The following is a 57,671-nucleotide window of genomic DNA, read 5'->3' on the forward strand; positions in this document are numbered from 1 at the left end:
TGTTCGGGATCGACGGCGCGCGCCTGCAAGCTGGCCAGGGTGGCCGGCAGTTGTTCGGCAGCGATGTGGTATGGCATCAGGAAATCGTCGCGACCGGTGAGCAGGTAGCCGCGCACGCCGGTGGCGGCCTCGGCGATCTGCGTGTGCAGGCGCTGGATATCGGCCTGGGCCTGCATGGTGCGCAGCATGTCGGCGGTGGCGGCAGCGGTATTGCGCTCGAGCGTGTAGCTGGTGGCGGCCGAGCCCACCAGCAGGGCCAGCGAGGCGACAATGATTGCGCCGCCCTTGAAGCCGAGCGACCAGTGACGCGGGTTCAGCCTTGCGAGCGCGCTCATGATCCGAGCCCCAGGTCGGCCGCGCGCACGGCGGCCTGGGTGCGGTCGTTCAGGTCCAGCTTGTGCAGGATGCGTTCCACGTGCACCTTGACGGTGCCGGCGGCGATGCCCAGGTGCTCGCCCATGGCGGCGTTGGTCCAGCCTTGCGGCAGCAGGGCGAGGATTTGCAATTCGCGCGGGGTCAGCGACTTGAGGATGGCGGCGGCCTCGGTGGCGCCCACGCGCGGCGCCGCCTGGCTGTTCGCCAGCGCCGCACCCAGCAGGGTGGACAGCGCTTGCAGCGTGAGCAAATCGTCGGGGTGGGGCGGCGGCGCGGCCGTGGCGCACAGCAGGGCCAGGATGCCGCGATGCTTGCCGTCCAGGCACAGCGGCACCAGCACTTCGAGGCCGGTGCGCTGCTCGCGACCGATGCGCAGTCCGCTCGGTACGTCCTGCCGCACCAGCGGCGCCACCGGCCCCGGCTGCAAGACGGTGTGCAGCGCCATGGCATGCGCCACGCGCGCGCCGACCGGCGGCACGTTGCCGTGGCTGGCCGCCACGTGCAAGGCGTCGTCCTTGAGCACCAGCAGCAAGCCATCGTCGAGCGAGAGGAAGGCCAGGGTCTTGGCCAGCACGGTGGCAAGCGCGGCGGGGCGCACGCCATCCTGGGCCAGTGCGCCGGCCGCGTCGGTGAGCAGGCGCCAGCGCGCGGCGCTGCTTTCGCTGTGGCGGTAACGGCTACGGATGGCGTGGGCGCTATCGGCAGGAGAAGAAGAGCTCATCGCATGCAACCAGTTTCATGTGTGGAGTCGCGAATTATATGCCACCCGGCATATGCCGCAACCCCCGGCCGGCAGATTTTTCAACGACCCGGGTCCGCGATACTCGATTCATTGGCAGACACCGACTGCCGATGATCCTCAACTACATGGAGCACATAATGAAAAAAGTCCTGATCGCCCTCGCCCTCGCCGCCTCGACCACCTTCGCTGTCGCCGACATCGCGCCGAAGTTCTACGCCGGCGTAGTCACCGCCCCGGTCAACGCCCAGGAAGCGGAAATCGCGGCCCTGTTCGACAAATGGAATGCGACCCTGGCCACCGGCAACCCGGCCAAGGTCGCCAGCCTGTACGCCAGCGACGCGGTGCTCGAGCCCACCGTGTCGAACGAGGTGCGCACCACCCCGGCCGCGATCGAAGACTATTTCGTCAAGTTCCTCAAGATGAAGCCGGTCGGCACCATCAACATGCGCCAGATCCGCATGCTGGGCAACGATTCGGCACTGGATACCGGTGTGTACACGTTCCGGGTGACGGTCGATGGCAAGCCGCGTGATGTGCAGGCGCGTTACACCTATGTGTACAAGAAGGTCGGCGGCGAATGGAAAATCCTGAACCACCACTCGTCGGCAATGCCGGAAGTGATCGCTGCCAAGTAAGAAAAATGGAAAAAGCCCCGCGGTAGCAGCAACTACCCGGGGCTTTTGGTCAATAGCTGGAGAAAGCATGTTTGACTGCTGACGATGATAATGAGCGATTCTTAAGCCAATCTTAGCTGCACTGCACCATTTATACATTTTCAACCTTGAAGCCACTTTTTGCCGCACCGTCCGGATGGTGTAGCATGTCGGGTGGCGCAGTGGGCGGGCGCATTTTGCCAGCCGCCGCCGGTACTTCAAGGAAAACCATGCAAATTAAAATTAACGACGTGTTGCGGGCCTACATCGAGCCGCTGACCGAGGCCGAGTACATGGCGCTCGAGCGCAGCGTTCTGGCCGAGGGCTGCCGCGACGCGCTGGTCCTGTGGCAGGACACCCTGGTGGATGGCCATAACCGTTATCAAATCTGCCAGGAACACGGCATTCCGTTCAAGGCCGTGGAAAACACCAGCTTTCGCGACCTCGACGACGTCAAACTGTGGATGATCGACAATAACCTGGGGCGCCGCAGCATTTCCGACTATCAGCGCGGCGTGCTCGCCCTGCGCAAGAAGGAAATCGTCCGCGCCCGCGCGCTCGAACTGGCCGCTGAGGCCGCCGCCGAAGACGCGGCCATCGCGCCACCGGACGGCGAAGCCAAGCCCAAGCCAGCCGCCATGCCGCTGACCTCGCGCGAAGACATTGCCCGCGCCGCGCGCCTGTCGAGCGCCACCATCAGCCAGATCGAAAAAATCCAGAAGACCGCCACGCCGGAATTGGTGGAAGCCGTGCGTTCGGGCACGATCTCCATCAACGCCGCGGCCACCGTGGCGTCGCTGCCGGAAGATGCGCAGATTGCCGCTGTTGCCGGCGGCAAGAAGGAATTGCAAAAAGCCGCCAAGGAAGTGCGCGAACTGCGCACGGCCGGCAAGCCGCCCAAGGAGGCCAAGGGTGCGCGTGAGGACGGCGAGCGCGATTACAATCGCAATCCCACCGAAGCGGACGAGCTGCGCCGTGAAAACGCGGCGCTGCGCGAAAAGAACGCGGCATTGCTCGAGGAAATTACCGCGTTGCAGCGGCGCATTTCCGAACTCGCATCGAGCTGATCCCTAGGTTGAACTGTTAATCCGGAGTTTGTCGATGCACCGATGGCGCGCCACGCTGGCCTTGCTTTGTTTTGTTCCCCTCAATGCAGCGCTGGCGGCCACGGCGGCGCCGTTTCCCCTGGCCGGCGCCGAGCTGGCCCGCATGCAGGCCCAGGCCAAGCGCGTGACCATCGTGCGCGACAAGTGGGGCATTCCGCACGTGTACGGCAACAACGATGCCGACGCCGTGTTCGGCCTGCTGTACGCCCAGGCCGAGGACGATTTCCGCCGCGTCGAACGCAATTACATCAACGCCCTGGGCCGCCTGGCCGAAGTCGAAGGCGAGGCCGAGCTGTACCGCGACCTGCGGATGAAGCTGTTCATCAACCCGGACTTTCTCAAGGCCCAGTACCGGCAGAGTCCCGCCTGGCTCAAAAAACTGATGGTGGCCTTTGCCGACGGCCTGAATTACTACCTGGCCACGCATCCCGAGGTCAAACCCGACCTGATCACCCGTTTCGAGCCGTGGATGGCGCTGGCCTTCAGCGAGGGCAGCATCGGCGGCGACATCGAAACCATCGATATCAAGCAACTCGAAGCCTTGTACGCGCATGGCGCCCACCCGTTGATGGCGCCGATTTTGCTGGCGGAGCAGGGGAGCGACCTCGATCACGAACCGGGCGGCTCCAACGGCTTTGCCATCGCGCCGGCGATCACCAAAAACGGCCACGCGCTATTGATGATCAACCCGCACACGTCGTTCTACTTCCGCCCCGAAGTGCAGGTGCACAGCCGCCAGGGGCTCAATGCCTACGGCGCCGTGACCTGGGGCCAATTCTTCGTGTACCAGGGTTTTAACGACCGGGTGGGCTGGATGCACACGTCGGGCGGCGGCGATGTCATCGACGAATACCTGGAAACCATCATCGACCGCGATGGCCAGTATTTCTACCAGTATGGCGACGAGCAGCGGCCGTTGAAGGCGGTTGACATCGCCCTGCCTTACAAGACCGCCAGCGGCATGGCCAGCAAGACGGTCAAGGTGTACTACAGCCACCACGGTCCCATCGTGCGCGCCAAAGACGGCAAGTGGGTTGCGGTCAAGCTGATGAACGAGCCGCTGAAGGCGCTGACGCAATCGTTCCTGCGCACCAAGGCGCGCAACTACAAGGAATTCTATCGATCGATGGATTTGCGTACCAATTCCTCGAACAACACCGTGTATGCGGATGCTGACGGCAATATCGCCTATTTCCACGGCAATTTCATCCCGCGCCGCAATCCAAAAATCGACTTCAGGCGCCCGGTCGATGGCAGCGATCCGGCCACCGAATGGCAGGGTTTGCACGCGGTGAAGGAAACCATCACGCTGTTCAACCCGAAAAACGGCTGGATCTATAACACCAACAACTGGCCCTACACGGCGGCCGGCCCCTACAGCCCCAAGGCCAGCGACTATCCGGCGTACATGTCGATGAATCCGGAAAATCCACGCGGCATCCACGCCGTGCGGGTGATGGAAAACCGCAAGGACTTCACCATCGACAGCCTGATCGCGGCCGCCTACGACAACCAGTTGCCGGCGTTCGAGCCGCTGCTGCCGCAGCTGTTTGCGGCTTACGATGCATTGCCGGCCGGCGACCCGCTGATCGCGTCATTGGCGCCGCAAATCGCCGCGCTGCGCGGCTGGGACATGCGCTACACGCTGGCGTCGGTGCCGACCTCGCTGGCGATTTATTGGGCGCAGGATCTGACAACCGCTTTCGGTCCGGCCGCCAAGGCCAGGGACGTGCTGGTGCTCGATTATATCCAGGCCGCGCTGACGCCGCGCCAGCGCCTGGAAGGGCTGGTGCGGGCATCGGACAAGCTGACGGCCGACTTCGGCACCTGGCAAACCGCGTGGGGCGAGATCAACCGCTTCCAGCGCCTGACCGGCGACCTGGCGCAGCCGTTCGACGACAGCAAGTCCAGCCTGCCGATTCCGTATGCATCGGCCAACTGGGGCGCGCTGGCGGCCTATGGCATGACCTCCAAGCAAACCACCAAGCGCATCTACGGCGAACGCGGCAACAGCTTTGTCGCCGTGGTGGAGTTCGGCCCGCGCCTGAAGGCGCGCAGCATCCTGGTGGGCGGCCAGAGCGGCGATCCCGCGTCGCCGTATTTTGCCGACCAGGCCGAGATGTTTGCCAGGGGACAGTTCAAGGAAGTGCTGTTTTACCGCGAAGACGTGGAGCGCAACGCCGAGCGCCGGTATCACCCTGGCCAGTAATAATTGTTGGTCATATGCAACGTTGTTAATTATTTTTTTGCGATGAATTCCAATATTGATATCGTAATCAATATGTCTTCGTGGAAATATAGATTCATCACTGCGGACACCCGGTAAAGCCTTATCCTGCTTGGGTGCGTGGTTTTTAGATAACTGTTCGAGCTTGCCTGACGCCGCCTTGGATTGTGTTACAGCCGAATTTTGCCTGTTTATCAGCATTAATATTCTATATAAGAAATATTAATTTCCGCTGATATAGTGATATCGATAGGAATGCTCAAGGGCAATTCCACTGGCTTTCACTCACTTTGGCAAGGCACACTCCATGAAAAATCTTAATATCGGCGTCCGCCTGGGCATCGGTTTCGGCATCGTATTGCTGCTCTTGGCGGTCACTACCGCGATCGCGGTCCTGCGCATGCAGGAAGGCACGGCGCTCACGGACCGGCTCATCAACACCAGTTACAAGAACCAGCGCCTGGTGGCGGAATGGGCCAAGGTCATCGAAATCAATGCGGTCCGTTCGTCCGCCGCCTGGCAGGCCAGTGACGCGGAAGATCAAAAAACCTACGAGGCCGGCATTGCCGCCGCGTCCGCCCGCGCGGGCGAGGTACAGGAAGAGATCAACAAGAGCATCCGCAACCCCGGCGTACGGGCCCAGTTCGACCAGGTGCTGCTCGCACGTACCGCGTATATCGATGCGCGCAAGCTGGTCTTTCAACTCAAGACCGCCGGCGACCTGGCGCAGGGCAAGATTGCCTACGATACCGGCCTGGTTCCCAAGGCTGCCGCTTACCTGGCCGAAGTGAACAAGCTGCAAACGCTGCAAGTGGCTGCTGCTGACGGCATTGCCAGCAATGTGCTGGACCTCTCGGTTTCCACCCGCAACGTCATCATCGTGCTGGGCCTGCTTGCGCTGGCGCTGGGCGTGGGCTTTGCGCTTTACATCACGCGCTCGATCACCGGTCCGATCAACCGCGCACTGCAAGTGGCCGAGACCGTTTCTGCCGGCGACCTTACCAGCGTGATCGTGGTCGATAGCCGCGACGAGACCGGCCGCCTGATGCAGGCGTTGAAGACGATGAACGACAACCTGGTCACCATCGTGGCCCAGGTGCGCAGCGGCACCGACACCATGGCTACCGCCTCGGCCGAAATCGCGGCCGGCAACCAGGACCTGTCGAGCCGCACCGAGCAGCAAGCCAGTTCGTTGGAAGAAACTGCCTCGTCGATGGAAGAGCTGACGGCCACGGTGCGCCAGAACGCCGACAACGCGCGCGAAGCCAACCGCCTGGCGCAGGACGCTGCCGGCGTTGCCAACCGGGGCGGCGCGGTGGTGGCCGACGTGGTCGATACCATGGGCTCGATCAACGAATCGTCGCGCAAGATCGTCGATATCATCTCGGTCATCGACGGCATCGCCTTCCAGACCAATATCCTGGCCCTGAACGCGGCCGTGGAAGCAGCCCGCGCGGGCGAGCAAGGGCGTGGTTTCGCGGTCGTGGCGTCGGAAGTGCGCAACCTGGCCCAGCGCTCGGCGGCAGCGGCCAAGGAAATCAAGGTCTTGATCGACGACTCGGTGCACAAGGTGGAAGCCGGCTCGGCGCTGGTGGACCAGGCCGGTCACACCATGAACGAAATCGTCCAGGGCATCGGCCAGGTGACCAGCATCATGGCCGAGATCACCAGCGCCAGTGCCGAGCAGAGCGCCGGCATCGAGCAGGTCAACCAGGCCATCACCGAGATGGACCAGGTCACCCAGCAAAATGCCGCGCTGGTGGAAGAAGCCTCGGCCGCCGCCGAAGCGATGCAGGACCAGGCAGCCGGACTGTCGCAGGTGGTGAGCGTGTTCAAGCTTGACGGCATGGCCCAGTCAGCCCCGGCACGGCAAGCCGTCAAGCGGGCGCCAACGCGCAAGCCGGCGGCAGCACCGGCGCGCTTGGCGGCAGCAGCCAAGCCTGCCACATCAGCATCAGCATCGGCACCGGTCCGCAAGCCGGCGCCAGCCAAGGCAGAAACGAACGAGTGGGAAGAGTTTTAAACAACGCCATTTATCAGCGATTCGTTTGCGCTGACTACATATCGAACTGGCCACCGCTACTACCGTGACTCCTGAGAGTTCTTTCAGGAGGTCACGTGCCCAGATACCGTGATGCCATTGCGGACGGTCTTGTAAGCGCGCTCTTGCGCTGGCAGCAAGATCGAGACAATTGGTTTGAAGTCGATCTTGAACTGCCATACGGCGTCGTACAACTTGCTGCCGAACTTGTGCTTGATCCACAGTCCGGCACGCTGGCACTGTTCGACGTTGCGATCTACCCGCTGGACGACATGATTTACCCGGTAGGCTCCTCGACCGTCGCATTTCTAGAAGCGATGCGCGACTTGCGGTATTTGGCGCGACAATACGGCTACGCCCATGTGCAAATTATGGGGGAACGCGTATCCAATAGTTCGTCCGCACGCCCTGGCCACAAAATTTGTGTTAGGTTGTGATGATAAGGAGGCCATATGAATACTCCCACCTATGAATATTTGCTTGCGGATATCAAACGCATGGCGTTTGCCACGCCGGAAGAGGCGCAGCACTACCTGTGCCAATCGCGTGCGTCTGTCATTTTGGCTATCAGGGTAACGCGCGCTGCCTTCGGGCTGTCGCTGGGACAGGCCAAGAAAGTGGTTGACCGGCATCCTGTTTGGCATCAGAAAGCCGTATTGGGCGGCCGCATACAAAACGTCGCGATGAAGGTCGCATTGCGCTATGGCGAACAATGCGAGCAGAGAGATCTGCTGCAGCGCTAAGTTATCTTTGCTGCTCGTATCAGGTCTGGATCAGATTCTCCGACTCTTCTCTCGTCAATAGCGGCGGCTCCGCCTCCGGCACGCCGGCCACCAGCTCCAGGTTGTCGATATTGTTGTTGCGTACGTTGCCGTCCTTGTGGCGCACGCTGGTGTAACGCTTGGGGTTGGGCAGGTACACTTCCGCCACCAGTTCGTGCACGTAGAACTCGCCGGTCCTGTTGCCGCCGCGCAGCTTGACGCGCAAGCCGTCCGGGTACAGGGTGGGGCGTACCGCGCTCACCTTGGGCCCGGCGCACATCAGTACCCGGCCGTCGCGCGAGATCTTGTACATGCCGCTGCCGGGGATGGGCTTGGCGCTGGCTACGGTGATCGAGTACAGCACCCCGAGGGCCAGGACGCCGGCGATAATGAAGACGATTTCCATCTTGGTGGGTGTGGTTGTGGTGATGGGGCGATACTAGCAGCTATATCGCATCGAGCGAGCGCCGAATATCGGCCTTTAAATCCCCTATATCTTCGATTCCAACCGACAACCGTATCAAGCCGTCGCCGATGCCGAGCTGCGCGCGTTGCTCGGGCGGGATGCTGGCGTGGGTCATCAGGGCAGGGTGCTCGATCAGGCTCTCCACGCCGCCCAGGCTTTCGGCCAGCGCAAACACCTGGCAATGCTCGAGAAAACGCCGCGCACCGGCCAGGCCGGTGTTCAGGTCGATCGAGATGATGCCGCCGTAACCGTCCATTTGCCGCTGCGCCAGCGCGTGCTGCGGGTGCGAAGCCAGGCCCGGATAGAATACGCGCCGCACTTCGGGCTGCTGTTCGAGCCAGGTGGCCAGTTCCAGCGCGCTGCGGCAATGGCGCTCCATGCGGATCGCCAGCGTTTTGACCCCGCGCAGTATCAAAAAGCTGTCGAACGGTCCGGCGATCGCCCCGACCGAGTTTTGCAAGAAACCCAGTTGCTCGCGCCAGCCTTGCTGGTGCGGCGCGCCGCCGACGATGGCGATGCCGCCGATCACGTCCGAGTGGCCGTTCAGGTACTTGGTGGCGGAGTGGACCACGATGTCGAAGCCATGCTCGAGCGCGCGCTGCACCAGCGGGCTGGCGAAAGTGTTGTCGGCCACGGCAATGATGCCGCGCTCGCGGCAAATGGCCGCAATCGCCCTGAGGTCGGCCAGCTTGAGCATCGGATTGGTCGGGGTTTCGACCCACACCATTCTGGTTTCCGGGCGCAGCGCGGCCAGCAGGTTGGCCGGGTCGGTGAGGTCCACGTAGGTAAAATCGTGGCCGCTGCTGCGCCGGCGCACCCGTTCGAACAGTCGGTACGTGCCGCCGTACATATCGTCGCCGGCAACGATGTGAGACCCGGCGTCGAGCAGTTCGAGCACGGTGGAAATCGCTGCCAGGCCCGAGGCGAACGCGTACGCCTGGGCGCCGCCTTCGAGGTCGGCCACGCAGCGTTCGAGCGCCCAGCGCGTGGGGTTGTGCGAGCGGCCGTAGTCGAGGCCCTTGTGCACGCCCGGGCTTCCCTGGACGTACGTGGACGTGGCGTAAATCGGCGGCATGATGGCGCCGGTGGAAGGGTCGGGCGCCTGGCCGGCATGGATCACGCGGGTGGCCAGCGCCTGCTTGAGATGGTCGTTCAAGAGAGCTTCCTTCGCAGGTGGTTGAGCAGGTCGAAGCGCGTGATCAGGCCGTAAAAAATATCGCCATCGGCCACCACGGCGGTGAGGCCGCTGTCGAGCACGGTGCGTAGTGCGTGCAGGTCGGCCTGTGGATGCAGCATGTCGAGCCGGCGCGTCATGGTGTCGCCCACGGTGCGGGCAAAGCGTTCGGGGTGGGTATCGACCGCCAGCAGCAGGTCCGATTCGTCGATGATGCCGGCCAGCTTGCCGCCGGCGATCACCGGCAACTGCGCCAGGTCGGCGGCGCGCATGCGGTTGAAGGCGATCAGCAGCGAGTCGTCGGGGGCCACGCTGACGACCTGTCCGGCATCGTAGCGGCGCCCGATCAGGTCGCGCAAATCGCGCTCGGGTGCGTGTTCGATCAGGCCCTGGTCCTGCATCCAGCCGTCGTTATAGACCTTGGACAGGTAGCGGGTGCCGGTGTCGCACACGAAGCTGACCACGCGCTTCGGCACCGTTTGCGCGCGGCAGTATTGCAAGGCGGCCGCGAGCAGAGTGCCGGTGGACGAGCCGCCGGCAATGCCTTCCTCGCGCAACAGCGTGCGCGCGGTGTCGAAACTTTGCTGGTCGGTGATGGTGTAGGCTTGCCTGACACCTCCGAAGTCGGCAATGGCCGGAATGAAATCCTCGCCGATGCCTTCCACCGCCCACGAACCGGAAGTCTCGCTGGCGTGGCCGGTGGCGATGTACTCGGCCAGGATGGAGCCGGCCGGATCGGCCAGGATAAAGTCCACCTGTGGCGCCACGCGGCGGAAGTAGCGGGTGAGGCCGGTGAGCGTGCCCGAGGAACCCACGCCCACCACGATGGCGTCGATGTCGTGGCCCATCTGCTCCCAGATTTCTGGGCCGGTGGTGGTTTCGTGGGCCAGCGGATTGGCGGGGTTGTTGAACTGGTCGGCAAACCACGCGCCCGGCAATTCGGTTGCCAGCCGTGCGGCAAAATCCTGGTAGTACTCGGGATGGCCCTTGCCCACGTCCGAGCGCGTGGTGCGCACTTCGGCGCCCAGGGCTTTCAGGTGCAATACTTTTTCGGCGGACATTTTGTCGGGCACGACCAGCAGCACGCGGTAGCCTTTCAGGCGTCCGACCAGCGCCAGGCCGAGGCCGGTATTGCCAGCGGTGGCTTCAATGATGGTGCCGCCCGGCTGCAGGCGGCCATCGGCCTCGGCCGCTTCGATCATGGCCATGCCGATGCGGTCCTTGATGGAGCCGCCGGGGTTTTGCGATTCGAGCTTGAGGAACAATTGGCAGGGGCCGGTGTCGAGACGGGTAATCTCGGCCAGTGGCGTGTTGCCGATCAGGGAAAACAGTGCGGGTGCGGACATCCGGGTCTCCTTGGGTCTCATGGTCAGAGCACGGCAAGTATGCCCTTTTTTTGTATGGCACGGTTGATGGCGTCTATAATCGCGCTCATTCTTTTTTGCGCGCCTCCGCGCTGCAGATTCACATTATTTTGGAACGTTATGGCTAGTCTTCACTTCAGGTATTCGGCGATGAACGCGGGCAAAAGTACCTACCTGCTGCAGGTCGCGCACAATTACAAGGAAAACGGCATGGAGGTGCTGCTGCTGACCTCCGCGCTCGATGGCCGCGACGGCTTTGGCGTGATCGCCTCGCGCATCGGCCTCAAGAGCGAGGCCACCACCTACAGTGCCGACACCGACTTTGCCGCGCTGCTGCAGGACGTGAAAGTCGCGTGTGTGCTGATCGACGAGGCGCAATTCCTCACGGTCGCGCAGGTGCATCAATTGCACTGGTGGGTCCACACCACCAACACGCCGGTGATGTGCTTCGGCCTGCGCTCCGATTTCCAGGGCAATCCGTTCCCCGGCTCGGCTGCCTTGCTGGCGCTGGCCGACAGCCTCGAAGAAATCAAGACCATCTGCAAGTGCGGCAAGAAGGCGACCATGAATATCCGCACCGACGAGCATGGCGTACGGGTGCGCGAAGGCGACCAGGTTCTGATCGGCGGCAATAGTGCGTACCGCCAGGTGTGTGCGCGTTGCTTCTATACCGTGGCCTGATGACACCTGCCAGGCAAGATCCGCTATTGCGCCTGGACTTAATGGGTGTGGTGGCCCTATCCAAAGACAGAATACAAGGTGCCAGGCGATGGTGTCCAATGGTGGTATCAGCTCCCGCACAGCGCGAGCAGTACCAACCACCCGAACGACAACCTGCCAGGAGCACCACGTGAAATCCGATCACACCCCAAGCGACACCGTTACCTCCCGCCGTACCGCCATCGTTGGCAGCCTCGGCGTTGCTGCCGCTGCAGTCGCGGCCACTTTGCCGGCGGCATCGTCGGCCGCCACGCCAGCGGGCCGCAGCGCCACCATGGACAGCGGCTTCGTCACCGTCAAGGACGGCGCCCAGATCTTCTATAAGGACTGGGGCCCGAAAGACGCGCCGGTGGTGTGGTTCCACCACGGCTGGCCGTTGACGTCCGACGACTGGGATGCCCAGATGATGTTCTTCCTGCAGAACGGCTACCGCGTGATTGCCCACGACCGTCGCGGCCACGGCCGCTCCACCCAGACCGACAAGGGCAACGACATGGACACCTACAGCTCGGATACCGCCGAGCTGGTCGCTGCGCTGAAAGTCAAGAAGGCCATCCACGTGGGCCACTCGACCGGCGGCGGCGAAGTGGCGCGCTACACGCGCCAGCATGGCAAGGGCCTGGTCACCAAGGCAGTGCTGATCAGCGCGGTGCCACCGATCATGGTCAAGTCGGCCACCAATCCGGACGGCGTGCCGCTGTCGGTGTTTGACGATATCCGCAAGGGTACCGCGTTCAACCGCTCGCAGTTCTACATGGACCTGACGATCCCGTTCTACGGCTTCAACCGGCCGGGTGCGAAGGTGTCGGAAGCGGTGCGCAACAACTGGTGGCGCCAGGGCATGATGGGCGGCGTCAAGGCGGCCTACGACTGCATCTTCCAGTTCGCGCAAGTGGACTACACCGACGACCTGCGCGCCATGGACATGCCGGTGCTGGTGTTGCACGGTGAAGACGACCAGATCGTGCCGTTCGCCAACAGCGGCGCCAAGTCGGTCAAGCTGGTCAAGAATGGCAAGCTGATTTCGTACCCAGGCTTCCCGCACGGCATGCCCACCACGCACGCCGACGTGATCAATGCCGACCTGCTGAAGTTCTTCAAGTCGTAATCATCGGCCTGCTGCTGGCGGCGCGCCGTAGTAGTCGGGCGCGCCGTCGGCGCTGATGTCGATGCGGTCCAGGATGAAGCCCGGGTCCAGCGCCGCCACCTCGATGCGGTGCGCGCCTTTGGCCAGCTGTGGCCGCTCCAGGGTGCGCACCGCCGTGTTACTCAGCACATTCTGCTTCCATTCATCGCTGCGCCCGAACGTGCGGAAGTCCAGCACTTCCCACGGGCCGCCGTCGATGCGCACGCCGATGCGCAAGCTGTTGGACGATGTCAGAGGATGCACGGGCACAGCCACCAGCTTGATCCTCGCGCTGCCCGTATTTTTTTGCTCGAAGCGGTAGTCGAGCGGCGAAAGTTTGGCCGCTTCCTCCATCGTCACCGAGGCCATGTCGAGCCGGCTGCGCAAGGCGTCGCCGTTGCTGCCCAGTCCCGGCACCACTTCCCACGCTGCATTTTTTCCGCTTGACGCCGCCGCCAGCGAAATCACCGGCACCTTGCTGACCGGCAGGGCGATCGCCTTGGCCGGCGCAGGATAGGTCGGAAACACCGGTGCGTGGAACACCGGCAGCCGGCGTGGCGCCAGGTCCATCATGTGTTGCCATTTGCCGCCGGCCAGCGCGTTATACCGGGCGGTGTCGGCCACCAGCGCGTTGTGCGCGGCCCTGGCTTGTTCCACCTGCTCCTGGGCGCCGGCCTGGCTTTGGCGCGCCATGGCCGCCGCCAGTTCCAGCTTGAGGATGCGTGCATTGAGGTTGGCGCTGGCGCGGATCGGATACAGCACCAGTTCGAAGTACGCGTCCTGGCGATCGGCCGGCAGGGCGGCGCCCAGCTGCTCGGCCTGTTTGGTCAGTGCTTCGTAGCGGGCCAGGCGGCGGCGCGCTTCGTCGCCACCGGTGCGCAGGTAAGCGTTGACGCCGTTGGGCGTGGTCGGCTCGGTCTGGCCAAAACCCATGAACTCGGGCCGGCGTTCCCAGGCCAGGTCGTAGTACTCGCGCTTGAGCGCGGCCAGCGCGTCGGCCTGCTGGCTGCCGAACTGCGCTGCGAACCAGGCGCGCTGGTGCTGGTCGGGCGTTTGCGCGATCTGCGTGTGGTCGAAGGCGAGGTCGAGGAAATACTGGGTCAGGTATTCGACTGGCTTGATGTCGCCCACGTTGACGATCCACATATTGCGGGCGCCCGTCTGCCAGGCGCGGTCGAGCTGTTCGCGCACCAGCGCCGGCCGGGTGGTGCCGAGCCACAGGTAGTCGTGCGGCCGGCCCCAGTAGGACAGGTGGTAATAGATGCCGGCGCCGCCCGCCCGGGCGCGTTCCTGCGGCGTGCTCAGTTGGGCCAGGTAGCCGTAGTTGTCGTCGGGCCAGACGATGGTGGCGTCGCCCGGCACCTTGAGCCCGGCCTTGTACAGGTCCAGTACTTCCTTATACAGCGTGAGCGCCTGCGGTACCTCGCCGACCGGGTTGCCGGTCGATTTGGCCAGCATTTGGCGTTGCAGGCCGACCACTTCGGCCACCGCGTCGCGCGCCTGCTCGGCGCTGCTGGCACCTTCCATCGGCGAATCGTGGATGCCGCGCACGCCGAGGCTGTAGATATTCTCGTAGCCCTTGACTTCATCGACGCGGCGCTGCCAGTAGTCGAGCATCTTGTCGCGATTGGTGAAGAAGTTGAATTCGCCGTCTTCCTTTTTGCGCCACTCGCGTACATTGTTGCGCATCATCGGCTCGGCATGCGAGGTGCCGACCACGATCGCGTAATCGCGCGCCATCTCCGGGTTGCCGGCGATCTGGTAGAACGGTTTGGTACTGTCGTGCATGGCGGGCCAGATGGTGTTGGCTTTCAGGCGCCACAGCAGCTCGTAGATGCGCGCGTAGGTGGCCGGGCCGATGTCCTTGGCTGCTTTATCGTAGGTCTTGGCGGCCCACGGTTGCAGGCCCCAGTCCTCGTCGTTGAGGAAGATACCGCGATATTTCACGGACGGCGGTGCCGACAGCACGGCGCGGTCATCGACCGTGATGCTGGCCTGCTTGCGCGGCGCCACATCGGCCCACCATTCCCAGCTCGATACGCCCAGCTCGCGCGTCAGGTCCACCACGCCCCAGGTGGCGCCGCGCGCGTCCGATCCGGCAATCAGCAGGTAGGTCGTCGCTCCATTTGGCACCACCGCGCGCCGGTAGCGCTCCCACTGGCCGCGCAGGTCGTCGAGCGGCAATTTGGCGTCGGCCGCGATCTTTACAACCTGCGGCGCATCCCGCCGGCCGAGCACGATGCATACCCGGCCGCAGTCGGCCAGGCTGGTGCCGACCTTCGGCGCCACGCCGCTGACCGCTTGCAGGTCGCGCGCCAGCAGGCGAGCGGCGAGGGCGGCGGTGGGGGTGTCTTCGTGGACCACGGTGGCGACCTGTTTGCCGTCGTACAGCGTGAGGGCGCCGGCGGGCAGGGCGGCCAGCAAGGCCATCACAACGGGAATGATACGCAGCGCGATAATGGTGGGAGTGCTCATCTGTTCCTGCTAGGTGGGTGACACGACGAAAGAGATGGCAGATAGTACAAGAAGGCCAATTGCTGTACTAATGTTTTACCAAAGTGCTCAATTGAATGATTAAATACACGTTTGCTGGCGCATATCCTTAATGCAATTTAGTTGCGTTGCATGTAGAATGCAAGTCTGTTGCGTTTAATTTGTGGAGCATTCATGCCTGTCGTTCGTCCTTCGCGTCTTGCCGTTTGCCTGGCTGCCGCCTATCCGTGGTTTGCCGTGGCTGGTCCGGCCGAAGACGCCACCAATGCAGCCGAATTGACCGACGTGGTCAACGTGGTGGCCGCGCGCCAGCCGTATCGCAGCCTGTCGGCCACCGGCGCCACCAAGACCGAGACCGATCTGAAGGACTTGCCGCAATCGGCCCGCGTGCTCACCGCCGACATGCTCGGCGACGCCGGCGTCACCCGCCTGGCCGACGCGCTCGACATGGGCAGCAGCATCGCCCGCCAGAACAACTTCGGCGGCGTGTGGGACAGCTACTCGGTGCGCGGTTTTACGGGAGACCCCAACTACGGTTCCGACTTCCTGGTCAATGGCTTCAGTTCCAGCCGTGGCTACAACGGCCTGCGCGATATCGCCAACGTTAGCAGCATCGAGATCCTCAAGGGCCCGGCCGCTGCACTGTACGGCCGGGGCGAGCCCGGTGGCATCATCAATATCGCCACCAAGAAGCCGCTCTTCCAGCCGTCTTACGCGCTGGAGCAATCGGTCGGCAGCCACGATACGTATCGCACGGCGGTGGACCTGACCGGTCCGCTGGGCGAGAACGTGGCCTACCGCCTGAACGGTTCGTACGAAAAAGGCCACAGCTTCCGCGACTTCGTCACCAGTGAGCGCCATCTGTTGTCGCCGTCGGTGATCTGGCGCATTTCCGACGCCACCACGCTGTCGTACGAACTCGAGCAAGTCGAGCAGAAGGGCAATTTCGACCGTGGCGTGGTGGCGGTGAAAGGCGTGCTGGGCCTGATCCCGAATTCGCGTTTCCTCGGCGACCCGGCCGATGGTCCCACCACCATCAAGTCGATCGGCCACCAGGTGTTCCTGCAGCACGATTTCCAGGAAGGCTGGTCGCTGCAAAGCGGGCTGTCGTACCGCAGCAGCGAAATGAAAGGTTATTCCAGCGACGCCACCGTGTTGCAGGCCGATGGCCGCACGCTGTGGCGCCAGCGCCGCTTCCGTGATTTTTCGGGCCAGGACTGGTCTGGCCGCGTGGAGCTGCTCGGCAAGCTCAGCACCGGCGCGGTGCGCCACAACGTGCTGTTCGGTGTCGATGGCTACCGTTTCGTCGATGATCGCCTGCAACTGCGGCGCAACCCGAGCGCGGCCGCGCCGTACAGCATCGACATCTACAACCCGATCTATGGCGGCGCGCAGCCGACCAATCTGGCGCGCTCGATCGATACCCGCGAGCAGCAATGGTCCACCGGCGTGTACGTGCAGGACCAGATCGATTTAAGCCAGCAATGGAAAGCGCTGCTGGGCGTGCGCCGCGATGCCTATCGCCAGCGCATCACCAACGCGCTGCTGGCCGGACGCGTCAACGAACAGCGGATCGAAGCGACCAGCCCGCGCGCCGGCCTGGTGTACCAGCCGACCAAGCAGGTGTCGCTGTACGTATCGGCGGCCAAGTCGTTCCGGCCCAACAGCGGCATCAGCATTGCCAACGAGTCGTTCCCGGCCGAGAGCAGCCGCGCCTACGAGGCGGGCGTCAAGTTCGACACGGCTGACGGGAAACTGAGCAGCACGCTGGCCGTGTACTCGATCAAGAAGGAAAACGTATTGACCGTCAACCCGGTCGATAACAACTTCTCGCTGGCCGCCGGCGAAGTGGGCAGCAAGGGCGTGGAGCTCGACGTGGCGGGCGAGGTTGCGCGCAAGTTGCAGCTATCGTTCTCGTACGCTTACACGGATGCGACGATCCTGCGCGACAACGTGCTGGCGGTGGGCGGCACGGTGGCCAATGTGCCGAAGCAGAGTGCCAACCTGCTGCTGGTGCGCGAATTCAAGGTGCTGGGCAAGCGCGCCTCGCTCGGTGGCGGTTTCAATTACGTGGGCGAGCGCAATGGCGACGTGGCGATCAGCCGCAGCTTTGTCTTGCCGGCGTACACCACGGCCAAACTGGTATCGTCGTTCGACGCGACGCGCCAGTTGCGCCTCTCGCTCGACATCGACAACCTGTTCGACAAAGTTTATTATCCGAGCGCCTACCAGCAAACCTGGGTCGCGCCGGGCGACGAGCGCCGCGTGACCTTGAAAGCGCACTATAAATTTTAACGGGTGGATATGAATGTAGTGAAGAATGCGCGCGTGGCGTCGATCGACGTCATGCGCGGGCTGGTCATGATGATCATGATGCTCGACCATGTTCGTGAAACGTTTTTCCTGCGCTGGCAGGTCACCGATCCGATGGATGTGGCGCAGACCGAGCCGGCGCTGTTCTTCAGCCGCTTTGCCGCCCATTTTTGTGCGCCGATGTTCGTGTTTCTCACCGGCTTGTCGGCGTGGTTGTATGCCCATCCGTCGGCGGGGCCACGCCCGGCCACCGGTTTTTTGCTCAAGCGCGGCCTGTTCCTGGTCGTGCTCGAAGTGCTGGTGGTCAGCGTGGCCTGGACCGGCATCTTTCCGGCCCCGACGATTTATTTGCAGGTGATCTGGGTGATCGGCCTGGCGATGATCGCACTGGCCTTGCTGCACCGGTTGCCGCGCGTGGTGCTGGCCGTGATCGGGCTGGTCATCGTGGGCGGTCACAACCTGCTCACACCGGTGACGTTCGCGCCCGGCGACTGGGGCTATATTCCGTGGACCATCCTGCATGATCGCGGTTTCCTGGTGGCCGAGGGCGCCTTGAAAATCAAGGTCAGCTATCCGCTGCTGCCGTGGATCGGCGTGATCGTGCTCGGCTACGTGGCCGGCCCTTGGTATGCGCGCACGGTGGAGTCCGCGCGCCGCCGCAGCCTGCTGGTGACCACCGGCGTGGCCGCACTGGCCGTGCTACTGGTGCTGCGCGGCTTGAATATCTACGGCGAAACGCTGGACTGGACGACGGGCGAGACCGCGCTGCGCACCGTGATGTCGTTCCTCAACCTGACCAAGTACCCGCCGTCGCTGGCGTTCCTGCTGCTGACCCTCGGTGTCGGCCTGGTGGTGCTGGGCTGGCTGGAGCAGCGCGACAACCTGCTCCTGCGCGTGTGCGCCTGGTTCGGCGGCGCGCCGATGTTTTATTACCTGCTGCATCTGTTCCTGCTGCTGGGCTTGCAGAAGCTGGCCGTGGCCATGTTCGGCGCCAACTATGGCAGCCGCTACGAGTTCGACCACCTGTGGCAGGTGTGGCTGTTGTCGGCGGCGCTGATCCCGTTGCTGTACTGGCCGTGCAAGGTGTTCGCCGCGTTCAAGCGGCGCACCAGCATGGGGTGGGTACGGTATTTGTAACTACGTTAGGCATCGACCACGATTCGATACAGCCGAGTAATTGAACTTCACTCAACGTTGGGATAACGTTAATCACACAACTTGATCGTCGCGCGGTTTGACATTTGAGAACAAGTGATTACAATGAGTGAGAATAGCCAAAAAAAGACGGCGAAACAAACGGCGGCTTATCGCTGCTGGTTTAACGCCATGCTCGACCGCGTTGCCAAGACCATCGTCGCCAGTAGGGTGGAGCGCCTGCAGATGGGCCTTTACGGCGACGCGAAGAAGATGTTGGCAGACATGAAGCAGCTGCTTGCCGAGAAAAAGCGCAAAACATGATGGCAACGTCAGCCTGCGCTACTGATCCAGACGAAGGAAAGGAATAGCCATGACCAACGATGACAGCAAATACCTGCTCGACAGCCTCGACGGTATCGAGGGACTGACCGATTTCAATGTCGTTGATTACCTCACCAGCCCTGAGGCCATCGCGGCTTACATCAACGATGTGATCTCATCCGGAAATTCCGACCTGATGAAGGAGGCCATCAAAAATGTCCTGCAAGCGAAAGGCGTGGCGAAAATCGCCGAGCAAGCGGGCCTGACGCGCGAGGGCGTATACAAAGCGCTGCGGCCGTCTAGCAAACCGCAGTGGGACACGATCCGCAGCCTGCTGACCGGCCTGGGGCTCGAAGTGCGCGTGGTCGCGATCGGCGACAGCAAAGGACCGGCACTGGCGGCCTGAGGTATGAGTACCGCATGAAAAACGGCCGCCAGATCGCTCTGGCGGCCGTTTCGTTTATAGCGTGAGCAGCTCGATCAGGCGCGGGTTACCGGCGTCTTGAATTCGAAGCGCTTGATGTCGCCTACCATGAACACGTAGCACAGGATGGCCACGGCAGCGTTGGCGCCGACGAATACCAGGGCGCCAGCGAACGAACCGGTCGCTTCCAGGATGTAGCCGATCACGATCGGGGTGGTGATGCCGGCGGTGTTGCCAAAGCTGTTGAACAGTGCGCCGCTTAAGCCGCCTGCTTCTTTCGGCGACGTATCCGCTACCACTGCCCAGCCCAGCGCACCGATGCCTTTGCCGAAGAAGGCAAGCGCCATCACGGTAATGACCAGCCAGTCCGCATCCACGTAGTTACAGATAACCATGGTCATGGCCAGCAGCATGCCGCTCACGATCGGTATCTTGCGCGCCTTCGACTGCGAATAGCCACGCTTGATCAGGCGGTCGGAAATCACGCCGCCCAGCACGCCGCCGAGGAAGCCTGCCAGCGCTGGCAGTGCGGCCACGAAGCCCACCTTCAGGATCGTCATATGGCGTTCTTTCACCAGGTAGATCGGGAACCAGGTCAGGAAGAAATAGGTCAGCGTATTGATGCTGTACTGGGCGATGTACACGCCCAGCAGCATGCGGCTGCCCAGCAACTGACGGATCGCCGACCAGGTGTCGATCTTGGCGCTGGGTGCGTTCTTGTCCTTGGTCTCGAGGTCGATCAGTGCACCGCCGGCAGAGATGTAGTCGAGTTCGGCCTTGTTGATGTTCGGATGGTCTTTTGGACCATACACCAGCTTGAGCCAGAAGAACGACATCACCACGCCCAGGCCGCCCATCACGTAGAACACGCTTTCCCAGCCGTGGGCGTGGACCAGCCAACCCATCAACGGGCCGAACAGGACGGTGGCGAAGTACTGCGCCGAGTTGAAGATGGCTGCCGCCGTGCCGCGTTCGGCGGTCGGAAACCACGAGGAGGCCAGGCGGCTGTTGCCTGGGAAGGAAGGGGCTTCCGCTGCGCCAATGGCCAGTCGCAGGCAGAACAGGGTGGTGAGAGCGGCCGCGCCGGTCAGGAAGCCGACAGTGCCCATCAACATGGTGAATACGGACCACAGGAAAATACTGAAGAAATACACGATCTTGGTGCCGAAGCGGTCGAGCATCCAGCCGCCCGGCAGCTGCGCCACCACGTACGACCATGAGAAGGCCGAGAACACATAGCCCATTTGTACCGGCGTCAAGCCGAGGACGCGCGTCAGTTCCGGTCCGGCGATACCGATGGTGGAGCGATCGGCGTAATTAATGGTGGTAACCGCGAACAGGATGGCCAGTATCAGCCAGCGTACCCGCGTTGCTTTTTGTTGCTGCGTTGCCATGCGTGGATCTCCTTCTTATCAATATGCGCCGATCATAACGCACATATCAGACATCATACAACTGGATATATGAAATATTCATACCCGTCATATAAACCCGACGCAAGTCTTACTTAATTCTTACAAATCAACAAGTTAAACGTTTTCCTATTTGCTCTAAGTTGTACGATGACGTATGAGAATGGAAGGGGAGACGAAAGGGCGGGGCGGTGTCAGTGCGGCGGGGAAAGAGCCGGCTACCAAGTGCGGTAGCCGGCCCGCAGGCATCAGTGGCCGGCGTGGGCGGCGGCGTTGAGCGGTTTGACCAGCGCCTCGACCTTGATGCTGCTGCGCACCTTGGCCGCGTCTTCAACTTCCAGCACCAGCGGCACCTTGTCGCCGTCCTTGAGCTGCTGCTTGAGCTGGAACAGCATCAGGTGGTAGCCGCCCGGCGTCAGCGCCACCGGTTGGCCGGCCGGCAGTTCCAGCGCCGGAACCTGGCGCATGCGCATCACGTCGTCCACCATCTTCATTTCGTGCACTTCGACCGCGCCGGCGACCGGCGAGCTGACGGCTACCAGGCGGCTGTTCTTGGCGGCCGTCAGCGTCATGAAGGCGCCCGTGACTTTTTGCGCGGCCACGGTGCCGCGCACCCAAGGCTGATCGACGGTCACTTGCGACCAGGCGGGTGCGGCAGCCAGCAGGGTGGCCCCCAACATTACGGAAACGATGGTTTTCATTGGAACAGTCCTTGTAAAAAGCCCGGTTTTTTCGGGTTGATCAATTGGCGCAGGTCGTCGGCGCATTGCTGAGCGGTCTGGTCGTGCTTGAGGCCCAGGCGTATCTTGCCGTTGGCGTCGAAGACATAGGTGATGGCCGTGTGGTCCATGGTGTACGACCCACCGCTTGGCACTTTTCGATACATGATCTTGAAGTCTTTTGCGGTCCTGGCGGTTTGCTCGCCGGTGCCGCGCACGGCAATAAAGGTTGGATCGAACGCCGCCATGTATTCGCGCAGCAGCGGCCCGGTGTCGCGCTCGGGGTCGATGGTGGCAAACACGATCTGCAGCTTGTTGCCGTCGGCGCCCAGCAGGCGCTTGATTTCCACCGCGCGCGACAGCGCCGTCGGGCACACATCCGGGCACTGGGTGAAACCGAAGAACAGCAGCACGAACTTGCCGCGAAAATCGCGCAGCGTGGCCGGTTTGCCGTCCGGGTAGGACAGCAAATAATCGGGGCCGATGGCGGCGCCGGTAAGGTCGATCGCGGTGAAGCCGCGTGCCTGCGCCGCCAATGGCAGGGCGGCCAGCGGCAGCGCAGCTACGGTCGAGAGAAAGGAACGTCGTCGCATAAAACTCCTGGTAATGTCTGGATGACGCCAGTGCAGGCACCGGCGCAAGGGCAGGGGTCAGGCGAACGTGGGTGGTGCGCGGGGACGGGCATCGGGCCAGGCGCAGCAGGGCGCAGGCGCCGTATAACCTGGCGCGGAGAAAACTGCTGAAGCGGCAATGGGCGCGCGCAAGGCCAGGGGCGCGGGCGGCGGCGCGCCAGCCAGGCTGGCGCACAGCGCACAGTGTTTCAGGTGATGGCCGGCAATCGGAACCTGTTGCTGGTCGTTGCGGGCGGGAGTGCTGTAGATATTGCCGCTGGCGCTGCATACCTCGCCGGCAATGGCGTCGATACCCGGCGCCACCATTGCCTGGCCCAGCGCGGGCCACAGCAAGTTGAGCATGATCGCCAGGCAAACGATCAGGCTGATGTGGCGACGCTGGGAGAGAAACTGGGGCATGGCCCGATTATAAAGTAAAAAAAGCCGCCACCGCTGGTGCGGGGGCTGCCCTGGCCAGGCAAGCACCGGTTACTTCAGCGCCAGGCGCGACGGCGTAGCTGCTGGCGCCCTGGCGGCGCCGGCATTGCTGCCGAGGTTGAAGATGCGCACCACTTCCACCAGGTCGTGGGCCTGATCCTGCAGCGCAGCGGCGGCTGCGGCGGCCTGTTCCACCAGCGCGGCGTTTTGCTGGGTTACTTCGTCCATCTGGTGGATGGCGTCGTGCACCTGACCAATGCCGGCGCGCTGCTCGTCGCTGGCGCTGCTGATTTCGGCCATGATGTCGGTTACGCGGCGCACGCTCTCCACCACTTCCTCGATGGTGCTGCCGGCTTCGGCCACCTGGCGGCTGCCGACGTCCACCTTGCTGACCGAGTCGTCGATCAACTCCTTGATTTCCTTGGCGGCCGTGGCCGAGCGTTGCGCCAGGTTGCGCACTTCGGTGGCGACCACGGCGAAGCCACGTCCCTGCTCGCCGGCGCGGGCCGCTTCCACGGCCGCGTTCAGCGCCAGGATGTTGGTCTGGAACGCGATGCCGTCGATGACGGAGATGATGTCGACGATCTTGCGCGACGAAGCGTTGATCGATCCCATGGTATCGACCACCTGCGCCACCACCGCGCCACCCTTGGCGGCGATGCCGGACGCGGCCATCGCCATCTGGTTGGCTTGCGCCGCGTTGTCGGCATTCTGGCGTACGGCGCCGCTCAGTTCTTCCATCGAGGCAGCGGTTTCTTCCAGGCTCGACGCCTGTTCTTCGGTACGGCTCGACAGGTCGAGGTTGCCGTTGGCGATCTCGGTGGCGGCGGTGGTGATCTGCTCGGCGCCGGCGCGCACCTGGCCCACCACGCTCGACAGATTGCTGCTGATGCCGTTCAGCGCGCGCAGCACCAGGCCGATCTCATCCTTGTTATGGATTTCCAGGTGGACGTCGAGGTCGCCCTTGGCGATGCGGTCGGCAGCCTGCTCGGCGCGGGCCAGCGGCCGCGATACCACCGTGCGCACCAGCACGAACAGCACCACCGCGAAGATCACCAGCGCAGCCAGGCCGATCAAGGCATAGCGATTGCGCAATGTCGCCGCTTCGCGCGTGATTTCGTCGGTGTAGGTGCCACCGACGATGAGCCAGTTCCAGTCCTTGAAGGTGTGAAACTCGACCATTTTCTCGCGCGGCGCTTCGCTGTCGGAGGCGGCCCAGTTATAGGTCATGCCGCCCGATTTGGCTTCCAGCATGTCGCGGATGATGGGGGTGCCATCGGTGCTCTTGATGTCGATCAGGTTGTCGCCTTCGCGCTTCGGGTGGACCAGCGCCGTCCCTTGCTTTTCCCCCTTGGCGGCATTGATCACGTAGATGTAGCCGGTGTCGCCGATCTTGATCGCCTTGATCTTTTGCTTGAGCATGTCCATGTTCTTGGAGATGTCGAGGCCGATGAACAGCACGCCGATCACATTGCCGGCGCCATCCTTGATGGGATCGTACTGGGTGATGAACTGCTTGCCGAACAGCGTGGCCAGGCCGATATAGCTCTGGCCGTTGCGCAGCAGCGGATAGCTGGGGTGGGCGTGGTCGAGCTGGGTACCCACGGCGCGCTCGCCGTTTTCCTTTTTCAGCGAGGTGGTCACGCGCACGAATTCGGCGCCGTTGGCGGCAAAAATGGTGGCGATGACGCCGGTCTCGTTGGTGAACTTGTCCGGGCCGGTAAAGTCGAGATTGAGCGCCTTGCCGCCGTGGAACAGCGACGGCGTCGGTTTGCCTGCGATCTCGACCGTGTTGGCGGTGTCCAGGCTGAACTTGCCGTCATCGAACTCGGACGCGAACAGGCGCGCAAAGCTCGATGCCTCGTTGGTCATGGCGTTGTTGAACACCTCCACCGTGTTGCTGATGCCGTGCAGCGAGTTGGCCACGTTGGACTTGGCGCGCTCGGTCAGCATGGTGGACGTGCTGTGGTTAATCAGGACCAGTATCACGGCCATGATCACGGTCATCAGCGCGAACGTAAACACGGTGATCTTGGTGCCGACGCCCCAGTCGCGGGGATTCATCAGGGATTTGCTCATTGGATTCCAATATTTCGGTAACGAGTCGTTCGGAAACGGGGTATGCCCCCGAAAGGTCGGGAGCGCTGCTTGAGGCCAGGGAAAACATGCGCCTCACGCAGTGAGGCGGGCTGCCACCGCCGGGGTCCGGGGCGGTGCCATCATTGGATGATGAAACTGCTATCAGACGAAATTCTAGCAGGATTTTTCTGCTGAGCAATCATTTTTTTGATATATATCAGGGAATTTCTTTTCTAAAACAATGACTTAAATAGTCTATTGATGAATTTAATTACGGGTTACTACGTATTGTGATAGATGGTGTTCAGCCGTGCTTAAGCTTCGTCGCGGAAACTCGCCATTCACAGAACGGCGTCCCGACTGCTATCCTGTAGAATGAAATTCAGTGCAGCGCCTGCAATAACCTCAATAAAACACTCCGGAGTTAGCCGATGAAGAAAAAAATGCTGTTGGTGGCCATGATCGCGGCCCTGTCCTTCCAGGCCGGCGCTGCCGTGCCGGACAAAGTGGCAGATGCGCCGCTCAAGCCCCAGATTGGACAGACCCAGGCCGCAGTGCTGGCCTCGCGCGTGCTGACCAAGCTGCATTACAAGGCTGCGCCGCTGGACGATGCCATGTCGGAGAAAATCTTCGACCGGTATTTCAAATCGCTGGACTCGGAAAAACTGTTCTTCACCCAGGCCGACCTGAACCAGTACGCCATCGTGCGCACCCGGCTGGACGACGCCATCAACGGCGAAAACCTCAGCGTGCCGTTTGCCATCTTCAACCTGTACCAGACCCGCCTGCGCGATCGCATCGCTTACGCGCGCGACCTGGTCAAGACCGGCAAGTTTGAATTTGCGTCGGAAGAAAGCTACCAGTTCGACCGCGAGAAGGCCGAGTGGGTCAAGAACGACGCTGAAATGAAAGACCTGTGGCGCAAGCGCGTCAAGAACGAATGGCTGCGCCTCAAGCTGGCCGGCAAGGACGACAAAAGCATCCGTGAAACGCTGGACAAGCGCTATGAGAATTACCTGAGCCCGTCGCGCCAGCCGACCAGCGAAGACGCATTCCAGATCTTCATGAACGCTTACGCCATGTCGATCGAGCCGCACACCAATTACCTGGGCCCGCGCGCTGCCGACAACTTCGATATCGCCATGCGCCTGTCGCTCGAGGGTATCGGCTGCGTGCTGCAAAGCCGCGACGACTACGTGGTCGTGCGCGAAGTCGTGCCGGGCAGCCCGGCTGGCCTGTCGGGCAAGATCAAGGTCGGCGACCGCATCGTGGCCGTGGCCAAGGACGAGAAAACCCCGCTGACCGAAGTGCTCGGCTGGCGCCTGGACGACGTGGTCGCCCTGATCCGTGGTCCCAAGGATTCCACCGTCAAGCTTGAAATCATCCCGGCCGATGCCGGTCCCGATGGCAAACATGCGTTCGTCTCGCTGGTGCGCCAGAAGATCAGCATGGAAGAGCAATCGGCCAAGAAAACCATTTACGAAGTCAAGGATGGCAATACCAAGCGCCGCGTGGGCGTGATCTCGCTGCCGACCTTCTACCAGGATTTCGAAGCGCGCCGCAAGGGCGATAAAGACTTCAAGAGCGCTACCCGCGACGTCGAACGCCTGCTGGTCGAACTCAAGAAGGATAAAGTCGATAACCTGCTGATCGACCTGCGCAACAACGGCGGCGGTTCGCTCAACGAGGCGGTGGAACTGACCGGCCTGTTCATCGACAAGGGCCCGGTCGTGATGCAGCGCAGCGCCGACAAGAAAGTGGAAATCGAAAGCGATACCCGCGCCGGCATGACCTGGGACGGCCCGATGGGCGTGCTGATCAACCGTGGTTCGGCTTCGGCCTCGGAGATTTTCGCCGCCGCCATCCAGGACTACGGCCGTGGCGTCATCATCGGCGAACCGAGTTTTGGCAAGGGCACGGTGCAGACCCTGTTCAGTCTGGACCGTTTCGCCCAGGACGATAAGGTGCGCTATGGCGAAGTCAAGTTCACCATTGCGCAGTTCTTCCGCATCAACGGCGGCACCACCCAGCTGCGCGGCGTGACGCCGGACCTGAAGCTGCCGACCATGACGGATTCGGATTCCTTCGGCGAATCGAGCTACGACAATGCCTTGCCGTGGACCCAGATCACGCCCGCGCCGTTCATCCCGGCAGGTGACCTGAAAGAAATTATCCCGGTGCTCGATAAAAAGCACACCGCGCGCATTGCCAAGGACAAGGACTTCCAGTACCTGGCCGAAGACATCGCCCTGGTGAACAAGCAGCGCAAGGAAAACTCGATTTCGCTCAACGAAGCCGTGCGCCGCAAGGAACGCGAACAACAGGAAGCCCGTGCCAAGCTGCGCGAGGCGCGCCTGCTGGCGGCCCCCGGCGCCGACGATCCGATCCTGCTGCCCGATCCGAAGGACGCGCTCAACAAGGCAATTTCGGCCAAGCCGGCCAGTGGCAAAACCGCGCCTGTCCCGAAAGTAGCCGGGGTAAAAGGTGCGTTGCGCAGCGACGACGGCCTGCAGGGCGCCGAGCGTTCATTGGCAGCCGAGCTGGAAGCGGAGAAACAGGCCAAGGCAGCCAAGGACGTGTTGCTCAACGAGGCCGTGCACATCCTGGCCGATGAGGTGGCCTTGCTCAAGACCGACACCCGCATGGCAGCGCGGGTTCTGCCTTACGCCCAACCCGCCACGGCCGGCAAATAGTGCTGTTTTTGGGATGTTGGAGATAGTTATTCTTAATGTGAATTTCCAACATTACCAATATAAATTGGATTTATATGCTGCAGAGCGGCATTATCATTCCTGTCTCCTCTATTCTCCTCCAAGAAAATAGATTCAGCCCGCTCCCTGAGCGGGCTTTTTTTTATCTGCGATTCTTGCTGCGCGCGCGTGCCGCCACCAGGGCCAGACCGGCCAGCAGCATGGCGTACGTGGCAGGTTCAGGCACGGCTGATACGTTGCCGCGCGCCAGGATCGACCGCACGGTCAGGAAATCGGAATACTCGCCAGTACGGTCGGTGACCAGTGCGAACGGCCGCACGCCGGTCGGGGTAGTCAATTCCCTGGCAAAAAATGCGAAGCCGCCCGAAATGCCGTCAGCGTCGCCGTAACTGGTATCGCCGCGCGGGTCGGTGCCCACCACCACGCGCTGGCCGATCAGCTCGCGGCTGAAGTCCATCGGTCCCATGGCATAGAACAGGATCGAGGAAAAGTCCTGCATGCCGAACACGCCGTTGCCGGACGAGGCGCCGCTGACGGTCAGCTTCAGGCCGGTAACTCGGCTGATATCGATAGGGTGGGGAACGGCGGGCGCGGTGTCGATCAGTGCCGAGTCGAGCGTCAACTCGGCAAACGCCGTATCGACGCCGCTGGCGTTGGCCCATTTGATATCGAACGTCACCATCCCGGCCTGCGCCAGCGGCGCCACGGTCAAGGCGCACAGCGCGGCAGCCGCGACGGCCATCTTTTTCAACGAATTCATCATCATCAGTCCTGCTATCGGTAAGGGGATTCTTGTATGGAAGTCATGCAACCGATGCAATATAACTGTGACTATGTGAAGGCGCAACCTTTAACGCGCAAACGTGATTGGCGCGCGACAGATATCGCCTGCGGTGCTTCGTTGTGCTCGCTTTCAACTAACGGAAATTGAGGTTGATGCTGGGGAGCGCGCACCGGCCAACAAGTGTTGGCACGGTCTACGGGGAGGTGAATCAGGATGCACGCCGAAGTAACTTGCGCAGGCGATAGTTGTCAGCAACGAGGCCCAGCAACGCCACAATCATTAAACGGCGAAGCCATATTTGCCGGAGAAATGCCAGAACGCCCATGCCGAGCCCGAGCATATCAACGCCCAAAGCAATAGCGATAAATTATCTTTTGCTGTCGTTTTCATGGTTTCGATGCAATGTATCTGCAAGAGTAGCGGCCGATGGCGTTTGGCTGATAGATCGCTGGGGCTTTTTGCAACACAGGTGTAAGCCAAGCGCGATCTATCTGGTGCCTCCTCGCTAATAGTAAAACATCTGCGATGCTCACGCCACCGGCTAGTGTGCGGCCGGTCGCCACCGCGAGACTGCCGATACACGCCCCAACATAAAACGCAGCGGACAGCGCCGCCACTGTCGCTAATTTTTCAAGGCGCGTACCGGCGCCGACAAGGAAGCATATGCTGGCGCGCGCAGCCACATCTGACTTGTGTCATTTGCCGGGGGCTGCCTGTGAATTGTTCGTCCCTGCCACCGCCCAAAAAACCAGCGCCGCCAGGCTTACTCCGGCGCCGAGTGTGCACACGCCGTGCCAGCCGGCGATGTCGAATACCGCTGTTGCCGCCCAGGCGCCCGTGCCACTGCCCACCGCGTAGAACAACATGTAGCAGCCCACCAGCCGGCTATGCGCCTCGTTGCCTCCCCGGAAAATCAGGCTCTGGTTGGTGACGTGTAGCGCTTGCACGCCAAGATCGAGCATTAATATGCCAAGTACCAGCATGAACGCGGTGGGGGCTGCGCCGGCGCCGGGGGCAAAAGCCGCGCTCAGGGGTAGCCATGACAGCAATAGCAGTACCAGCGCGACAGCGCTGGTGCGCCGGCTGTGACCATGGTCGGCCCACTGGCCGGCGCGGGCGGCGGCCAGCGTGCCGCCCAGTCCGACCAGGCCGAAGGCGCCGATGGCGGTGTGCGAATAGTGATAAGGGGCGGCACTGAGCGGCAACACCAGCGCGCTCCACAAGATGTTGAACGCGGCGAACATCAACAGCGCGATCACGCCGTGCACTCGCAGCACGCGGTCGTCGCGCAGCAGTGTGAACATCGAGGCAAGCAGGCGCGGATAGGATAGCGCTGCTTGCTGAACAGGCAACACCGGCAGCAGCCGCCACAGCAGCACAGCCATCACCAGCATCGCCATGGCCGAGCCGCCGTACACCGCGCGCCAGCCGGCCAGGTCGGCCACTGCGCCGGCCACCACGCGCGCCAGCAGCAAGCCCGACACTACGCCACCTTGCGCCGCGCCGACCACGGCGCCGCGCTCCGACGCATCGGCCGCTGCCGCCGCATAGGAAATCAGGCCCTGGGTCATGGCTGTGCCCAGCAAACCGACCATCAGCATGACAGCCATCAACCATCCTGCGCTGCTGGCGCTGGCCGCCGCCAGCAGCGCCACCACCAGGGCCAGCATTTGCCACAGCATCAGGCGCCGGCGTGGCAGCAGGTCCCCCAGCGGTACCAGCAACAGCAAGGCCAGCACGCTGCCGGCCTGGGTGGCGGTGACCACAACGCCGATGGCGGCACGCGCAATGCCGAAGTCATCGGCCAGCGCACCGAGCAGCGGCTGGGCGTAATACACGTTGGCGACGCAGAAGCCGCTGGCGCAGGCAAACAACACCACCAGTGGACGGGGCAGGGAAGGGCTGTACATGAATACCTCAAAGTGGTTGCAAATTAAAACCAGTTGAAGTGTAAGTATTTTGGTTTTAAAATGCAACCAATTATCTGGAGAAATTATGGCCAAGCGAAAGTCGATGCAGGACGATGCCTGCCCGGTGGCGCGGTCGCTGGACCTGGTCGGCGACCGCTGGTCGCTGCTGCTGGTGCGCGATGCGTTCGACGGCATCCGCCGTTTCAGCGACTTCCAGCGCAACCTCGGCGTGGCGCGCAACATCCTGTCGGACCGGCTCGCAACGCTGGTGGAGGCGGGCGTGCTGGCGGTGCAACCGGCGTCCGACGGCACGGCGTACCAGGAATACGTGCTCACGGCCAAGGGCGAAAGCTTGTTCCCGGTGGTGGTGGCGCTGCGCCAATGGGGGGAGCGGCAACTGTTTGCGCCGGGTGAACCGCACTCGCAACTGCTGACGACGGCTACGAAGCAACCGCTTGCGCCCATGTTGCCGAGCAACGCAGCGGGGCAAGTGGTACAGTCACACGATACATTCGTGAACAAATTGCCACACGATAAATAGACGATGGAGACAGCATGGATTTGAGCTATACGGCAGCGGACCTGGCGTTCCGCGACAAGGTGCGCGCTTTTCTAGCCGCCAACCTGCCGCCCGATTTGCAAAAGAAGGTGCGCAACCATCTGCGCCTGACGCGCAACGATTACGTGCGCTGGCACCAGATCGCCGCACGCCAGGGCTGGTCGGCGCCGGGCTGGCCGGTGGAGTACGGTGGGCCCGGCTGGACACCCACCCAGCGCCATATCTGGGAAGAAGAGTGCGGCCGCGCGGGCACGCCGCAAATCCTGCCGTTCGGCGTCAACATGGTGGCGCCCGTGATCATGGCGTTCGGCAGCGCCGCGCAAAAAGCGCATTACCTGCCGCGCATCCTCAATTGCGAGGACTGGTGGTGCCAGGGCTATTCCGAACCCGGTTCCGGTTCCGACCTGGCCTCGCTCAAGACGCGCGCGGTGCGCGTCAACGACGTGTACATCGTCAACGGCCAGAAAACCTGGACCACGCTGGCCCAGCACGCCGACATGATGTTCTGCCTGGTGCGCACCGATCCCGACGTGCGCAAGCAGGAGGGCATCTCGTTCCTGCTGATCGACATGACGTCGCCCGGCATCACGGTGCGGCCCATCATCACGCTCGACGAGGAACACGAGGTCAACGAAGTATTTTTTGAGAATGTGCGGGTGCCGGCGGTCAACCTGGTGGGCCAGGAAAACAAGGGCTGGACTTACGCCAAGTACCTGCTGGGCCACGAACGGACCGGGATTGCCGGCGTGGGCCGCTCCAAGCGCGAGCTGGCGTTCCTGAAAAAACTGGCGATGGAACACACCCGACACGGCAAGCCGCTGTTGCAGGACCCGCTGTTCGCCAGCAAAGTGGCCAACGTGGAAATCGAACTGATGGCGCTGGAAACCACGGTATTGCGCGTGATTACCAGGCAAGCGCACTCGCCGGGACCGGAAGCATCGCTGCTCAAGATACGCGGCACCGAAATCCAGCAGTGGCTGACGGAATTGATGATCGAAGTGCTGGGTCCGAATGCGCTGCCGTTCGACCTCGCCTACCTGGACGGCGACAGCGAGCACGCGGTGACCGGCGACGACGCTGGTGCGCCGCTGGGCGCCAACTACCTGAATATGCGCAAGACATCGATTTACGGCGGCAGCAACGAAATTCAGAAAAACATCATCGCCCAGATGATCCTGGGACTGTGAGGGGACGGCATGGACTTTAATTTCACCGACGATCAGCAGCAGTACGGCGACGCCCTGCGGCGCTGGATCGACAAGCATTACACGTTCGAGACGCGCCAGCGCATCGTCCATTCCACCGCCGGCGTGTCCAACGCGGCGTGGCAAGCATTGGCCGAGCTTGGCATGACCGCGCTGCCGGTGCCATCAAGCCAGGGCGGCTTCGACGGCGACGCCATCGACATGCTGGTGGTGATGCAGGAACTGGGGCGCGGCCTGGTGGTCGAGCCGTATTTCGCCACCGCCTGGGGCGCGTACTTCCTCCAATTGGCCGGCAACCAGTACCACCTGTTGCAGGACGTGGCCGAAGGCCGCGCCAAACTGGCGTGCGCGCTCGGTGAAAAGCACTCGCGCTACGACCTGGCCGACATCAAGACCCTGGCTGCGGTCAACGGCGAGGGCTACCGCATCGACGGCACCAAGACCGTGGTGATCCACGGCGCCCAGGCCGATGCGCTGATCGTCTCGGCCCGCAGCGCCGGCGGCCAGCGCGACGTCAACGGCATCAGCCTGTTCGTGGTGCCCACCGACACCCCGGGCCTGACCATGCGCGACTACCGCACGCTCGACGGCCAGCGCGCGGCCACGGTGCAGTTCAGCCACGTGGCGGTGCCGGCGTCGGCGCTGCTGGGACGGCTCGGCGCCGGCTGCGACATGCTCGACGAGGCGGCCGACTTCGGCGTCAGTTTGCTGTGCAGCGAAGCGCTGGGCGTGATGAATGCGCTGTTTTCCAGCACCCTGGACTACATCAAGACACGCAAGCAGTTCGGGGTGCCGATCGGCAGCTTTCAGGCCTTGCAGCATCGCATGGCCGACATGTATATCCACCTCGAGCAGGCGCGGTCGATGGCAATGCTGGCAGCGGTGCGCATGTCGTGCGGCGACCCCGGCGAACGGCGTCGAATCGTGTCGGCCGCCAAGGTGAGGGTGGGGCAGGCGGCCAGGTTCATCGGCCAGGAAGCGGTGCAACTGCACGGCGGCATGGGCGTCACCGACGAACTGCCCGCCTCGCACCACTTCAAGCGCCTGGCCGTGATCGAACGCACCTTGGGCGACATCGACCACCATCTCGAACGCTTCGCCGCCCAGAAGGCGTTTCAGCCGTAGCGTCAGTCGCGGTGGTAGCGGTTGCGGCCACCCTGCTTGGCCTGGTAGAGCTTGGCATCGGCGCTGCGGATCAGGGCGTTGGCGTCCTGGCGTTCCAGCGGCGGCATGGCCGTGGCCAGGCCCATGCTGACGGTGACGATGGGGGCGGTGGACGATGCCTCGTGCGCCACCGCCAGCTTGCGCACCTCGTCCTGGATGCGCTGGGCCACTACCTCGGCGCCTTCCGGCCCTTCCTGCGGCAGCAGCAGGATGAATTCCTCGCCGCCGTAACGGGCCAGTAAATCCTGCGGTCGAGCGGCGCAGCGTTTCATGGTCGCGCTCACCTGTTGCAGGCACAGGTCGCCGGCCTGGTGGCCGTAGCGGTCGTTGTACAGTTTAAAGTGGTCGATGTCGATCATGATCAGCGACAGCGGCAGGTTGGCGCGCGCGCAGCGGCGCCATTCCGATTCCAGGCGGTCGTTGAAGTGGCGGCGGTTGGCCACGCCGGTCAGGCCGTCGGTCAGGCTCAGCTCGCGCATGGCGTCGGCCTGGCGCTTGATGGTCAGCTGGCTGCGCACCCGCGCCCGCACCACGGCAACGTTGAACGGCTTGCTGATGAAATCGACCGCACCCGCTTCCAGGGCCCGGGTTTCATCCTCGGGCTGGCTCAGGGCAGTGACGAAAATTACCGGGATATCCTGCAGGCGCGGCGAGGCCTCAAGCGCAGCGCACACGGCGTAACCATCCATGCCGGGCATGACGGCGTCGAGCAGGATCAGGTCCGGCTGCTGCGCCAGCGCGACGTCGATGGCTTTTTCGCCGGACAGGGCAAACAGCACCTCGTGCTCGTCGCGCAGCGCTTGGTGCAGGATCTGGACGTTTTCCATGGCGTCATCCACCACCAGTATCCGTCCATTCCTGGCCAGGTCGGTCCAGCTCATGCACTATCCTTTCGCTGCTTCATCTCTTGTATCACCTCGTCCACCAATCGGGCCGCCCTCTCGAAGTCCAGGCTCTCGACGGCCTCTGCCAGCTGCACCGCATGTTGCATCGCCGCAAGCGAAGGTCGCAGCATCCGGAAGTGCTCCAGCGCCTTCAAGTTGTTATTCTGAAGCAAACTTTGCAACTCCGCCAGCGTTAGCGCCAATTCCGCCTGGTTAATGTTGCTACTTGGAATAATTTCTTCCTGTATATCCAGCACGCGAGCGCCGCCCACCACGGTGTCCAGCGCCAGGGCCAGATGGTCCAGCGCGGCATGCAGGGCGGCTTCGGTGTGATGCTGGTGCAGCGCGGTTTCCACCACGGCGCTCAATCGCGCCACCTCGTTGGCGCCAAGGTTGGCGGCCACGCCGCGCAACCGGTGCAGCGACTGCACGGCCGTCAGGCGTTCGCCGCTGCCGATCGCGGCGCGTACTTCGAGCACGGTGTCGCCATGGGTGCGCTCGAAACGCTTGAGCAGCACCGCCAGCGCATCGTAGTTGCCGCCCATGCGCGCCAGCGCAGTGTCGAGGTCGATACCGGGCAGGTGGGCGGGCAGGGCATAGGCGGGCGCCGACAGCGCCGCCGCCGGCAAGCTGCCGCGTGCACCCGGCGCCGCCTCGGGCACTACCCCGGGGGCCAGGTCGCGCAGGATGGCGATCAGGATTTCCACGTCCACCGGCTTGGCGACATGGGCGTCCATGCCGGCCTCGGCAGCGCGTTGACGGTCTTCTTCCATGACGTTGGCGGTCATGGCCACCACCGGCAGGGTCAGGCCGGCGGCGCGAATTGCTTCGGTGGCGTCGTAGCCGTTCAGCACCGGCATCTGCACGTCCATCAGCACCGCGTCGTAGCGACCGGCGTCGGCCAGCAACTGGTTGACCGCCAGCTGGCCGTTGCTGACCATGGTCACCACGGCGCCCGCATGTTGCAGGATGTATAGCGCGACTTCCTGGTTGATCTCGTTGTCTTCCACCAGCAGGATCCGCATGCCGGCCAGCCGGCCGTGCAGCGGCGACGGCGGCTCGGTGGCGGTGGCGCCATCGCCGTGATCGCCTGCCAGCAGGCCGCGCACCCGTTCCAGCAAGCGGTACGGGCTGACCGGCTTGGACAGCACGCCGGCCACGCCGCTGCCGTCGGCATCCTGCAACGCCACGGCGGCCTCGTGTTCTGACACCATCAGCAGCACCGGCGGCAATATCTGTGGCACCACCGCACCTGGACGCAGGTCGCGCGCCAGCGCTGCCGGAAGGTCGTCGTCAAGGCCCGCCAGGTCGCGGTCGAGCAGCAGCAATTCGTATGGATAGCCGTCGTCGCGGCCGCTGGCCAGCATGGTGCGGGCCTGGTCGGCATCGGCGGCGCTGTCGGCCTGCCAGCCCAGCCAGGCGCAGGCGTTGGTCAGCGCGCGGCGCACGGTGGGGTTGTCGTCGGCGATCAGTACGGCGAGACCTTCGGCGGCGGCCGGCACCTCGGGCGGGCGCGGCGGCGCCATGCATTCGAGCGGGCAGGTGAACAGGAACTCGGCGCCCTGGCCCGGTTCGCTGCGCACCTGCACCGCGCCACCCATCATGTCGGCGAGCTGGCGGCAAATCGCCAGGCCCAGTCCCACGCCGCCGAACTTGCGACTGGTGCTGCTGTCGGCCTGCGAGAACGTGTCGAAAATGCGGTCCTGCTGTTCTGCCGGGATGCCGATGCCGGTATCGCGCACGGAAAATTCGACCAGGATGGCGCGGTTGGCCGGACAGCCACCTTGCGTGTCATCGTCGGCGTTGGCGCCCGCGCGCACCGACAGCACGACCTCGCCGGTGGCGGTGAACTTGATGGCGTTGCTCAGCAGGTTGAGCAGTACCTGCTGCAAACGCATCGGGTCGCCGGCCAGCTCGTTGGGCAGGTGCGGGTCGATGTCGTAGGCCAGCTCGATGCCCTTGTCGGCCGCGCTGCCGCTGATCAACACGCTGATGCTGTCGAGGATGTGCCGCAGCTGGAACGGCGCGTGTTCGAGCTGCAACTGGCCCGCCTCCACGCGCGACAATTCCAGCACGTCGTTCACCAGGCCCAGCAGCGATTGCGTGGCGACCTGGATCTTGTCCAGGTAGCCGCGTTCGCGCTGTGCCAGCTGCGCTTCCTGCAGCAGCCGCGCCAGGCCGATGATGGCGTTCATCGGCGTGCGGATTTCGTGGCTCATATTGGCCAGGAACTCGCTTTTCGCGCGGCTGGCGCCTTCGGCGCGGTCGCGCGCCAGCACCAGTTCATCGTTGACTTCCTGCAAGTGTAGCTCGGTTTCCTTCAGTTCCGTCACGTCGGAGATCAGCACGAAGAAGCCACGTACCTCGCCGAATTCGCCCACGTCGGGAATGTAGTTGACCCAGGTGTAACCCACCTTGCCGGACGGCCAGCGCAGTTCGCCCGCAAAGCCCTGCGGCTCACCATCGAGCGCGCCTTTGACGTAAGGAGCGTTGCTGGCGTAGGCCGCCTCCTTGAGGACGTCGGGCATGAAGGCCCCCAGCATCTGCGCTTCATCCATGCCGTGCCAGTCGAGGAAATAGCGGTTGGCGAAGCGGCAGCGCAGTCCGGCGTCCCAGTACGCGACCATGCCGGGCAGGCTGTCGGTGAGCGTGCGCAGGAAGTGTTCGCTCTTGCCCAGTTGCTCGATGGTGGCGCGCAAGGTTTCCTTGACCTGCTTGCGCTCGGTGATGTCCATCGCCAGGCCCAGTACGTGGGTGGGGACGCCGTGCTCGTCGCGCAGCGCCACCTTGCGCGTGGTGAGGTAGCGCGTCATGCCGCTGGCGTTGACGATCGGCTCCTCGGCGATTTCGGTGATTTCATTGGCATTGGAAGCGAGCACCGCGCGGTCGGCCTGGTTGTACAGCTCGGCCAGTTCGGGCGGATAGAAGTCAAAGTCGGTCTTGCCCACGAACTCATCGCTGCTAAGACGCCCGGACAGCACGGCGCCGTAGCGGTTGACCATTTCATAGCGCAGGTCGGACGCGCGCTTGAGGAAGATCATGGCCGGCATGTTTTCCACCACCGAGCCGAGCAACTGGCGCGAACGCTGCAACTCGGCGGCAATGCGCCGCTGATCCGTCACGTCGAGCAGCAAACCGGTGATCGCCGTCACCAGGCCACCGGGACCGAACTGCGGGTAGTAGCTGGCCACCCAGTGCCGCACATGCTGGCCTTCGTCGGGCCCGGTGCCTGCCAGGCCCGAGCGCTCGATGCCGACCAGCGGCCTGCCCGTGTCGAGCACGGTACGGTAATCGGCCAGCATGGCGCGGCGCAGGTCCGGATCATGGATCATGTCGCCGATGTGGCGACCGATGTGCACCACGACCGGCTCACCGGTCAGGCGGGCCAGGAAATCGTTGACGCGGATCACCCGCAACTCGTTATCGACATAGCTGAGGCCAACCGGCGCGGTGGCGTACAGGGTTTCCAGCTGGCTGCGCGAGCGTTCCAGTTGCTCGGTGCGGTCGTTGACCAGCTTTTCCAGGCCATGGCGGTGTGCCTTCAAATCGATTTCCAGCGCATTGAACGCTTGCGCCACCGCGTCGGCTTCGCGGAAGGCCATCGGTTCGAGCGTAAACGGCCGGCCGCTGGCCAGCGCCTCGGCCGGCCCCACCAGCGCCCGCACCGAGCGCGCGATCCGTCCACCGACCAGCCACGCCAGCGAGAAACCGGCCAGCAGCACCAGCCCCATGGTCAGCGAGATAGTGGTGACCGCGCGCAGCAGTTCTTCCAGCGCCTTGGCCTGCGGCGTGGAAATGACCACGGCGGCGCCGCTCACCGGAGAACGGCTGTAGCCCTGGTAAATCGCCTTGCCCTCGGTGTCGGTGGTGGCAAACAGGGCATCGGGCGCCTGTTGCAGCCGCGCGCGCAGTGCGGGATCGGCCACTTGCCCCAGCAACTGGCGCGGCCCGCCGGCCTGCGCCACCAGCCGGCCCTCGCCGTCGTACAGGGCCATGATCTGGTGCGGCTTGATGCGTTCGTCGCGCAGGATTTTGTCGAGTTGGTCGGGCTTGAGCAAAGCCGTCAACCCATACACCACCTGGTTGTCCACGAATACCGGCACATCGACCGCCAGCAGCGCACTGCCGGCCACGTACACCACCGACAATTGCGACCGCGCCGTGTGGAACAGCGGCGCCAGCCGGCTGGCGTTGTTGATCGAATTAAAGGTCTCGGGCAGCGGCGCGCCCACGTGCATGGTCACCTGGCCGGTGCTGTCGCTGAGCAAGAATTGCGATGCCGGGAAGTGCGGTCCCAGCAGGCCGCCCGCCTGCAGGCGCAGCGTTGCCATGTCGTCGATGCGGATGCTGGGCGATATTGCCAGCGCTTGCGCCGCGCCCTCGCTTTGCACCAGGTCGCGGTCGATGGCGGCAGCCACCATGCGCGCAGCCTTGCGGGTGTCTTCCATCAGGGTGTTGCGCTCGCGGCTGTAGAACTGCTGCACCACCGCGCCAAAGCCGATTGTCGTCGGCAGTGCACAGGCCAGGACCAGCAGGGCGATCTGCGCGCGGATCGACGGCAGGCGGGTTTTGTCTGGCACTGGCGAAACTCCTGGTCGTTGGGCCGGCCTGCGCTAGAAGAATACGGCGGTGCGCTGGATCACGCTGCCGTTGTTGGTGTAGGGCGCGGTGGCGCGCACCGAGCCGGTGTCGAACTTGCCGTCGTCGAGCTTGCTGTCAATCTGCTCGGCGAAACCGTCCGGCAGGTTGTCGAGGCGCACGCCGTTGCCGCCGCGTCCGCCCACGGCGTCGTTGTAGATATACACGGCGCCGCCCTGGGCGCTGGTCATGAAGTCGGTGGTGCCGTTGAATGACCCGGTGATGAAGCCTGCCAGCGCCAGGTGTTGCGGCGCCAGCAGGTATTCGGCGATCTGGCCGTCGCCATTGCCGTTGCCGGTGGCCCCGGGCGCGTGGGTGGTGCCTTGCACGTCGTCGCCGGGCAGGGCGCGGAACTTGTCCTGGTAGGCGTTGACGGCCGAGGTGAGCGAGGTCGATTGCTGGATGATGTTTTTGACGCGGGCGCTGTCGATCAGGCTTTGCCCCTTGAGCACGCCGCCGAGCAACAGCCCGATGATCACCAGCACGATGGCAATTTCCACCAGGGTAAAGCCGGCTTGCCGCGCAGGCTGGCGTAAGGAGTGACGGAATGCGCGCATGGGAAATCCTTTCTTTAAAACAGCTTGTAGATCTATCGACATATTACCGCAGCGCTAACGCCCGGTGGGGTGGTTCTGTTGCTGCTGCTGAAGCTGTTGCAGACGGTCGGCCAGGAACTTCAGTTCGCGCGGATCGGTGACCTGGCCGCTGTCGAGCAGGCCGCCGACCAGGGTGCGGGCAGCATCGAGCTCGTTCATGTCTTCCAGGATGAAGATTTCCAGTTGCCGCGCCCAGTCCGGCACCTGGGGGGATGTGGCGTACAGGCGGATGTCGCGGGCATAGGCGCGTGCCAGCGGCAGGTCGTGCAGACGGTGCCTGGCCACCAGCGCCGCATGGGCCAGCCACGGCCAGCGGCGGTCGGGATCTTCGGCAAAACGGGCGTGGACGAAGTCGAGCATGAGCCGGGCGCGCGTCGGGTCGCCGACGGCGCCGTACACCTGGCTGGCGGCCAGTAGCGGCGACTGGCCGCGCGGGTCGAGCTCAAGCACGCGTTGCAGCCAGCCGATCACGGTGGGGTAGTCGAGTTCGCGCCACGCCACGCTGACGCCGGCCTGCTCGTCAGCACCCTGCACGTACAGCATGGTCAGCCGCGCCAGCGCCACCGGCTCGCCCAGCGCCGCCAGTTGTAACGCCGCACTCGACGGCGCCGGCGGCAGCGCCCGCGCCCGTGCCGTATCGAGCGGGCGGCTGGCTTGCCAGCCGATGTTCAGCAGCAGGGCCAGCACCAGCAGCAGCCACACGCCGCGCGGCACCGCCGTCAATGGCTTTTGCGGGGCCGCCATCAAATTTGCTTGCGGTAAAGATCAAACAGGCCGGCGCCGGCCATCAGAGCCACGTACAGCGCGGTCTGCACCACGATCGCCAGCAGGTCGGCGCCGCTGCCGCCGTGGTACACCAGCCAGTCGCTGCGGGTAAACCGGTCCAGGTGCGGCAGCAGCAGGCGCAGCAGGTCGATGCCACCCCCCAGCACGTGCTGGCCCAGCGTATCGGCCGTGGCGCCCGCCTGTTTCATCAGTTGCAGGGCGCCGATGGCGCGCGCCATCAGGTAAAACGCCGTTGCTGCGGCCAGCGCCGGCAGCACCTGCTGCAAGGTCAGCACGCATAGCAGGCTGAAGGCGGCCACGATCCAGCACTCGCACAGCAATGAAAATGCCCAGAGCGCGGCCTGGTCCGGCGGCGCCAGGGCCAGCGCCAGGCCGCCGAACAGCAGTGCCGGCAGCACGGCCAGAATGCCGAAGCCGGCCAGCTTGCCGGCCAGGTACACGGCACGCGGCATGGGCAAGGCCAGCAGCATTTCCAGCCCCTTGTCACTGGCTTCACGCACCATGCTGGTGATCACAAAAGTAGCCACCAGAAACACGCTGGCCATCCGCAGCACGGCGCCCAGTAATGCCGCCTGCAACTGTTGGCTTTCGGTCAGCGCCAGTTCCTGCAGAAAACCGGCCAGGCCCACCGCGCCCAGCGCGGCGGCGATCAGCAGCCACAGCAGCCGATTACGCAGCGCTTCGAGCAGCGTGTAGCGGGCGATGGTGACAGCCATGGACAGGTGCATGCGTCTCATGGCAGTTTTTGCGCCGCGACCATGCGGTTGATCAGGACATTCGGCGACATCCACAACACCAGGTCGTCGTACTCGCCGCCGGGCGCACGGGGATCGGTGCTGGGCGGGCGGGTGACGAACGCCACGCCTTCGCCAGCGAGGTTGGTCTTTTCGTCGATATTGCCCTGGCCGGCGTCGAGCAATTGGGTGTTCTGGTCGCTGGTGGCGCCGTAGCCGTTGCGGCCGAACGACAGGATCACGGCCGGGATGTCGTTGGCGTCGGACGCCGGGATGATCTGGCCGTCCATGCCGCGCGTGGCCACCGTGATGTCGCGCGGCGAGTTCAGCGTGAAAAAACTGACGCTGTTGGCAAACGATGGCGTGACCGAGTAGGCCAACACCCGGCCCCAGCCGTCGAGCCTTTGCACGCCCAGCGTGGCCCACGGCAGGTAGCCGTAGCGCTTGTTGCAGATGCTGCCGGCACGGTCTTCGCGGCCGTCGATGGCGGAAATGGCGGGGCAGGGCAGGTAGCCATTGCGCAGCGCAAAGCCGAACAGCGCTTCGCGCGCGTCTTCCATCGCGCGCTGGGTATCGGTCACGCGCCGTTGTTCCAGTTGCGACGACAGTGGCGCCACCAGCCCGCCGATCATCAGGCCGACCACCAGCAGCACGATGGCGATTTCGACGATGGTGAAGCCGGCTTGGCGGGAACGGTGGCGTAATGGCATGGGCAAAGTTATCGAGGTGATTTGGTGACGGGCGCGGTAGCGCGCAGGCGTTGGCGGATCAGCCGCAGCGGCACCCAGCCGAGCTCGTTGCTGAAACTGCCGCCGAGGCTGCGCACATCGTCGGTGGCGGCGCGCGCCATGAAATCGCGCACGGCTTCGGCGTTGGCCTGTTCGTCGAGGTTGTCGGTAACCGCGCTGGCCTGCTCGATGCCGGCCAGGCTGGTGCCCAGGTGGCGCCCGCTGGACAGGATCACGGCCGGCGCACAGCGGTCGTCCACCACGCAGTTGGCCGAGCCCACGCGGTAAAAAATGCCGCCGTCGTCGCTGCGGTCCAGCAACGTCTTGGTAGCCTCGCCCGCCTGGTCGAGGTTGCCGTTGGTGAATTCCGGCGAGACGCTGTAGCGCAGCAGCTTGTTCCAGCCGTCGCCGGGCGTGATGCCCAGCGTAATCCACGGCAACCAGCCGGTGCAGGCGGCGTCGTCAAGGCACGGCTGGCCGCTTTCGCGCCCGTCCAGCGCCGACTGTGCCGGACGCGGCAGCCGGCGGTGGATGATGGCATAGCCGATCAGCGCCTCGCGCGCATCGGCCAGTGCGGCGCGGGTGACGGCCTGGCGGCGCAGGTCGCCCTTGGGCTGGCTGAACATGCTGATCAGGAACGACGACGCGCCAAGGCCCAGTACCAGCAACAGCAGCAAGAGTGCCGCGCCGCGCTGGCGCGCCCGCGGTGGATGTAGCGTCAACGGCCGCCGTGGCGCCGGGCGGGGCTGTGGGACCGATGGCTGCGTTAGCACCAATGGCCGCAGGAGCTCGGAAGGCAGCTTTAGCATCAAAGTCCGCTGTAGCACCAAAGATAGCTGTAGCGCCACAGAACGATGTGCCTTCCAGGGCCGAGGTTGCACCGACGGCTGATGATATCCCGGCATGGGCTGGCCGGTGCTCATTGGTTGACGTCTTTCACGCGGCCGTCGGACAGGTCGTAGCGCTGGCCCGGTCGCAGCACGATGCGCTTGCCCGACGGCAGCGTGACTGTGACCGCCTTGCTGTCGCGGTTGGTGAACTTGTTGGCGGCGCCGCGCTGCGGCTGGTTGTTGAGCCAGACTGTGCTGCGACCGGTGCTGCTGCGCAGGACGCCGTTCATGGTCAGCTGTTCGGAAGGCGGTGGCGTATCGGCTACCGAGCCGGGCATGGGCATTTGCTGCATTTGTTGCATCTGCTCCATTTGCGGCGGTTGCTGTTGTTGCTGTTGGTGCTGCGCCATGGCCGCTGCCTGGTTTGGCGCTGGCGCCAGTTCACGGGCGGCGCGGGCCATGGCGATCATCTCGGCCCGCATGCCGGGCGGTATATTGGGCGGCAGGTCAGGCACGACATCGGGTGCCAGGCCGGGGCGCGTTCCCTGCTCCATGCCGGCCGCTGGTGGCATCTGCATCCCCGGCGGCATCCCGGGCATCAGGCCCTGCTGCATGGATTGCGGTACCCCGCCAGCCATCCTCTGCACCTCAGTCTGCGCCATTTCGCCAGTCAAGCCGGCGCCACCACGCGGATACGCGGCACCCGGTCCGGCCGCTTTATTGCGGCTGGCGTCGATAGTCTGGCGTTCCTGCGGCGTATTGAACAGCCGGCCCAGTCCCGGTTGAGCCTGCGCCAAAGGCAAGGCCAGCAGCGGAAGCAAGCAGAAAACTCGTTTCATGGCCAGCAGTGGGCGCAACAAGCAGGTGCGTCGCGAGGCCAGCAGCGGCGGTAATACGACAACGCGCCTCATGGCTGCCTTCCCGTGGCCAGCACCGGCGGCTGTGCGGCGAGGGGCGCGGGCGCCATGGTGATCCAGTTCAGCGTGCAGTCGACGCCGAGGTTGCCGCCCAGGGCGGCCTGGCCGGACTGGCCCGGTTCGCTTAGTTGGCTCAGTTGACCAACTTGGCTAACCTGGCCGCCAGCGGCTGTCGCCAGCCGCTTGAGCGAACAATCCTGCGCCGCAAAAAAGCCGCGCGCGTGCAGGCCGGCGAGGAAATCGAACAAGTCCATCTCGTGCAGCAGTTCCATGTGCAGGCGCATGCGGCTGCCGCGCAACTGGTAGTCGCCGAGGTCGAGCGCGGCTTCCAGGCGTACCGGTTGCTGCGGCTCGATCTGGTAACTGAGCGGCGGCAGTTGCAGTTCTTCCTGCACCTGGCGGATCGCATCGACCCATTCCAGCCGCCGCTCGTCGCCGATCAGCCCGCGCTGGCGCAGTTCCACGTAGCGTTGCTGGAAGTTGCGGATGTCGCGCTTTTCGTTATCGACGTGTGCGTAGCGCGAATGGGCGGTGTCGCGCAGGCGCTGGGTGCGTTGCAGGTCTTCGTCGGCTTCGTGGCGCTGGGCGGCGGTCACCGCCACCAGCGTGGCGCCGATGACGACCGCCGCCAGCGCGGCCAGCGCGGCAGTGCGGATCTGGGCAAAGCCGGCGATCCAGTACGGCAGCGCGATCGTGTTCGCGGCCTTTTTGGCACCGGCGGCCGGGTTGGCTGGATTGACTGGATTGACTGAATTTGCGTTCATGGCTTCCACACCAGGTTCAGGGTGAATTTGGCGCGGGTGCTCGAACCGGAGGCCGTGGCGGCGCCGGCCTTGCCGTCCAGGCGCACGGTGGGACGGGTGTCGAGTGGCGGCTTGTCCACCTGCACCAGCAGGCGCGGGTTGGCCGCCAGTTGCTGGGCGAACTGGTTCATGGTGTTGACGGCGTTGCGGTAATCATCTTCGGGCGACAAAATCTCCGCTTCGACCTGCAGCGATTGCGGTGGCCGCGCCGGAATGCCGGCCAGCAGCGACGACATCGGCGTGACCGTTGCCGCGCCGGTGCTGCCGTTGACCAGCACCGGCGCGCCGGTCGTGGGCTGGCCCGGCAAATCCACTTTCCAGCCCAGTTGCAGCAGGCGGATCTGCGGCGACTGTTCCAGCGCGGCGCTCACCATGGACACCATCTGCCACGGCGACGGTCCCTGCAGCACCAGCATGCGCTCGACATTGACGGCCGCGCGCATATTGGCGGTCGATGTTACGCGCGGCGGCATGGCAGCCATCACCTCGTTGTAGCGGCGGTCGAACTGCTGCGCTTCGTGCGCCAGCTGCGCGCGGTCGGCGCGGGCATCCCAGGTTTGCCACAGGTTGATGCCGACCGCGCATCCGGCCACCACGGCCACGGTACCGGCCGCGTAGTACAGGTTGCGGCGCGCGCGCCACAGCTGGAAGTAGCGGCGCAGCGGCCCCAGTGTGTAGTGGCTGGCCGGCTGGGTTTTGGCCAGCAGGGCCAGCAGCATGGAATCAGCCAGGGCGGCGCTATTGTCATGCGCCTTGGCCGCTTCGATCTTGAGACCGAGGCGGTCGGCCACCTGTGCCAGCGGCAGGAAGCGGAACGCGGTTTCCGGGCCATCCTCGCACTGCGTTTCCAGCGCCGGCAATTGCTCGCCCTGTGCGATCACCACGGTTTCCAGCACGCTGCCACGCGCGAACAGCCGCACGCTGGTCAGAAATTGCTGGGTCTTGGCGGTTTCGGTACCGACATTGACAGCGTCGCCGTCGCGGTCGATGGCTGGCGTCAGGCGCGAAAATTTCAGTTGGCCGCGCTGGAAATAGCTCTGGCGCCAGCCTGCCGACTGCTGGGTCACGAGCAGCAAGTGTTGATCCAGCAACCCCAGCTTTTTCACCAGGTGTTCACTGAGCAAGGTGGTCGAATACAAGCCGGCGAGCGGAATGCGCTCCTGATCCAGCGCCTCCACCCACGGCAACACGATCGACGGATTGGTCAGCGCGGACAGCAGCACGATGTCGTCGCGGCGGCCGCCGGGCTCGCGGCCCTGCACCTCGTGGTGGCGGAACGGCGTTTCGCGGTATTGCTGCACCAGGCGCCGCTGCATCAGCTTGGCGCCGGCGCGCCCGCCCACGTGCGGCAGGTGCAGGCGCTGGAAGTCTTCCTCGATCAGGTCGGCCAGCAGCACCACCGGCATGTCGCGCTGGTCGTCGAGATAATCGAGCAGGGCGTCGATGCCGCTGCTGTCGTTGGTGAAGCTGGCGCCGCCCAGCAGGCGGCCGCGCTGCCAGCGCCAGGCGGTCAGGCAGTCGTTGCTCAGATAGAGTACATGTCGGTTCAGCACGGGAGCCTCAGGTCTGGATCTTGCTGATCGTGTCGTATATCGGGCCCATGACGGACAACATGATCCAGCCCACCATCAGGCCCAGGATCACGGTCATGGCCGGCTCTATCATCGATTGCACTTTCTCGATCATTTCCTTGACTTCGCGGTTGTAGAAGTACGCGACGTTGCGCAGTGCGCCGTCGAGCGCGCCCGTGGTTTCGCCCACCTTGAGCATGCGGATCACCAGCGGCGGAAAAATACCGGTGTTCTGGAATGCCGCCGTAATGCCCTGTCCCTCGGAAATCAGCTGCCCGGCGCGGCGCAGGCCGCTGGCGACCACGCGGTTGCCGACGATGCCTTCCGACAGGCGCAGGCATTCGAGAATGGAAATGCCGGACGCATACATCATGGCAAAAAACGTGGCGAACCGCGCCAGCATGATCTTGTGCAGCACCGGGCCGATCAGCCACACCCGCAATTTGAAACCGTCGGCAACAAAACGCGCATGTTCGCTGTGGCCGAGCCAGGCGCGCAGGCCCACGTACGCCACGATCGGCAGCGCCACGATGATGTACCAGTAATTGATGAAGATGCCGGACACCCAGATCAGCGCCCTGGTGTGCAGCGGCAGCGTGTTGCCCATGTTTTTGACAAAGCTGGTCAGCTGCGGCACCAGGTAGATCATCAGGAAGAACGTTACGCCGGTAACGAACAGGCCCACCGCCGCCGGGTACATCACGATTTTTTTCGTTTGCGATGCCAGCTCGTCCTGCCACTTCAGGCTTTCCGACAAATTCTTGAACACCTCGGTCAGCTTGCCGCTTTGCTCGCCCGCCATCACCAGGCTGGTAAACGTGTGGTCGAACACTTCCGGGTACGCGGCCATGGCGGCCGACAGCTGCAGGCCGCCTTCGATATTTTCGATCAGGCCCGTGATCATCTCGCGAAAGCGGGGATGGTCGATGCTTTCACGTAAATCGTTCAAGCCTTCCAGGATCGGTACGCCGGCGCCGGTCAGCTGCTCCATGTGGAAGCAGAAGTTGATCAGGTCGCGCCGCGTGATCACGCGCTTGAGCGCCACCACCCGCGCGCGCGAGACGCGGCAGTCGATCAGGTCCAGCCCCATGCGGTGCAGGCGCAGTTCCAGGTCCGGCTCGTTGGATGCATCCATATTGCCGGGCTGGATCTGGCCGGCGGTATTCATGGCGCGGTAAAAATACTGGGGCATCAGTGCAGCCTCCCCAGGCGCTCGGTGAGATCGACCACGCGGCCCACTTCCTCGAGCGTGGTCACGCCCTCCAGCACGCGGCGCACGCCGTCGTCGATCAGGCTGTGGAAGCCGCCGGCCGCTGCTGCCGTTTTCAGCTCGCGCGACGACACGCGCCGCGCCACCAGTTCATCGAGCGCCGGCGTCATTTTCAATAATTCGATGATGGCAATCCGCCCCTTGTAGCCCTGGTGCGCACAGCGGTCGCAACCGACCGCGCGGTACAGGGTTTGCGGCGGTGCGTCCTCGCCTAGTCCCAGCAACTGGCGCTCGATATCGTCGGCCAGGTGCGCCTGGCGGCAATGCGGACACAGTTTGCGCACCAGGCGCTGGGCGATGATGCCGATGATGTTGCCTGACATGATGTCGGGCAGCACGCCGATATCGAGCAGGCGCGGGATCGCGCCGATCGCCGAGTTGGTGTGCAGCGTGGAATACACCTGGTGGCCGGTCATGGCGGCGGCAAAGGCCATCTCCGCGGTTTCCTGGTCACGGATTTCGCCCACCAGGATGATGTCCGGATCCTGCCGCATCATCGAGCGGATGCCTTCGGCAAAGCCCATCTTGGCCGATTCGTTGACCGACGTCTGCCGGATCATGTTCATCGGGTACTCGACCGGGTCTTCCAGCGTCATGATGTTGACGCTCTCGGTGTTGATGTGATTGAGGATCGAATACAGCGTGGTGGTCTTGCCGGAGCCGGTGGGGCCGGTCACCAGGATCACGCCGTCGGGCCGCGCGATCATCAGTTTTAACAAACTCAGTTCGGCTTCGCCAAGGCCGAGCCCATCGAGCGGCACGATGCCCTTCTGGCGGTCGAGCACGCGCAGCACGAAATTCTCGCCGTGCGTGGTCGGTTGCGCGGACGCGCGGAAGTCGATCTGCCGGCCCGAGAACTTGATCGAGATGCGGCCGTCCTGCGGCGCGCGCGTCTCGGCGATATTCATGTTCGACATCACCTTCAAGCGCACGGCCATGGCCGGCCAGTACGACTTGTGCAGGCTGCGGATCTGGCGCAGGATGCCGTCGATGCGGTAACGGATGCGCAGGAACGACTGTTCCGGTTCGAAGTGCAGGTCCGATGCGCTGTTCTGCACGGCGTCCGCCAGGATCGCGTCGATCAGGCGCACCATCGGCTGGCTGTACTCGTCGGACGTGGAACCCATGCTGGCGTAATTGACTTCGCCGGTTTCGATCTCGTGCAGGATGCCGTCGATCGACAGTTCGAAGCCATAGTACTGGTCGATTGCCCGTGAAATGTCCGACTCGTTGACCAGCAGCGGCGTAATCGTGATGCCCTTGACCAGCATGGCGCTGATCTGGTCGAGCGCGACGATGTTGCTGGTGTCGGACATGGCCAGGATCAGGTTGTCCGTTTGCCGCTCATAGACGATCGGAAACACGCGGTAGCGCTTGGCCACTTCCTTCGGGATCAGTTTCAATGCGATCGCATCCACCACCAGGCTGGTGAGATCGGCGCTTTGCTGGTTGAGGTTTTCCGACAGCGCCATGCGCACGGTGGCTTCGGTGACGAAGCCGAGCGTGATCAAGAGTTTGCCGAGCGGCTCGTTGCTGCGCTTTTGCTCGATCAGCGCGATGCGCAACTGGTCTTCGCTGATCACGCCTTTCTGGATCAGCAGCTTGCCGAGCGGGAGTTTTGCTTGTTCTGCCATGGAACTCCTAGTGCGCTCCGCTCAGCTCGTGCATGCGCTGGCGCAGCGCGGTGCGATCGAAACCGGCCGGCTTGTCCTGCCCCAGCGCCAGTGCGCGCTGGTAATAGGTCAGCGCCAGCTTGCCCTGGTTCAGGCGGTCGAGGCCGATGGCCAGGTTGTAGGCATAGTCGGCGTTGTCCGGCGCTGCCGTGTAGGCGCGGAAATAGGTTTGCTGCGCGTCGGGCCAGCGGCCTTGTTGCGCGTACAGGTTGCCGAGTGCGAACAGTACCGGGCCGGCATCGGGATTGCTGGTCAGGATGGCTTTCAGGCGCCGCTCGTTCTGTCCGGCGTCGCCGCCGCTCAATCCCACCAGTCCGGCCACGGCCGTGGCATCGTTGGGATCGAGTTCGAGCAGGCGCAGGTAGTAGCTCGATGCCTGCGCGCCCTGGTTCTGGCGCGCGGCCACGGTAGCCATGCCCAGCAGGGCGTCGCGGCTGTTCGGGTCCTGGCGCAGTGCCGTTTCATATTGTTGCTGGGCGGTGGACAGGTCGCCGATGCGCAACAGCTCGTAGGCATTTTCCAGCGCCGGGGCAATCCGCGCCGGTTGCACGGTGCGCGCCACGCGGATGTCGGTATTGTCGGGCGCGGCCACGGGCGGCAGCCGCTCCTGGCGCGGCATGTTCGCTTGCGCCTGGATCGCCTGCTGGGTGGCGGCCAACTCCTGCTCGGTGCGTTCGAGGCGGCGTTCGAGGTCGTCGCGCGCAGCGCGGCTCATGCCGCTCATGGGGGAGGGCGCCAGCATGCCGGCAACCGACGGATCGCCGCCCGACGGATCGCCGCCCGACGCATCGACGCCATTGCCAAGCGCTGCGGGATCGGTCGCGCCGGCGGGGCCGACGATCTGCACCGCGCCGGTGGCGCCAGTTGCACCCGGAGGCGGCATCGCCACCGGCGGCAGGCGCGAACCGGCGCCCGGCGCCATCACGGCTTGCCAGTAGTAATAGCCGAAGCCGAGAATGATCAGCGCCAGGACCGAGAGCAGCCCGATCAGGCGCAGCCGTTCCGGGTCCATGCCCGGCGGCTCGGCATTGCCGGCGGCTGCCGCGCGGGCGCGGGCGCGTGGTGTGGCGTGGTTGCCGTTGCTGCTGCCGTTGCCATTTGCGCCACCGGTACGCGGCGTAGCGCGTGGCTTGGCTTGTGCCGCTGCGCTGGCGGCAGTGGCTGCGGCGGTTGCCGATGCAGCGGAGTGGGCCGGCTCGCCGGTGATCGGATCGACGTTGGCAGATGGCGCGCTGCGCGCAGTGCCGGCAGTTGCCGAGCCGGACGCGGCTGACGATCCGAAGGCGGAACCAGGACCGGAACCGGGACCGTTACCGTGCGGGGTAGCAAAGTCGGCTGCATAGCCGGAACCCGGGCCGGCGGCAGAACTGGACGGGGCAGCAAAGTCGGTCGAGTAGCCGGAAACAGGGCCGGCGCCCGAACCGAACGAAGTGTCGGTTGCCAACAGGCCTGCGCCATCGAATCCTGCGGCGTCGGCGCCAAATGAAGCGGGGCTGCCGCTGGCGCCACCGCCTGCGTTACCGGCGCTGGCATCGGCCGCTGCCGATGCCCCGCGCGCGCGCGGCGCGGCCGGATCGGGCGCAAGATCGAAGGACAGCCCGGATTCCTGCTGCGGTGCGTTTGGCGGCACCGGGTCCGGCATCGGGCGAGCGGTGGAACTGGCGGCGGCAGCGATGGTCGGTGAGGTCGGCTCCAGGCTGAACGATGGCTCGAAGTCCAGGCTCAGCTCCCGCTTGGCCGCTGCCGCCCCGGTCATTGCGGCAGTCGCGGTTGTTGGGGCGGCCGCCGCAGTACCGGCACCGCCAGCAACAATACGGCTGGCTCCATCACCGCCGTCACCGGAACCGGCGCCAGCACCAGCAAGGCCAGCACCGGCACGAGCACCGCCACCATCAGGCGCGGGCGCAGGTTCCGGCGTCAACGCCAGGATATCGTCGAACTCGCGCGACGGCCGGTCCACCTCGGTGTCGCCGGCGGCATTCTGTTTGGCGCGCTCGGCTTTCTTGAGCGCTTGCATTAACAAGCTCATGATCCGTTGGCCTTGGCGGTAGGGACAGGGTAGGTGGACGGTACCGGGTACGGTTCGTTGTCGGGCTCGCCCGGCAGCAGGTCGCGGTAATTCTTGTAGTCGCCGTTGACGCTGGCGTCCTTGATCACCACCGGCCGCATGAAGATCACCAGCTCGGTCTTGGTGCTGGTTTCATTACGGTACGAGAACAGGTCGCCGATCACGGGTACGCTCGAGAGCAGCGGGATGCCATCCTTGAGGTTGTCCACGCTGTCCTGCATCAGGCCGCCCATCACGGCGATCTGGCCGCTCGGCACTTTCATCAGCGATTCCAGTTCGCGCGCCTGGATCACCGGCACCCGGCTGACCACCTTGGCATCGGCCAGCGCCGGGTTGGGGTCGTTGACGTAGCCGACGATGCGGGTAATCGTGGGACGGACGTTGATGGTCACTTCATCGTTGTCGGCGATCTGCGGCGTTACGCTCATGACGAAGCCGACCGGCACGGTCTCGAGCTTCGATTCGTACACCGCCTGCGAAATCGGGTTGCCGTTGGTGCCCAGCACGGCCGGCGTCACCTTGATCGAGAAGAACACGTTGTTATCGACTACCTTGAGCAGCGCGGTCTGGTTGTTCATCACGCTGATTTTCGGGCTTGACAGCACTTTGACCTTGCCGAACGATTCCAGCAACTGGATCGCCGCCGTCAGGTTGCCCAGCTTGCCTGTCGCCGAGTAATTGAGCAGGAAGGCGCCGGGGCTGGTGCCGGGATTGACGCCGCTTGGCAAACCGGTCTGGCCCACCGCCTGCTGGGTAAACCTGACGCCGCCGCCGGAGATGGTCGACCAGTTGATGCCCTGCTGGTAGTTGTTGCTCAGTTTGACTTCGAGCACGGTCGCTTCGATCAGCACCTGGCGTTTGGCCGAGCCGAGCACGATGTCGAGGAACTCGCGGATCTTCTCGTGCTGGCGATTGGTGGCGCGCACGGCGATCAGGCCGCCCTCGGCATTGACCACGACCGAGTTGGTGGTGGCGTTGCGGTTGCCGCCGAAGGCGCCGCCATCGAACGGTGACGGCGCACCTTGCTGGTTTTGCTGGCTATTGCTGCCCTGCGCTCCTTGCTGCTGGCTGGTCTGGCTGGGGGCGGGCGCCGCCAGCGGATCGACCAGCTTGTCGTTGATGGTGGTCGGGCGCAGCATGTCACGGATATTTTTTTCCAGGCTGTACCAGAAATTATTGTCCGAGCGATTGTTGACCACGGTGGTCGAGTTATTGCTCGGGTTATTCGTCGAACTGTTGCCGCCGAACGAACTGCCGCCCGTGCTACCACCCTGGCCAGTACCGGTGGTGGCGCCCACCGGGTTGGACGCGCTGCCGCCGCCACCGGTGGTGGAAATCTGGGTGGCGATATTGACGCTGCTGTTGGTGCTGCGCGCGATATTGACGTAGTCCACCTTGTAGTTGCGCCACTCTGGCGTGTCCGGCAATACGGTCAGGGTGGTGCCGTTGATCTCGTAGCGCATGTCCACCTGGCGCTGTATGCGCGACAGCAACTGCGGCAGGGTCTGGTCGAGCGCGTTCAGGGTGACGCTGCCTTCCACGCCCGGGTGGACATCGACGTTGAGGCCGGCATCGCGCGCCAGCGCGAACAGCAGCGACTGCACCGGCACCTTGTGCACGGTCACGCTATAGGTTTCCACCTTGGCCGTCGGCTTCGGTGGCGGCAGCATGGCGCTCTGGCGCACCGGCTCGGGAATCGCCCCGGCTGCGCGCGGCGCTTCCGAAATATGGGTGGACGAGGGCGGCAATGCGCGGGTGGCGCACCCCAGCAGGAACAGCGGTACAAGCGAACAGGCTAGTTTTTTCATTGAGTCTTTCCGGCCCGGTGACACTGCAGGATATTGTAAATTTGCAATTTTAACGACCATGATCTTACAATTCGGAAGCCGTCGCAAGGACGCTCCAACAGATTGCAACAAATAGCAGGCTCAGCAAACACGCCGTTACAACAGTGCGTGGTTGCAAGCCTGCAAACCGTGTCCGGTGCCAAGGCTGAAGCGCCCGGTACGACCGGAACGGCGACTCGGCAATCGCCAGCCGGGCATGCCGCGCTTCCACCGTTGCCGCATCGTCGGCAAACGCTGCCAGCAGCGCCTTGTCCGCCAAAATATTGATACGCCGGACGATACCTTCCGAGGCGTCGCCGATCAGCCGCACCGCATCGCTGCTGAACACGGGTGCGCCGTCGTGGCCGGCCGCGGCCAGCCGGAACGCCAGGAATTCCGCCACCAGCGACTGCGCCATGGCCGGCACCTCGAAGCTGTGGGTGATGCGCTCCTTCAGTTGCCGCATCGACGGCAAGTCCAGGTGGCGGTCCAGCTCGGGCTGCCCGAACAGCACGATTTGCAGCAGCTTGCTGCTGGCCGTCTCCAGGTTGGTCAGCAGGCGGATCGCTTCCAGCGTGTCGAGCGGCATGGCCTGCGCCTCTTCCACCAGCAGCACCACGTTGCGGCCCTGGCCATGCAGGCCGATCAGGTGCGTCTGCACGGCGCGCTGGATTTCATCGACCCGGTAGCCGCGCGTGGCCAGGCCCAGCTCGGCCGCAATCGCATACTGCACTTCGACCGCGCTCAGATTCGGGTTGACCAGGTAGATCACCTCGATATGGTCGGGCAGGCGGCTTTCCAGCATGCGGCACAACATGGTCTTGCCGGTGCCGACTTCGCCGGTAACCTTGACGATGCCTTCGCCGTGGCACACCGCGTACAGCAGCGCCTCGAGGATATCGCCGCGCGTGTTGCCGGCGTAAAAAAACGCCGGGTTGGGCGTGATGCCGAATGGTGTCTCGCGCAGCCCGAAGTGGTCCTGGTACATTGCCGTGGTCGCCATCATGCGATGCAGGCCAGAAAGGCTTGCTCCAGGGTCTCGGCGCCATGGTGCGCGCGGCACTCGGCCGGCGTGCCGGTAAACCGGATCGCGCCGTCGTGCAGGATGGCCATGCGGTCGCACAGTTCATCGACGTCGGCCAGCGCGTGCGACGTGAAAAACACCGTGCTGCCGCGCTGCTGCAAGGCCCGCAATTGCTGTTTCAACAGCGCGCGCGCCTTTGGATCGAGGCCGCTCATCGGCTCGTCCAGTACGTACAGGCGTTTATTGGACAGCAGGCAGGCGGCCAGGCCCAGCTTTTGGGTCATGCCTTTCGAATAATGGCGCACGGTTTTTTTCAACGCGGCCGGGTCGAGGTCGAGTGCGGCCAGCATGGTGGTCACCGCCGTTGCATCGACCTTCAACCCCTGCAAGGTCATAAGGTACTTGATGAAGTCGGCGCCGGTCAGGTAGTAAGGCGGTGTCAGGCGCTCGGGCAGGAAGCCCAGCGGCGCGCGGCTGGCCGGGCGGCCGTGCGGCTGGCCGAAAATGGCGATCTCGCCACCGTCGAGCGCGCAGAAATCGAGCAGGCACTTGATCAGGCTGGTCTTGCCGGCGCCATTCACGCCCACCAGGCCGAAACATTCGCCCGCCCGCACCGCCAGATCGACTCCTTGCAGCACGCAGGCCTGGCCATAGCGTTTGACAACTTGCTGGAAGCACAGGGCAGTTTCAGTCATTGATGCAGGGGGAGAATAGCCGGTGGGAAACAAGGTAACACTGTAGCGTATCCGTGCGCGGAATGCGACATCGTTTCGTCTTTCTTCATCGCAAATGTCACATTCTCGTCTAGAATGTCTGGCAAGTTGTCTTAGGGTATTTCTTGATGCCCGCGCGAATCTCACAAGGAGCAGGTATGGCAAGGCCGGAAAAAGTCAGGCTGGGGGAAATCCTGGTACAGCAAAAGCTGCTGTCTGAAGAGCAACTGGGACTGGCGCTGACCGAGCAAAAGCGCAGTGGCCGCAAGCTGGGCCGGGTGTTCGTCGAGAACGGCTATGTGACCGAGGAACAGATTGCCAATGCGCTGGCGCGCCAGCTCAACATTCCTTACCTGAACCTGAAATTCTTCAACGTCAATCCCGAGATCGTGCGGCGCCTGCCCGAGACCCAGGCGCGCCGCTTCCGCGCACTGGTACTGGAAGACCGCCAGGGAACGCTGCTGGTCGGTATCTCCGATCCGACCGACCTGTTCGCGTACGACGAGATCGCCCGCATCGTCAAGCAGCCGATCGAGCTGGCGGTGGTCAACGAGACCGAGGTGCTGGGCGTAATCGACCGCATCTACCGCCGCACCGAGGACATCTCCGACCTGGCGCGCGAGCTCGAGCAGGATCTGGGCGACATCTCGGTGGACTTCGGCGCGCTGGCCGCCAACCCGAACCTGGAAGAGGCACCGATCGTCAAGCTGCTGCAGTCGGTGTTCGACGATGCCGCCCAGGTGCGCGCGTCCGACATCCACATCGAGCCGCAAGAGGGGCGGCTGCAAATCCGCTTCCGCATCGACGGCGTGCTGCACCTGCAAACCGAAACCGATATCAAGATCGCACCGTCGCTGGCGCTGCGCCTGAAGCTGATGTCGGAGCTCGATATTTCCGAAAAGCGCTTGCCGCAGGACGGCCGCTTTGCCGTGCGCGTGCGCAACCAGCGCATCGACGTGCGGATTTCGACCATGCCCACCCAGTACGGCGAATCGGTGGTGATGCGTTTGCTGAACCAGGGCGGCACCCAGTTGCGGCTCGACGCCATCGGCATGCCGCGCGCGCTGGTGGAGAAATTCCGCGCCATCGTCCAGCGCCCCAATGGCCTGGTGCTGGTGACCGGGCCCACCGGCAGCGGCAAGACCACGACCCTGTATTGCGCGCTGGCCGAACTGAACTCGGTCGAGAAAAAGCTGATCACGGTGGAAGACCCGGTCGAATACCGCTTATCCGGCATCAACCAGGTGCAGGTCAACGAAAAGATCGAGCTCGACTTTGCCCGCGTGCTGCGCTCGGCGCTGCGGCAGGATCCCGACATCGTGCTCGTCGGCGAGATGCGCGACCAGGAAACCGCGCAAATCGGCCTGCGCGCCGCCATGACCGGCCACCTGGTGCTGTCCACCTTGCACACCAACGACGCCGTCAGCACGCCGCTGCGCCTGATGGACATGGGCGTGCCGCGCTACATGGTGGGCAGCTCGCTGCAGGCGGTGCTGGCCCAGCGCCTGGTGCGCACCATTTGCGAAAGCTGCACCACCCCGTACGAACCGACGCCGTCCGAGCGCGAATGGCTGAGCCTGGAACTGAATGACAAGGTGGACATGGCGCGCTACTTCCACGGCAAGGGCTGTTCGCATTGCAACGGCATGGGGTATCGCGGCCGTACCGGCGTCTATGAATTGCTGGAAATGACACGCGCCGTGGTCGATGCCGCCAACGATCCGAATCCGTCGCACTTCCTGAAAGTGGCGAAGCAGCAAATGGCTGGCGAAACCCTGCGCCGCCACGCCGTGCAACTGGTGGTGCAGGGCCGCACCACCATCGCGGAAGCGATGCGCATCAGCAACCAGATCGAGGAATGACGTGCCGTATTTCGCCTACAAGGCCCGCAACGCGCGTGGCGAACTGATGCAAGGTGTGCTGGAAGCGGCCGACAGCGGCGCCGTGGCCGACCAGCTGTTCAACACCGGCCTGACGCCGATCGAGATCACCGTCACCCAGAAGCGCGTGACCGACGATGGCGAGGGCTGGTGGGCCAAGCTGCTGGAAAAGAAGGTGACGTCGATGGACGTGCAACTGTTCAGCCGCCAGCTGTACACGCTACTCAAGTCCGGCGTGCCCATCATGCGCGGTCTGGCCGGTTTGCAGGAGTCGGCGGTCAGCAAATCGTTCGGCAAGGTGATCAAGGATTTGCGCGAGTCGCTCGATTCGGGCCGCGAACTGTCGGCTGCCATGCGCCGCCACCCGGACGTGTTTACGCCGTTCTACCTGTCGATGGTGCGGGTGGGCGAGATGACCGGCCGCCTGGAAGAAGTGTTCCTGCGCCTGTTCGACCACCTGGAATTCGACCGCGACATGCGCGACCGCGTCAAAACCGCGCTGCGCTATCCGAGTTTCGTGGTGCTTGCGATGATCGCTGCCATGGTGGTGGTCAATATGTTCGTGATTCCGGCGTTCGCGGGCGTGTTTGCCAGCATGCATGCCGAATTGCCGCTGATGACGCGCGTTTTGATCGGCTTCTCCAACTTCACCGTGCGCTACTGGCCGCTGCTGGCGGCGCTGGCGGCGGTCAGCATCTTCGGCTTCCGCAGCTGGGTGCGCACGACCGCGGGGCGCTATCGCTGGGACAAGTTCAAGCTGACCATCCCGGTGGCCGGCAAGATCATCCTCAAGGCCACGCTGGCGCGCTTTGCGCGCAGCTTTGCGCTGTCCTCGCGCAGCGGCGTGCCCATCGTCCAGGCGCTGACGGTGGTGTCGCAGACAGTCGAGAACGCCTACCTGTCGGCGCGCGTGGAGCAGATGCGCGACGGCGTGGAACGCGGCGACAGCATCCTGCGCACGGCTGCCGCTGCCGCTGTATTTACGCCGGTGGTGCTGCAAATGATCGCGGTGGGCGAGGAGAGCGGCGCCATCGACGACCTGATGGACGAGGTGGCGCAAATGTACGAGCGCGAAGTCGATTACGAGCTCAAGACCCTGTCAGCGCAGATCGAACCGATCATGATCGTGTTCCTCGGCATCATGGTGCTGATCCTGGCGCTCGGTATTTTCCTGCCGATCTGGGACCTGGGCAAGGCGGCGCTGCCGCACTAGGCGCGCCACCATGAACCCGATGACAATATTTGTGACGCCAAAACAACGCGGTTACACGCTGCTGGAATTCGCGGTAGTGGTCGTCGTCGTGGGCGTGCTGGCAGCGGTGCTGCTCGACCGCATGGCGTATTACCAGGTGCAGGCCGAGCGTGTTTCTTTGCAAACAACTGTTGCCAACCTGAGATCCACGCTGCAAATTCGGTTGGAGCAAGCCAAGTTGCCGGGCGGCAGTTTAGATTTAACGATGTTGGCCGAAGAAAATCCATTCACTTGGTTAAAGAGCAAGCCTGTCAATTATGCAGGAGAATACTATTCGCCCTCGGACGCGCAGATTGGCGCCGGTAACTGGTGCTTCGACCGCAGCGACAAAAGCGTCGTGTATTTGTTAAATAATTCAGAAACTTTTTCTGGTCCAAAGACTATGCGCTTGAAATTCAAGGTAAAATTATTGCACTTGCTCAACACCTCTGGTGCTGTGGGAA

General features: G+C 63.7%; 48 protein-coding genes (2 of these 48 only partly in view). 19 read left to right on the plus strand and 29 right to left on the minus strand.

From position 1 onward, the window contains the following. Both SR858_RS10165 and SR858_RS10170 read right to left on the minus strand, forming a co-directional pair. Positions 1-335 carry the start of a sensor histidine kinase gene (locus SR858_RS10165; RefSeq protein ID WP_019920667.1) on the minus strand. Its footprint begins 1,534 nt before the window's first position, so 335 of the gene's 1,869 nt are visible here — the first part of the coding sequence; its start codon is at positions 333-335; its stop codon lies beyond the left edge, outside the window. Then, on the minus strand, positions 332-1,096 hold the full coding sequence (locus SR858_RS10170) for a helix-turn-helix transcriptional regulator (protein ID WP_019920668.1): 765 nt from the start codon (positions 1,094-1,096) through the stop codon (positions 332-334). The genes SR858_RS10165 and SR858_RS10170 overlap by 4 nt, the downstream gene beginning before the upstream one ends. A gap of 158 nt (positions 1,097-1,254) precedes the next feature. On the opposite strand from SR858_RS10170, the gene SR858_RS10175 reads away from it, so the two are divergent. From SR858_RS10175 to SR858_RS10200, 6 genes are all read left to right on the plus strand, one after another. Then, complete coding sequence (locus tag SR858_RS10175; RefSeq protein WP_019920669.1) at positions 1,255-1,752, plus strand: SgcJ/EcaC family oxidoreductase; 498 nt, start codon at positions 1,255-1,257, stop codon at positions 1,750-1,752. Between the two features lie 248 nt (positions 1,753-2,000). Continuing rightward, positions 2,001-2,837 carry a hypothetical protein gene (locus tag SR858_RS10180; protein WP_019920670.1) on the plus strand — a complete coding sequence of 279 codons (837 nt, stop codon included), beginning with the start codon at positions 2,001-2,003 and terminating at the stop codon, positions 2,835-2,837. Between the two features lie 34 nt (positions 2,838-2,871). Next, positions 2,872-5,085 (plus strand): acylase, encoded by a 2,214-nt coding sequence (locus SR858_RS10185; protein ID WP_019920671.1) that lies wholly within the window; start codon positions 2,872-2,874, stop codon positions 5,083-5,085. A gap of 325 nt (positions 5,086-5,410) precedes the next feature. Next, positions 5,411-7,126, plus strand: coding sequence for a methyl-accepting chemotaxis protein (locus SR858_RS10190; protein WP_019920672.1), 1,716 nt, complete (start codon positions 5,411-5,413; stop codon positions 7,124-7,126). A gap of 95 nt (positions 7,127-7,221) precedes the next feature. Continuing rightward, entirely contained in the window at positions 7,222-7,581 is a 360-nt protein-coding gene (locus SR858_RS10195) for a hypothetical protein (protein ID WP_154819786.1), read from the plus strand. Positions 7,582-7,596: 15 nt separating this feature from the next. Then, on the plus strand, positions 7,597-7,887 hold the full coding sequence (locus tag SR858_RS10200) for a hypothetical protein (RefSeq protein ID WP_019920674.1): 291 nt from the start codon (positions 7,597-7,599) through the stop codon (positions 7,885-7,887). A gap of 19 nt (positions 7,888-7,906) precedes the next feature. Here the strand turns inward: SR858_RS10200 and SR858_RS10205 are convergent, their stop codons facing one another. From SR858_RS10205 to SR858_RS10215, 3 genes are read right to left on the minus strand one after another with little or no spacing between them, the layout of a single operon-like run. Next, positions 7,907-8,311 (minus strand): HNH endonuclease, encoded by a 405-nt coding sequence (locus tag SR858_RS10205; RefSeq protein WP_019920675.1) that lies wholly within the window; start codon positions 8,309-8,311, stop codon positions 7,907-7,909. A 40-nt stretch (positions 8,312-8,351) separates the two neighbouring features. After that, complete coding sequence (locus SR858_RS10210; protein ID WP_019920676.1) at positions 8,352-9,527, minus strand: trans-sulfuration enzyme family protein; 1,176 nt, start codon at positions 9,525-9,527, stop codon at positions 8,352-8,354. Then, positions 9,524-10,891, minus strand: coding sequence for a pyridoxal-phosphate dependent enzyme (locus tag SR858_RS10215; protein ID WP_019920677.1), 1,368 nt, complete (start codon positions 10,889-10,891; stop codon positions 9,524-9,526). The genes SR858_RS10210 and SR858_RS10215 overlap by 4 nt, the downstream gene beginning before the upstream one ends. A 138-nt stretch (positions 10,892-11,029) precedes the next feature. Here SR858_RS10215 and SR858_RS10220 point away from each other — a divergent pair, with 138 nt between their 5' ends. Together SR858_RS10220 and SR858_RS10225 are read left to right on the plus strand one after the other, a co-directional pair. Then, the gene (locus tag SR858_RS10220) at positions 11,030-11,590 is read left to right on the plus strand and encodes a thymidine kinase (protein ID WP_019920678.1); all 561 of its coding nucleotides are present in this window, start codon (positions 11,030-11,032) and stop codon (positions 11,588-11,590) included. 313 nt (positions 11,591-11,903) lie between these two features. Then, entirely contained in the window at positions 11,904-12,737 is an 834-nt protein-coding gene (locus SR858_RS10225) for an alpha/beta fold hydrolase (protein WP_040377636.1), read from the plus strand. Here the strand turns inward: SR858_RS10225 and SR858_RS10230 are convergent, their stop codons facing one another. Beyond that, positions 12,738-15,230, minus strand: coding sequence for a glycosyl hydrolase 115 family protein (locus tag SR858_RS10230; RefSeq protein WP_019920680.1), 2,493 nt, complete (start codon positions 15,228-15,230; stop codon positions 12,738-12,740). It lies immediately after the preceding gene. Positions 15,231-15,422: 192 nt separating this feature from the next. Between SR858_RS10230 and SR858_RS10235 the strand changes: the two genes are divergently transcribed. The 4 genes from SR858_RS10235 to SR858_RS10250 all read left to right on the plus strand — a co-directional run bounded on the left by SR858_RS10235 (position 15,423) and on the right by SR858_RS10250 (position 19,425). Then, on the plus strand, positions 15,423-17,543 hold the full coding sequence (locus tag SR858_RS10235) for a TonB-dependent siderophore receptor (protein WP_019920681.1): 2,121 nt from the start codon (positions 15,423-15,425) through the stop codon (positions 17,541-17,543). Between the two features lie 9 nt (positions 17,544-17,552). Continuing rightward, positions 17,553-18,698 (plus strand): DUF1624 domain-containing protein, encoded by a 1,146-nt coding sequence (locus tag SR858_RS10240; RefSeq protein WP_019920682.1) that lies wholly within the window; start codon positions 17,553-17,555, stop codon positions 18,696-18,698. 123 nt (positions 18,699-18,821) lie between these two features. Further along, entirely contained in the window at positions 18,822-19,019 is a 198-nt protein-coding gene (locus SR858_RS10245) for a hypothetical protein (RefSeq protein ID WP_019920683.1), read from the plus strand. Between the two features lie 49 nt (positions 19,020-19,068). Beyond that, positions 19,069-19,425 (plus strand): addiction module antidote protein, encoded by a 357-nt coding sequence (locus tag SR858_RS10250; RefSeq protein WP_019920684.1) that lies wholly within the window; start codon positions 19,069-19,071, stop codon positions 19,423-19,425. A 74-nt stretch (positions 19,426-19,499) separates the two neighbouring features. On the opposite strand, the gene SR858_RS10255 is transcribed toward SR858_RS10250, so the two are convergent. From SR858_RS10255 to SR858_RS10275, 5 genes are all read right to left on the minus strand, one after another. After that, positions 19,500-20,837, minus strand: coding sequence for an MFS transporter (locus SR858_RS10255; RefSeq protein WP_019920685.1), 1,338 nt, complete (start codon positions 20,835-20,837; stop codon positions 19,500-19,502). 266 nt (positions 20,838-21,103) lie between these two features. Next, positions 21,104-21,556, minus strand: coding sequence for a copper chaperone PCu(A)C (locus tag SR858_RS10260; RefSeq protein ID WP_026637076.1), 453 nt, complete (start codon positions 21,554-21,556; stop codon positions 21,104-21,106). Beyond that, complete coding sequence (locus tag SR858_RS10265; RefSeq protein WP_019920687.1) at positions 21,553-22,167, minus strand: SCO family protein; 615 nt, start codon at positions 22,165-22,167, stop codon at positions 21,553-21,555. Before SR858_RS10265 ends, SR858_RS10260 begins: the two co-directional genes overlap by 4 nt. Positions 22,168-22,224: 57 nt before the next feature. After that, positions 22,225-22,605: a DUF2946 family protein gene (locus tag SR858_RS10270; RefSeq protein WP_019920688.1), complete on the minus strand. Its 381-nt coding sequence runs from the start codon at positions 22,603-22,605 to the stop codon at positions 22,225-22,227. 69 nt (positions 22,606-22,674) lie between these two features. Further along, a complete protein-coding gene (locus tag SR858_RS10275; protein ID WP_019920689.1) occupies positions 22,675-24,702 on the minus strand; it encodes a methyl-accepting chemotaxis protein in 2,028 nt (675 codons plus the stop codon). Positions 24,703-25,133: 431 nt separating this feature from the next. Here SR858_RS10275 and SR858_RS10280 point away from each other — a divergent pair, with 431 nt between their 5' ends. Further along, positions 25,134-27,395: a carboxy terminal-processing peptidase gene (locus SR858_RS10280; RefSeq protein WP_019920690.1), complete on the plus strand. Its 2,262-nt coding sequence runs from the start codon at positions 25,134-25,136 to the stop codon at positions 27,393-27,395. Positions 27,396-27,555: 160 nt separating this feature from the next. On the opposite strand, the gene SR858_RS10285 is transcribed toward SR858_RS10280, so the two are convergent. Then, complete coding sequence (locus SR858_RS10285; protein WP_019920691.1) at positions 27,556-28,179, minus strand: PEP-CTERM sorting domain-containing protein; 624 nt, start codon at positions 28,177-28,179, stop codon at positions 27,556-27,558. 713 nt (positions 28,180-28,892) lie between these two features. Further along, positions 28,893-30,107, minus strand: coding sequence for an MFS transporter (locus tag SR858_RS10290; RefSeq protein ID WP_019920693.1), 1,215 nt, complete (start codon positions 30,105-30,107; stop codon positions 28,893-28,895). An 85-nt stretch (positions 30,108-30,192) separates the two neighbouring features. On the opposite strand from SR858_RS10290, the gene SR858_RS10295 reads away from it, so the two are divergent. From SR858_RS10295 to SR858_RS10305, 3 genes are read left to right on the plus strand one after another with little or no spacing between them, the layout of a single operon-like run. Beyond that, entirely contained in the window at positions 30,193-30,648 is a 456-nt protein-coding gene (locus tag SR858_RS10295; RefSeq protein WP_019920694.1) for a winged helix-turn-helix transcriptional regulator, read from the plus strand. A 14-nt stretch (positions 30,649-30,662) separates the two neighbouring features. Continuing rightward, positions 30,663-31,853, plus strand: coding sequence for an acyl-CoA dehydrogenase family protein (locus SR858_RS10300; RefSeq protein ID WP_019920695.1), 1,191 nt, complete (start codon positions 30,663-30,665; stop codon positions 31,851-31,853). A 9-nt stretch (positions 31,854-31,862) separates the two neighbouring features. Next, complete coding sequence (locus SR858_RS10305; RefSeq protein WP_019920696.1) at positions 31,863-32,996, plus strand: acyl-CoA dehydrogenase family protein; 1,134 nt, start codon at positions 31,863-31,865, stop codon at positions 32,994-32,996. 2 nt (positions 32,997-32,998) lie between these two features. On the opposite strand, the gene SR858_RS10310 is transcribed toward SR858_RS10305, so the two are convergent. From SR858_RS10310 to SR858_RS10385, 16 genes are all read right to left on the minus strand, one after another. Continuing rightward, positions 32,999-33,916, minus strand: coding sequence for a diguanylate cyclase domain-containing protein (locus SR858_RS10310; protein ID WP_019920697.1), 918 nt, complete (start codon positions 33,914-33,916; stop codon positions 32,999-33,001). Next, a complete protein-coding gene (locus tag SR858_RS10315; RefSeq protein ID WP_019920698.1) occupies positions 33,913-38,499 on the minus strand; it encodes a PAS domain-containing protein in 4,587 nt (1,528 codons plus the stop codon). Before SR858_RS10315 ends, SR858_RS10310 begins: the two co-directional genes overlap by 4 nt. 33 nt (positions 38,500-38,532) lie before the next feature. Continuing rightward, entirely contained in the window at positions 38,533-39,114 is a 582-nt protein-coding gene (locus SR858_RS10320) for a prepilin-type N-terminal cleavage/methylation domain-containing protein (protein ID WP_019920699.1), read from the minus strand. 54 nt (positions 39,115-39,168) lie between these two features. Beyond that, positions 39,169-39,897: a hypothetical protein gene (locus SR858_RS10325; protein ID WP_019920700.1), complete on the minus strand. Its 729-nt coding sequence runs from the start codon at positions 39,895-39,897 to the stop codon at positions 39,169-39,171. Then, the gene (locus SR858_RS10330) at positions 39,897-40,676 is read right to left on the minus strand and encodes an ABC transporter permease (RefSeq protein ID WP_154819787.1); all 780 of its coding nucleotides are present in this window, start codon (positions 40,674-40,676) and stop codon (positions 39,897-39,899) included. Before SR858_RS10330 ends, SR858_RS10325 begins: the two co-directional genes overlap by 1 nt. Continuing rightward, positions 40,673-41,383: a type II secretion system protein gene (locus SR858_RS10335; protein ID WP_019920702.1), complete on the minus strand. Its 711-nt coding sequence runs from the start codon at positions 41,381-41,383 to the stop codon at positions 40,673-40,675. Before SR858_RS10335 ends, SR858_RS10330 begins: the two co-directional genes overlap by 4 nt. A gap of 8 nt (positions 41,384-41,391) precedes the next feature. Next, positions 41,392-42,123 carry a hypothetical protein gene (locus SR858_RS10340; protein ID WP_026637077.1) on the minus strand — a complete coding sequence of 244 codons (732 nt, stop codon included), beginning with the start codon at positions 42,121-42,123 and terminating at the stop codon, positions 41,392-41,394. A gap of 197 nt (positions 42,124-42,320) precedes the next feature. Further along, the gene (locus tag SR858_RS10345) at positions 42,321-43,052 is read right to left on the minus strand and encodes a hypothetical protein (RefSeq protein ID WP_019920704.1); all 732 of its coding nucleotides are present in this window, start codon (positions 43,050-43,052) and stop codon (positions 42,321-42,323) included. 86 nt (positions 43,053-43,138) lie between these two features. Continuing rightward, the gene (locus SR858_RS10350) at positions 43,139-43,912 is read right to left on the minus strand and encodes a hypothetical protein (RefSeq protein ID WP_019920705.1); all 774 of its coding nucleotides are present in this window, start codon (positions 43,910-43,912) and stop codon (positions 43,139-43,141) included. After that, positions 43,909-45,504 (minus strand): hypothetical protein, encoded by a 1,596-nt coding sequence (locus tag SR858_RS10355; RefSeq protein WP_019920706.1) that lies wholly within the window; start codon positions 45,502-45,504, stop codon positions 43,909-43,911. Before SR858_RS10355 ends, SR858_RS10350 begins: the two co-directional genes overlap by 4 nt. Before the next feature lie 7 nt (positions 45,505-45,511). Next, positions 45,512-46,714: a type II secretion system F family protein gene (locus SR858_RS10360; protein WP_019920707.1), complete on the minus strand. Its 1,203-nt coding sequence runs from the start codon at positions 46,712-46,714 to the stop codon at positions 45,512-45,514. Then, positions 46,714-48,426, minus strand: a complete 1,713-nt coding sequence (locus tag SR858_RS10365; protein ID WP_019920708.1) for a GspE/PulE family protein — start codon at positions 48,424-48,426, stop codon at positions 46,714-46,716. Before SR858_RS10365 ends, SR858_RS10360 begins: the two co-directional genes overlap by 1 nt. A gap of 7 nt (positions 48,427-48,433) precedes the next feature. Further along, on the minus strand, positions 48,434-50,494 hold the full coding sequence (locus tag SR858_RS10370) for a tetratricopeptide repeat protein (RefSeq protein WP_322534545.1): 2,061 nt from the start codon (positions 50,492-50,494) through the stop codon (positions 48,434-48,436). Next, positions 50,491-52,341, minus strand: coding sequence for a pilus (MSHA type) biogenesis protein MshL (gene mshL, locus SR858_RS10375; RefSeq protein WP_019920710.1), 1,851 nt, complete (start codon positions 52,339-52,341; stop codon positions 50,491-50,493). The genes SR858_RS10370 and mshL overlap by 4 nt, the downstream gene beginning before the upstream one ends. Before the next feature lie 64 nt (positions 52,342-52,405). Beyond that, complete coding sequence (locus tag SR858_RS10380; RefSeq protein ID WP_019920711.1) at positions 52,406-53,365, minus strand: ExeA family protein; 960 nt, start codon at positions 53,363-53,365, stop codon at positions 52,406-52,408. Continuing rightward, on the minus strand, positions 53,362-54,078 hold the full coding sequence (locus SR858_RS10385; RefSeq protein WP_019920712.1) for an ABC transporter ATP-binding protein: 717 nt from the start codon (positions 54,076-54,078) through the stop codon (positions 53,362-53,364). Before SR858_RS10385 ends, SR858_RS10380 begins: the two co-directional genes overlap by 4 nt. 176 nt (positions 54,079-54,254) lie before the next feature. Here SR858_RS10385 and SR858_RS10390 point away from each other — a divergent pair, with 176 nt between their 5' ends. The 3 genes in view from SR858_RS10390 to SR858_RS10400 are tightly spaced (at most 10 nt apart) and all read left to right on the plus strand, a layout consistent with a single transcriptional unit that may run on beyond the window. Continuing rightward, positions 54,255-55,958 (plus strand): GspE/PulE family protein, encoded by a 1,704-nt coding sequence (locus SR858_RS10390; protein ID WP_019920713.1) that lies wholly within the window; start codon positions 54,255-54,257, stop codon positions 55,956-55,958. Between the two features lies 1 nt (position 55,959). Further along, complete coding sequence (locus SR858_RS10395) at positions 55,960-57,189, plus strand: type II secretion system F family protein (protein WP_019920714.1); 1,230 nt, start codon at positions 55,960-55,962, stop codon at positions 57,187-57,189. Between the two features lie 10 nt (positions 57,190-57,199). Then, on the plus strand, positions 57,200-57,671 hold the 5' portion of the coding sequence (locus SR858_RS10400; protein WP_084669833.1) for a prepilin-type N-terminal cleavage/methylation domain-containing protein. The gene runs 50 nt beyond the window's last position; only the first 472 of its 522 coding nucleotides appear in the window; the start codon lies at positions 57,200-57,202; its stop codon lies beyond the right edge, outside the window.

Origin of the sequence: Duganella zoogloeoides (assembly GCF_034479515.1) — a bacterium.
Taxonomy (GTDB): domain Bacteria; phylum Pseudomonadota; class Gammaproteobacteria; order Burkholderiales; family Burkholderiaceae_D; genus Rugamonas; species Rugamonas zoogloeoides.

What these genes read in the sequence shown, in the direction of transcription:
- SR858_RS10205 (WP_019920675.1), bottom strand. Translation starts at nt 8,311, where the DNA reads ATGGAAATCGTCTTCATTATCGCCGGCGTCCTGGCCCTCGGGGTGCTG.
- SR858_RS10300 (WP_019920695.1), top strand. Translation starts at nt 30,663, where the DNA reads ATGGATTTGAGCTATACGGCAGCGGACCTGGCGTTCCGCGACAAGGTG.
- SR858_RS10170 (WP_019920668.1), bottom strand. Translation starts at nt 1,096, where the DNA reads ATGAGCTCTTCTTCTCCTGCCGATAGCGCCCACGCCATCCGTAGCCGT.
- SR858_RS10265 (WP_019920687.1), bottom strand. Translation starts at nt 22,167, where the DNA reads ATGCGACGACGTTCCTTTCTCTCGACCGTAGCTGCGCTGCCGCTGGCC.
- SR858_RS10305 (WP_019920696.1), top strand. Translation starts at nt 31,863, where the DNA reads ATGGACTTTAATTTCACCGACGATCAGCAGCAGTACGGCGACGCCCTG.
- SR858_RS10250 (WP_019920684.1), top strand. Translation starts at nt 19,069, where the DNA reads ATGACCAACGATGACAGCAAATACCTGCTCGACAGCCTCGACGGTATC.
- SR858_RS10285 (WP_019920691.1), bottom strand. Translation starts at nt 28,179, where the DNA reads ATGATGATGAATTCGTTGAAAAAGATGGCCGTCGCGGCTGCCGCGCTG.
- SR858_RS10180 (WP_019920670.1), top strand. Translation starts at nt 2,001, where the DNA reads ATGCAAATTAAAATTAACGACGTGTTGCGGGCCTACATCGAGCCGCTG.
- SR858_RS10275 (WP_019920689.1), bottom strand. Translation starts at nt 24,702, where the DNA reads ATGAGCAAATCCCTGATGAATCCCCGCGACTGGGGCGTCGGCACCAAG.
- SR858_RS10295 (WP_019920694.1), top strand. Translation starts at nt 30,193, where the DNA reads ATGGCCAAGCGAAAGTCGATGCAGGACGATGCCTGCCCGGTGGCGCGG.
- SR858_RS10190 (WP_019920672.1), top strand. Translation starts at nt 5,411, where the DNA reads ATGAAAAATCTTAATATCGGCGTCCGCCTGGGCATCGGTTTCGGCATC.
- SR858_RS10240 (WP_019920682.1), top strand. Translation starts at nt 17,553, where the DNA reads ATGAATGTAGTGAAGAATGCGCGCGTGGCGTCGATCGACGTCATGCGC.
- SR858_RS10310 (WP_019920697.1), bottom strand. Translation starts at nt 33,916, where the DNA reads ATGAGCTGGACCGACCTGGCCAGGAATGGACGGATACTGGTGGTGGAT.
- SR858_RS10365 (WP_019920708.1), bottom strand. Translation starts at nt 48,426, where the DNA reads ATGGCAGAACAAGCAAAACTCCCGCTCGGCAAGCTGCTGATCCAGAAA.
- SR858_RS10230 (WP_019920680.1), bottom strand. Translation starts at nt 15,230, where the DNA reads ATGAGCACTCCCACCATTATCGCGCTGCGTATCATTCCCGTTGTGATG.
- SR858_RS10220 (WP_019920678.1), top strand. Translation starts at nt 11,030, where the DNA reads ATGGCTAGTCTTCACTTCAGGTATTCGGCGATGAACGCGGGCAAAAGT.
- SR858_RS10270 (WP_019920688.1), bottom strand. Translation starts at nt 22,605, where the DNA reads ATGCCCCAGTTTCTCTCCCAGCGTCGCCACATCAGCCTGATCGTTTGC.
- SR858_RS10335 (WP_019920702.1), bottom strand. Translation starts at nt 41,383, where the DNA reads ATGCCATTACGCCACCGTTCCCGCCAAGCCGGCTTCACCATCGTCGAA.
- SR858_RS10175 (WP_019920669.1), top strand. Translation starts at nt 1,255, where the DNA reads ATGAAAAAAGTCCTGATCGCCCTCGCCCTCGCCGCCTCGACCACCTTC.
- SR858_RS10255 (WP_019920685.1), bottom strand. Translation starts at nt 20,837, where the DNA reads ATGGCAACGCAGCAACAAAAAGCAACGCGGGTACGCTGGCTGATACTG.
- SR858_RS10280 (WP_019920690.1), top strand. Translation starts at nt 25,134, where the DNA reads ATGAAGAAAAAAATGCTGTTGGTGGCCATGATCGCGGCCCTGTCCTTC.
- SR858_RS10185 (WP_019920671.1), top strand. Translation starts at nt 2,872, where the DNA reads ATGCACCGATGGCGCGCCACGCTGGCCTTGCTTTGTTTTGTTCCCCTC.
- SR858_RS10385 (WP_019920712.1), bottom strand. Translation starts at nt 54,078, where the DNA reads ATGACTGAAACTGCCCTGTGCTTCCAGCAAGTTGTCAAACGCTATGGC.
- SR858_RS10360 (WP_019920707.1), bottom strand. Translation starts at nt 46,714, where the DNA reads ATGCCCCAGTATTTTTACCGCGCCATGAATACCGCCGGCCAGATCCAG.
- SR858_RS10325 (WP_019920700.1), bottom strand. Translation starts at nt 39,897, where the DNA reads ATGGCGGCCCCGCAAAAGCCATTGACGGCGGTGCCGCGCGGCGTGTGG.
- SR858_RS10380 (WP_019920711.1), bottom strand. Translation starts at nt 53,365, where the DNA reads ATGATGGCGACCACGGCAATGTACCAGGACCACTTCGGGCTGCGCGAG.
- SR858_RS10350 (WP_019920705.1), bottom strand. Translation starts at nt 43,912, where the DNA reads ATGAACGCAAATTCAGTCAATCCAGTCAATCCAGCCAACCCGGCCGCC.
- SR858_RS10215 (WP_019920677.1), bottom strand. Translation starts at nt 10,891, where the DNA reads ATGTCCGCACCCGCACTGTTTTCCCTGATCGGCAACACGCCACTGGCC.
- SR858_RS10245 (WP_019920683.1), top strand. Translation starts at nt 18,822, where the DNA reads ATGAGTGAGAATAGCCAAAAAAAGACGGCGAAACAAACGGCGGCTTAT.
- SR858_RS10320 (WP_019920699.1), bottom strand. Translation starts at nt 39,114, where the DNA reads ATGCGCGCATTCCGTCACTCCTTACGCCAGCCTGCGCGGCAAGCCGGC.
- SR858_RS10235 (WP_019920681.1), top strand. Translation starts at nt 15,423, where the DNA reads ATGCCTGTCGTTCGTCCTTCGCGTCTTGCCGTTTGCCTGGCTGCCGCC.
- SR858_RS10370 (WP_322534545.1), bottom strand. Translation starts at nt 50,494, where the DNA reads ATGAGCTTGTTAATGCAAGCGCTCAAGAAAGCCGAGCGCGCCAAACAG.
- SR858_RS10390 (WP_019920713.1), top strand. Translation starts at nt 54,255, where the DNA reads ATGGCAAGGCCGGAAAAAGTCAGGCTGGGGGAAATCCTGGTACAGCAA.
- SR858_RS10290 (WP_019920693.1), bottom strand. Translation starts at nt 30,107, where the DNA reads ATGTACAGCCCTTCCCTGCCCCGTCCACTGGTGGTGTTGTTTGCCTGC.
- SR858_RS10200 (WP_019920674.1), top strand. Translation starts at nt 7,597, where the DNA reads ATGAATACTCCCACCTATGAATATTTGCTTGCGGATATCAAACGCATG.
- SR858_RS10225 (WP_040377636.1), top strand. Translation starts at nt 11,904, where the DNA reads ATGGACAGCGGCTTCGTCACCGTCAAGGACGGCGCCCAGATCTTCTAT.
- SR858_RS10330 (WP_154819787.1), bottom strand. Translation starts at nt 40,676, where the DNA reads ATGAGACGCATGCACCTGTCCATGGCTGTCACCATCGCCCGCTACACG.
- SR858_RS10260 (WP_026637076.1), bottom strand. Translation starts at nt 21,556, where the DNA reads ATGAAAACCATCGTTTCCGTAATGTTGGGGGCCACCCTGCTGGCTGCC.
- mshL (WP_019920710.1), bottom strand. Translation starts at nt 52,341, where the DNA reads ATGAAAAAACTAGCCTGTTCGCTTGTACCGCTGTTCCTGCTGGGGTGC.